Genomic DNA, 57,671 nt, shown 5'->3' on the forward strand with positions numbered 1-57,671 from the left:
AGTATTGGAAAGAGCGGTATGGATACCACAAGCGTTCACTCTCAGAAACAGCGATGTATCGAGTTAAACAGTTGCTAGGAGGGAAACTGAGCTTAAGAAATTACAATGCCCAGGTGGGTGAAACTTACGCGATGATAAAAGCGTTGAACAAGCTTACTAGGTTAGGTATGCCTAAAACCTGTCGTATTGACTAAGAAATACGCGAAACGGGTTGGCTCTATATCTAAATTTAATTACGCAACAAAGCCTTAAGTATATCCAATAACATTGAATACTTACCCACATAATATAATGGGTAAGTTATTAAATTTAGTTCGTGTTTGTTAGCTTGTTCACACTAAAATACCCTCAACCGATGAGTTTTAGAAGTTAACGCCTTATTTCCATGCATAAATTTTTAGGCTATCTAACTAATTATTTTAAATAGCTTGTTTTATATAGTTACGTTAATAATATGTTTAATAAAAAACATCACCTGTTTCAGAACATAGATTGCAAGGAAGAAAGACTACACCGCTCTTGGAGTAGTATTGAAATGACGCTTAAATTCTCGGCTGAATTGAGATGGACTAGAATAGCCAACTCGGCGTGCGGCATCACAGATACGTAGGCCTTCTAACTGGATTAGCTCCTTGGCTTTGTTAAGCCGAACCTTCTTCAAGTATTGGAGCGGTGATTCGAAAGTGACGTTGCGGAAAGCATTATGGAAAGCAGACACACTCATATTCGCTTCGTCAGCTAGCGACTGAACAGTAATGGTTTGGTCATACTCTTCATGCACTTTAGACAATGCTTTGGCGACGCGTGCGTAATGGCCATCATGATGTGCTAAATCAAACAGTACGCGGCCCTCAGAGCCTGTCAAAGCGCGATAAACAATCTCCGTCACCATTGCGTCACCCAAGATGTTGGCTTCGATATCGCAATGCAGTGTCTTCGCCAACCGAGTGAAACTCTCTAGCATCGCCGTTTCCATTCGAGTGGACTCTAAGCCACTCGAATTCTGTTTGTGCTTGTTACAGTAACTCTCCAGAAAACCTTGCTCTTCGAGCTTTTTCACTAAGCTGTGCAAACGCTGAGAATCAATGTTGATCGACAAACCCAGTAACGGCTCACCATCAACCGGTAAAGCTTCACACTCCAATGGCATTGGCACACCCACCACTAGGTAGTCACCTGCCGCGTAAGTTACCGGCCTGTCGCCTATGTAGATATTCTTTTTACCCTGTCCAAGCATGATGATACCTGACTGGTAAGTGAATGGTTGGCGCTGATTCCCACCACTACTGCGATACAACCATACGCCCTCTATCTCTGTTTCTCTGATCCCTTCAAGATCATCCCAACCTTTGAGTTCAACGTAAGATTGCAGTAACTGAGCGAGTGTATTCATAACAGGTGGTGTTCCATTCAAAGGGTGATGTTAGTTTGCACAAAAGCCCAAAGAGAATATCAATTATGTAGAAATAGGCAATTAGTTTGGAGAAATTGACCTTCACCACCCTAATTCCGTGTACTAATATGCAAATATAGAAATTAAGCACTACAACAAAATAAAAATTTTAGCTTTACACAAGGAACTGACGATGCAATTTACCTATGTTAACCCTACTGTTATCCACTTCGGCCAAGGCCAAATCAACGCTATCAGCCAAGCCATTGATACTTCAAAGAAAGTACTTGTCATCTACGGTGGCGGTTCAATCAAAAGCAACGGTGTTTACGACCAAGTAGTCGCATCTCTTAAAGATCACGCTTGGATTGAGTTTTCTGGTGTTGAGGCAAACCCAACTAAAGAAACATTAGACAAAGCAGTCGCTATCGTTAAAGAAGAAAACGTAGAATTCATTATCGCTGTTGGCGGTGGTTCGGTAATCGATGGTTCGAAATATGTTGCAGCAGCAGCGAAATACGACGGTGACGGTTGGGACATCCTAACAGGTAAGCACCAAGTAACCGAAGCGACGCCAATCGGTGCTGTACTGACGCTTCCTGCTACAGGCTCTGAATCAAACATGGGCGCAGTAATCACTCGTAAAGCGACTCAAGAGAAGCTGGCTTTCCTAAACCCTGCGGTACAGCCTAAGTTTGCAGTTATGGACCCAGATGTAATGAAGTCTCTACCAGAGCGCCAATTGGTGAATGGTCTGGTTGATGCTTGGGTTCACGTCTGTGAGCAATACATCACTATGCCTGCTAACGCGATGGTTCAAGACGGCTACGCAGAAACATTGCTGAAAAACCTTCTTGTACTGGGTAAACAATACGACGAGCGTGACAACGACGCATGGCGTGCAAACCTAATGTGGACAGCTAACCAAGCGCTAAACGGCCTTATTGGTACTGGTGTTCCTCAAGATTGGGCAACGCACATGATTGGTCATGAATTCACTGCATTATGGCATGTCGACCACGCACGTTCTCTAGCTATCGTTCAACCTTCACTACTTCGTAACCAGATTGAAGCGAAGCGCAATAAGCTAGAACAGATGGGTCGTAACGTATTTGGCCTAGAAACTGGCGCAGATTTAGCAGAGCGCGCTATCGATGCTATCGAAGCCTTCTACCACAGCCTAGATGTAGCGACTATGTTTGATGGCTACGAGGCGGATAAAGCAACAGCTATCGACAACGTGGTTGCACAACTAGAATCACATGGTTACCTACAACTTGGCGAGAACCAAGCGATTACGCTAGAGAAAACTCGCGAGATTCTAGAGTCTGCGATCCATTAACGGTGAAAATTAAAGCAAAGAAATCAGGTTTTTAAATAAAATCGCGATAATTTAAAAATTTATGTAGCGAAACTGAACCAAATTCTTTGACCTTGCGTATACCCTCAAGCAGCGTCCTAACCCGGCGCTGCTTTTTATTTGCCCTACAAGATGCTATTAAATTCTCATAAGTTCCTAATTTTATGTGCAATCATATTTCTATATTGTTAAGGTAAACCTGTCTCTTTACTAGGTATGAACAACGATTTGAACAATCTTAAGGAAATGGTTAAGTTTAAGTCACTTAACAAGTGGTATGGTGATTTTCATGCCCTGAAGTATATCGATCTTAATATTGAACAGGGAGAGATTGTGGTGATTTGCGGACCATCTGGTTCTGGTAAATCCACTCTGATCCGCTGTATCAATCAGCTAGAACCGTTCGAAAGTGGCGAACTTTCCGTGTTAGAACAGTCGCTTCCCTGCAAGTTCAACACACCAGGCCAAGTTGGAATGGTGTTTCAGCACTTCCATTTATTCCCCCATCTTACTGTGCTCGAAAACTTGACTCTGTCTCCTATTCGTACGCTCAAAAAAAGCAAAGAAGAAGCAGAGAAAACCGCCATGCATTATCTCGAGTGTGTACACATCGCAGAGCAAGCGAATAAGTACCCGGCTCAACTTTCAGGCGGCCAACAACAACGTGTGGCAATTGCGCGCTCTCTTTGTATGAAGCCCGAACTACTGCTATTCGATGAACCGACATCAGCACTTGATCCTGAAATGATCAATGAAGTACTTGATGTAATGGTCGAACTGGCAAGTGAAGGCATTACCATGGTGTGCGTGACACACGAAATGGGCTTTGCAAAACGCGTTGCCGACCGAGTCATCTTTATGGACGAAGGACAGATCGTAGAATCTAATACACCACAGAGCCTATTCGAAAACCCTCAACACGAACGTACTCAAGCGTTCCTAAATCAGATTCTGACTTACTGATGCTGCTGAAAATAGTGAAACCTGCCCTCTCTGCCTTGGTACAAATTGTAGTACTTGCAGCAGCCGTTGTTTGGATCCTCGATTCTGGTGCACAGGCGATGGGATACAGCTGGCAATGGGATCGAGTACCTGACTACATCGCTTTCTATGAAGATGGCGAATGGTGGCCTGCAGAATTGATGGAAGGATTACTCGTTACCATCAATATCTCTCTGATTTCTTTAGTTGCAACACTGGTGATTGGCTTAACCACAGCCCTGTTACGTAACTCAAATTCAGTTGTCGGTCGCACCCTCGCCACCAGCTATGTGGAATTGATTCGTAATACACCACTGTTGGTACAAATTTACCTGCTCTATTTTGTATTCGGCCCTGTAATCGGTCTGGATCGCTTTAGCACGGCTGTTTTAGCTTTGGCACTTTTCCAAGGGGCATACACCGCTGAGATATTTCGTGCTGGGTTAAATAGTATTTCTAAAGGACAGTTTGAAGCCGCTCAATCTTTGGGCTTATCAAAGACCTATACTTATTGGGATGTGATTCTTCCTCAAGTGGTACAACGCACGTTGCCACCTCTGACCAACGAAGTGATCTCCCTTATCAAAAACTCTTCGATTGTGAGTGTCATGGCTATTTTCGACCTAACAACCGAGGCCAGAAACATTGTTTCTGAAACTGCGATGCCATTTGAGATCTGGTTCTCTGTGGCAATCATTTATCTTGCACTTACACTTTCACTTTCTGCCGTTGCAGCTTGGCTTGAGCATAAGCTCGGGGCTAACTGGCGAACACAATAAGGATTTATCAGCATGAAGCTATTTAAAACCGCTATCACTGCTTTACTTGCGCTTGCCGTAAGTTTGCCTGCACTTGCGTCTGAAACGCCTAACTTAGACAAAATCAACGAGCGTGGCTCTCTACGTGTTGGCATGTCGACTTTTGTTCCTTGGGCAATGCGTAACAAACAAGGCGATCTTGTCGGCTTTGAAATCGATGTGGCAAAACGTCTTGCTGAGGATTCAGGCTGGAAAGTTGAATTTGTACCAACGGCATGGGATGGCATTATCCCTTCACTGCTATCGAATAAGTTTGACGTAATCATTGGCGGTATGTCGATTACCGAAGCGCGCGCTAAGAGTGTTCTTTTTACTGAACCATATTCTCACTCTGGTGTTCAACTGGCGGCTAACAAAGAGCTAGCAGAAGGCTTCAGCAAGATTTCTGATTTCGACTCTCGTCGAGTGAAAATTGCAGCTCGTCGTGGCGCCTTCACAGTTCAAGTTGCTCGTGAAACCTTCCCGAAAGCGAAAGTACTTCAGTTCGATGACGACGCTCAAGCGTTCCAAGAAGTACTAAACGGCAATGCACACGCGGTTATCGCTTCTAGCCCTAAGCCAGAACACGAAGCAATCAAGAACGCTGACACGCTATTCATCCCATTTGATGAACGTCTATCAAAAGGTAACGAAGCATTTGCTGTTCGCCTTGGTGAGACCGACAAAGCTGAGTTCTTTAACGAGTGGATCAAAGCACGTACTGAAGATGGCTGGTTAAAAGAACGTTACGAGTACTGGTTCTCTACTCTAGATTGGCAAGATCAGATTGCTCAAGGTCAGTAATCGACGGTTAATTAGAAGCTAAAGAACTAATCAAGGCAGTACCTTGCTGGTACTGCCTTTTAAGATACACCCGAGATAGCTATAAATTCATAGCCCATTCTCACAACACATTAATAATCATTGTTTAAACAGGAATGACGTGAGTAGTACTAGCGCATTATCAACGCCCAAGCCCAACCTTCACATGAAGCCTTGGTATCAACGCCTCAATCTCTTGGATGGTGTGTTATTTGCCATCATTTGTGCGTTTGCAGGTTGGCTTTATTATCGCTCTGCTGTCGGCATTAACTATCAGTGGCGATGGGAAGACGCGTTCACGCTGATCTTCATTCCACCTTCTCAAGGTAGCATCCCTTACTTCTTCCAAGGCCTAGTCGCAACACTACGTTTAAGTTTGTGGAGTATGGTGTTGGCCTTATCTTTCGGTACCCTGCTTGGGGTCGCAAGACACTCTAAGATCGCTCTATTTAAAACACCAGCTCTGCTTTTCATCCAATTGGTTCGAAATATTCCACCACTGGTTTTTGTGTTTATCTTTTACTTTTTTGTCTCTAACCAGCTGATTCCTTTGGTTGGTTTAGAAACCCTTCTACGTGAACACAATGGCGATATTAACCAGCTGCAAGCCTTTCTATTTGGCCCAGCCAACCTTTGGGAAAACTTAGCTTCAGGTGTTATCTGTATTGGTCTACTCTCTTCGGCGTATATCGCTGAAGTGATTCGCGCTGGCTTGGAAAGCATTCCTAAAGGCCAATGGGAAGCGGCGGACTCACTTGGTTTATCCGTCTTCTCAAAATATCGATATGTGATAGGCCCACAGGTATTAACCGCGATTACACCACCTTTGGCTGGCCAAGCAATTTCGTTGGTAAAAGACACCTCGATTGTGTCTCTGATTTCGATTCAAGAAATGACCTTCGTTGGCACCGAGATGGCCAACTCATCCGGTTTGATCTTTGAAATCTGGCTGATTGTTGGCGCGGTTTACTTCGCATTATGCTTTACTCTCTCGCGTATTTTCAGAAAGATAGAACAACGCTCAAGTGCTTATCTCAACCGCTAATTTGCACCTAGTCACCCTATTGTTTCTACAGCATTTCAGTGACCTTTTCTTACCCTAGCCTATAATATTCATCAGCTTATCCTGATTGGTTTAACTCATTGACCAATCAGGATTAATCATTTCAAAACTCTCGTCTAAAACACAGCAAACCCTTCATTTAATTACTATACTTTGAATACCAAATCCCATCGGACTCTCTCAAAGGTCAAACCAACATGGACAATCATAAAGAACGAGCGTTTTATGCCGTTGTCGGTGCATTAGTCGGGGACGCTGCCTCTATGGGGCTGCATTGGTTATATGATCAAGAGAGGATCTTGCAGGTAGCGGGTTTCGAGCCTGAGTTTCGTTCGCCAAACGAGTCCGATTATCAAGATAAAGGCTATTTTGCTCACCAAGGAAAATCCGCAGGCGACCAATCACAATACGGCGCTCAACTATTAGCGATGGTCGATAGCCTAGTCGACAATCAACACTACGATGAAGCATGCTACATCAAGCATTTCCGCTTCTGGTTTGATTTCGGCGGCAGTTGGCAAGGTTACATAGATAAAGCAACGCGCATGAGCTTGCTGAACATACACCAACTGGAACTGGCCAATGCCCCCATCACAGCCTGTGGCGCTGATGACACGCAATTACCTGCTATTTCAAAAATCATCCCATTAGTGGCTTGTACTTATACTTCTCACACCTTACCAGCGATGGTCGAAAGCGCGGTTCGAGTGACTAATAACAACGACAAAGCCGTCGAGTGGGCGCAGGCTATTACCCTGCTGATTCAAGCCTCGATACAAGGTAATTCGCCATCACAATCGGTAGAGATGGTAAGACAGACCTGCAGCAAGTTTATACACGATCAAATCGATGAAGCATTGGCAGAGCCTGAACTTTCAATCACTGAGGCTGCAAAGAAATTTGGATTGCATTGTGAATTAAGCGCCGCGTTCCCACTGCTGATTCGCATCATTGCAGGCGCTCAAAGCTTTAAACAAGGTATTCGAGATAACATTTTATGTGGCGGTGATAGTTGTGGGCGTGCGATTGTGATTGGCGCGGTATTAGCAGCTTGTTTCTACGAAGAAGACGGTTCGATTCCAAAAGAGTGGCTGAAACAAGTCGAGCTCAATGGTGGTGTATTGTCTCTGCCCATTGAGTAATTTGTATTAAGCCCATGTAACCTTTCTAGTAATAAAAACTAAAGTGCCTGTCGATTCCTTGCTCGACAGGCGCTTTTCTTTCCACTATTCACTTCAACGAGTGGCTTAAACGGATAGCTTCAGTTTCGGGCAATAAACTTCGCGGATCCCTACGACCGCTAGTTTATCACTCTAACTGAACCTATTTCGTTCCTCGTGCCTAGAACTGATACGCGGCAGAAAGCTTGTAGTTACGGCCAGGTTCATAGTCATCTAGCGTAAAGCCTCTCGCCGTACCTGAACGAGATGCGTGCGAGGTGTATTGCTCGTCAAACACGTTATCGATACCAAAAGTAACAGACAGGCCATCGACCGTTGATGGCACCCATTGCGCATAAAGGTTATGAACATCGTACCCTTCTTTAATTGGCTGACCATCAAATACGTTATCTTCGTCTTTAACAAACATCGAGTTCCACCCAAAGATCGTTTCAAGCGCTTCAGACTGATAATCCAGAGTCAACGTGATGCTATCGCCCATATCAATACTGCGACCATTTCCACCCGCGACAGCGCCGCCTGTGTCTTTGTTTTTAGTATCTGAACGTGCATAAGAAAGTTTACTGTTAAACATCTCGTAGCCGTAAGACAAGCTTGCTTCAAAGCCTTTGATCTCCACGTCGCCTAAGTTGTAGATCAAGTAACTTTGGCTCGCACGCTGGTACTCTTCTGCAATGTAATCATCAATATTGGTTTGGAATACAGTTAGGTTCGCACCAACAAAGTGATCATCAATACGCTTGTCGAAACGCACGCCACCTTGTGTGTTCTGCCCTGTTTCAGCTTTGATATCATCCGCTAAGTATGCGGCATCTTGATACGCAATAAAGGTCTCCATCAACTCAGGGCCTTTAAATAACGAACGTGTGCTCGCAAACAGCGTCCAATCTTGTGTCATATCCCATTGCGTCGCTAGAGACCAAGTTACATCATCGAAATCGTCATTTCCTGTCTCTGCTTTACGCTGATAATCATCAAAGCGAATACCCGCTGTGATCGAGAAGGCTTGAGCAAAGTAGAACTGGTCTTCAACAAAAAGCGCGGTAGAGATGGCCGACTCATCCATAAACTTACTGCTGCCGTAATAACTGCTTGATGACTTGTCCATGTAATCAAAACCGTAAGTCGCAACATTATCAAACGACATCAAACGATAGTCCGACTGGAACTTAGCATTCACGCCAAAGTTCTGATTCTTTGTCGTGTTTTTAGACAAACGGTTCGAAGGCCAGCGTGGTGCCATAACAGTTTCATCACGCTTAATTTCAGTTTTAGTGTTGTAAAGCGTCACGTCACCTTGATGAGTATCGCCACGTAGCTCATAGCTTGCAGTGACGGTGTCACGGTCGTAATCGGTTGGGATCAGAATATCGTTAGACAGACCTTCATTAGCGCCACCCGACATATCCGGGCGCGGGCTGTAATCGCCGCTATCGCGGTAGAGATCATAAGCGAGTTCAAAACGGTGCAAGTCGCTCGGTTCAAAACCAATCTTACCAAGAATGTTGTATACGTCCCCTTCTGAACCAAAAGTCTCATTGCCGTCACCATCTTCAAAGTTATCACGGCTCATGTAGTGGCTATAGAGCATGGCATCAACGTTATCCGACAATAAGCCATACACAGTTAAAGAGCCTTGTTGACTGGCGTTAGTGGCATAACCGCCATAGACACGAGCTCCGAATCTTTCGTCATAACGAAGAAGGTCTTTTGCATCTTTAGTTTCAAACAACACAGAGCCACCGAGTCCATTTTGCGTGACTGAGTTGTTACCTACTTGGATATCGGCCGATTTCAAAATGTCTGGGTTAAGCGTGAGGTTTCCAATATGGTGGAACATGTTGGCGTGCTGAGATGCGCCATCAAGTCGAATATCGAGATCCGTTTCGCTCAAGCCACGAATCGTGATTCTTTGGTTCACCGAGTGTGTGCCCCCAACATCAACACCCGGAATCTCACGCAGTAGATCCGACATATGGTCAGCTTGCTTAAGTGACATATCGTCGGCAATGATCGATTCAGTATTGCTTGATACTTTCGTCCCCCACACCACCACTTCATCAAAGTGCGATGTGTTCTCTTCTGCTATCACAGGGCTACTAACCGCACTGGCTATAGCAATACAGAGGGCTGAAAGCTTGATTGTTGAGCTGACTGGGCTTTCCATAAATTCAATCCTAGATGTAAATGATAATAATTCGCAAATATGATAGAGTTGTAATTTATAAATGCACAGATGATTTGCTTATGCGAAAACGCATAGCTGTTATGAGGAAAGGTCAAATGGGTGAAGTAACGTCAGAGCAAACTAAACTTGCCGAAACGGCTGTGGCGAAAGCGAATGTAACAGCCAAAAAGTCTACATTAACCAAGAAGGTCGCTCTCACCAAAAAGCTAGAACAGACTGAAAAGCAGATCATCGTGACACAAGGTCAAACTAAGCAGACTTCACTCGCTGAGGGGAAGTTTCTTTCTTACCAATACAACGACCAAATTTTTGTGCATGGTGGCCGCTGTATCGAACTGGTCGACAGTAATATCGTATCTACGGCCCACTCCGCTATTTTGATTACTATCCTTCTCGAAGGAAAACTCACCTTTGGCTACGACGATTTTGAGTTCGATCTCGATGCCAGCAATGGACCACAAGGCGTGGTCGTGAACTTAGCCAAACCAGCCAACTTCAGACGTTCTTTAATTCAAGATAACAAAATGAACAAGATCAATATCTTGGTTAAACCACAATGGATTAAAACACGTTTGAGTGATCACTGTTCAAGTAAATCATTCTTAGACTCACACAAGGCTTGTTACGATATTCAGATCACCCCTGACATCATTCAACTCGCAAGCACACTTACAAGCCAAGCGACACCAACCAACTTTCAGGACAAGCTTATGGTCGAGACACTGACTCAACAGTTACTTGCTCAAACTTTGTCTCAAATGCCGCTCCAATGTTGCCAAGAGTGCTCCACTGAAAATATAAACGTTAGCCAAAATAGCACGAATAAAAACAGTGGTTTTGCTGAAAACGATAGCCAAGTTAAGGCCGAAAAAGGGTTCGATAATAAGATAGAAGACATCATCAGCTACATTGAAATCAACCTGGATCAGCCGCTCAGCCTTGAAAGTATCGCGCGTATGTTCTCAATGAGTGTCTCCAATTTACAGCGCCGCTTTAAGCAATCTTACAACCTAACCATCAACGGCTATATTCGCCACCGACGCCTAGATATCGCACGTTTGCATTTAGAGCGAGGCTTAGTTTCAATCACCGAAGCGGCCTATGAAGCGGGCTATCAACATCCTTCAAACTTCACCAATGCGTTTAAGAAAGCGTTCGGTGTGCCACCCCATGAGCTTGCTAAACACTCGGCATCAAGAGTCAATTAGCTTTTGCCTTTGGGAGGCGTTGGTTCAATAGCTGGAACACACTGCGACAGCTCACTCTTCAGCCAAGTCATGAACGAATGGCCTGATTCATCTTGATCGCTGTCTTGTGTGAGCAATATGTACTGATGACCGGAAGGTACAAAGCCAAATGGAGCGATCAAGTTGCCTCTTTCAATATCATCGGCGACAAGTGGATAAGATCCAAGTGCAATCCCTAACCCATCAACAGCCGCCTGAAAGCAAAAGTAGAAGTGTGCGAATGTTTGATTCATTGCTACTTGCGATAATACCTCGCTGTCTACTGCGTCTTTTGTGATGGACATCCAATGCGCCCATGCATTCAGTCGAGTACTGCTGTGCAATAACTTCATATCACCCAAGTTCTCCTTTACTTGTTGCCAGTATTCGGGAGAACAAACGGGACCAACCCACTCTTCAACTAATGGTGTCTGTTTATAGCTCTCGGTCAGCTTAAAATCATCGCGTCGAATTGCCATATCGAGCCCAGTCGCATCCAGATTCACAGCCCCACCAGCAGTCGACAAACGAACATCAATACCCGACTCAGCGTAAAAATCGCCTAAACGAGGCATCAACCAGCGCATGGTTAATGTTGGCTCACACGACACCTCGAGTGCGTGGTTTTTGAGTTGGTTGAGCTTTTGGATACCTGTGTCCAACGCCTGAAACGCTTGCTCTGTGTAGCCTTTAAGCAACTCACCCTCTTTGGTCAAACACACATTGCGACCCTTCTTATAAAACAGAGTTTGTGACAGGTGGCTTTCTAACACCTTGATCTGTTTGCTCACCGCACCATGGGTAATGTTCAGCTTGTCTGCCGCTTCGCTGTAACTCATCGAATGCGCGGCGACATGAAAAACATGAAATGCTTTAAGATGCCTCATGTGTGATTTTTTCTCACAGTTTTGTGGATTTCATTTCGATTATAGGTAGCAAATAAAAACCATACAATAACTGCTCATCAAATAAAATAGTTGGAGTTTTTATGGAGTGGTTAAGCTTAGCGGTGTTGGGACTATTGATTGTTATATGCCCGGGCGCTGATTTCGTTTTAGTTCTGAAGAATAGCGTCAATCAAGGTAGGCAAGCTGGTATTTGGACAGCGCTAGGGGTAAGCCTAGCAATTTGTGTTCATATTAGTTATTCAATGCTAGGTATCAGTTACTTAATTTCACAGAATGAGCAACTTTTTGACATCATTCGTTACGCAGGTGCCGCTTACCTTATTTACCTTGGAATAAAGGGAGTTCTAAGCGCAGACAGCAAACTTGCCCCTATGGAAGCAACGACGCAACACATCAGTACTTGGCGCTATTTGGCCCAAGGCTTTTTGTGCAACGTGCTTAACCCCAAAACCATGCTGTTCTTCTTAAGCATCTTCAGCCAAGTCATCTCACCTGACGCTGCGAACCAACATGTCGCACTCGGCTACGGGCTCTACATGATTGCCCTTCACGGCTTGTGGTTTGGGATAGTCGCAATGTTATTTACTTCGAATACTTTGCAAAAACACTTGTTGAAAGCCAAGAAGCGACTCAACCAAGCGTGTGGATTTGGTCTTTTAACATTCGGAGCATTGTTAGCAATAAAGTCATAAGCTCAAATTTCACGATTTTTTCACTAACCCCTACTTATCATTTTATGGAGCATCGTTTTTTATTTTCAACGATACTTTTTTTGTTTTCTAAGTTGAGGTAAACGTGCAAAATTTTCGTCAAATCGTTGAGCTTTCCAATGCTGTACACCCAAACACCAAAGGTTTAACCCGAATTAAGAAAAATCTGCGCTTTACACTATGGGGCGTTATGAACCCTAAGATTATTCGCAAAGTGCATCAGCTTAAAGAGAAAAATAATCTCTCAAACCTTCTTGAACAGAATCCTAAAATCTTTGAAAAGCCACTCAAACCATTCATCTGTATTGGCATCAAACCTAAAACACGTGCTTCGTTACTGCATTCTCACTTCGAACTTTTAGAACAAACATTTGGTCCAAACACAGTGCATCTGCACCTTTCTAACTTTGAGCTTCTGACCTTTGCAGATCGAAATGGAGATGAGTTCAGGATTGAGACTTTCTCAGGGGAGTCGCGTGAAGGCTCCTTGGGGATCAGACTCGTCGAAGCCAATACTGGCCTGACTATTTACTCGGTCACCTTCAATATCTCTGATAACAATGGGCAGCGCACCATGCACATCGGCTGCCTACAAGGCACGAACAAGCGCATCACTAGCAGCCAGGATAAGATCAAAGAACTAACGCGTTCCCTACACGGGTTAAGACCAAAGTCACTGATGGTTGAGCTCGCAATTATGTTTGCGAATTACATGAAAGTTGATGAGATTATAGCTGTTTCGAATAAAGGTCATATCTACCAAGCGATGCGCTATATCGGCTCAAAACGAGGGGCAATAACGTTTGATTACAACACACTATGGACTGAAAATGGCGCCACTTTGGTCGATAAACACTGGTTTTCTGTGCCCACTAAGCCTCTTCGTAAAGACACTGACACATTGAAAAAGACAAAACGCCGCTTGTACACAAAACGTTATGACTGGCTTAAGGAAACCGAAGAGCAGATCATTTCACGGTTAAACGAAATTAAGTCTGCTCCTACCTTACATTAGTTATTAATAGAAGCGCCCTACTAGATGATACCCAGTGGCTTGACCATTTCACTATCAGGGAAGATGGTGTTTAGCTGCTTCGTATTTATAGATAGGTGCTCGCCAAGCACGCCTTTAATCACGCCTCGCATGTCAGTGGTTGGTTTGAGGTCTCTCCCTTGATACAGATCCTTTGGGCTTAATCCCGGCCAGCTTGCGATGACTTGCCCTCCAGAAGCATCTGAACTCGATAAGCCTGAAGCCTTGTTAACCATCGCCCCACCAGCAACCAACATAACATTACCAGTGCCGTGGTCGGTGCCTTTTGTGCCGTTTTCCTTCGCTGTTCGACCAAATTCACTGGCAGCCATGATCACCGTATTGTTCCAACGTGAGCCCAATGACTCCTTAAGCGCTGCTAGGCCTACGTCCAGTGTTTTAAGTTGATTACTCAACCTACCATTTACGCTGCCCTGATTCGCATGGGTATCCCAACCGCCGAGCTCTAACGCAGCAATGTTTGGTCCGTTGTCGGCAGATAAGATATCCCCTGTTTTACTCATCAATGACTTAAATTGTTTGCCAACGCCTTGGTCACCTACCAGCTCATCTATCTTCATGACGCTCTCAAAGTTGGCAGACAGCATTTGATCACTCTGGAAAAGCTCTTCAAGCAGCTCGGTTTGTTTATCACGAGTTTTTAAGCGGTTTGGATACCAGCTTGCCACGCTAGATTCACCCTGCATGATAAGCGGCAAGCCAGAATCAATCGCAATACCATCGTATTTTTCTGAGCTAAGACTTAGTAAGCGGTTAAGCCAGCCCTCCTTGTTGTAAGGATCAGAGGTACCATTCTCTAGTATCTTCTGACCATCAAAATGTGAGCGCTCACGATAAGCTGTTGAGCACGCATGTACAAAACTAAGCTCTTTATTTTCATACCATTGATGACAGTTTTTAAGCGAAGGGTGTAACCCAAAAAAGCTGTCTAGTCTTAGTAGCTGGCTCTGCTTCAATCCAATACTTGGCCTTAAACTCAAATAATCCGGGTCAGCGTATGGCACCACAACGTTTAACCCATCCATAGCGCCACGCAATGAGACCCAAATAAAAATATTCTCTGAGCGTGTTTTGGCAAAACTTGGAAATGGCAACATCGCACTCATACCAACTGCAGCAGCCATTCCCATAAACTGGCGACGATTGATACTTTGCAAACCGTTTGTCTTTTTCATACCCACTCCTAGCGATATTGAAACTGTGGGCTTAACCACAACAGAGAAAGTTGCATGGCTGCACTGTCAGCTTTGCTTAATACAATTTGGGTGTGTTCATCAATCGCATCGCCGTATAAAGTCGCAATCACTTTATCCACCACGACCTTAGGTTTTTCACCTGAAGTTCTCGCTGACTTGATAACAGATGAAGCGAGTCGATTAGCCACTTGCATACGTTGTGTTAACGCCGACGGGCTGTTGTAGTCTCTGTCTTGATCTGACCATCCTGCAGGTGAACCGGGCTTAAAAGGTGGTTGACCTAGTGTGTTAAGAGTATTCAATACCTGTTTTTCGTTAAGTGAAATGTCAGCGCTACGAAGCACGGCAAACAACCACTCTTTAGGTGGTCTAAACCGATTAGGCTTAGGCGTGCCCGCCTCCTTGCTGTTCAACAACAAACGGTAAATCGGTAACAAGTCACCATCGCTTTTTAGATACTCTGCAACCATCTGTTCCGAGAGTTCTTTATGAGTATCACCAATAAAATGCTGACAAAGCTTATCAACCAAATGTATCGCTGTGTCTTTATGGGTAGCTAGCATTTGCAAACACAATTCGCCCTGCAAGACTCCTGGCTGTGAATAGGCTTTTCCAAGTAAAGTTATCGCACCCGGTTCGTGTAAATCAGAAGCAAAGCGAAAACCAGCGTTGGGGGATTTGAACTTTATTCCCCAACCTGAAATCGCCTTGGCCAAGGCAATCACATCCTGTTGGTTATAGGAGCTATCAACGCCGAGGGTGTGGAGCTCTAAAATTTCACGAGCGAGATTTTCATTGAGCCCCTTATCACGACGCTTACCAACTTTTGAGTTTGGTCCAACAGAGAGTTGATTATCCAGATAAAGAAGCATGGCCGGATGCTTGGAAGAAGCCATCAGCATATCGCCAAAGTTTCCATTCCAATGCTGGCGAATCACGTCGTTTTCAATGCTTGCGGCAAAGGGCATCAATTTTCGATTATCGACCGAAATGGCAAAGTGATTGCTCCAAAACTGAATAATGCGTTCTTGGAAACCATAGGGTGTTTCAACGCTTTGCAGGTGGCGAGCTTGAGATTGTTGTCGATAATGAGTTCGAAGAAACGACTGTGCCTCTTTCTTCATTGCTTGCATCTTTTGCTCATCACCCTTGGCTTTTTTTCGCTGTTCACGATTTTCACCAATAGTTATGAGAATAGATTCGGTTGTGAGTAAAGCTTGAATGGACTGATGAACAAATGGCTTTTTATCCAACTGCTCTAAAGGGGGATAATAGGTTTCCTGCCCCAATTTAGGCCCAAAACCAAACCTTTGTTCACCCAAGATTTTTGAAGTTGGGTAATAATTCATTGCACACTCCCTCACGCTCAATCTGTTCTAAGTGTAATCGCTTAGTCATCAAGCATAGGGAGCTTTACAAGATTTTACGTTAGATGGGTGTCAGGTGCCTATCAAGTTACAGACACGCTGTGTTCATTTTGAATGGGTGTCTATTTACGCCACATATACACAAACTGATCGTTTTGCGAGGTAATTTCAAAACCAAATCGGAGATACAACTCCCCAACACGGTTACCTTGCAGATAACACAGCTCTACTGGCTTATTAAGCTTTGAAGCGTGGGCTAAACAATCAGTCAAAACTTGGCTTCCAATCCCCTTGCCATGATATTCAGGCAGCAAGAAAAATCGACAAAAGTAGAAGTGGTCACCTTTATCTTGCAGCAACACACTGCCAATGGCTTTGCCTTGAAATTCAATCATCTCAGGTCTTTCTTCTTCCCACTCTTCGGCGTGTATATCTCGCTGGACTTGTTCATCCCAACCAAATACGGCTTTGATCGGTTCGAACTCCGCGGCCTTTTTAAGCTCGAACAGAAATTCATAATCTGATGACTGAGCAGGCCTTGTTGAATACTTCAAAATATCTCCAAAAGTAACTAGGGCGTCTTGCTTAAATAAGGTTTATTTAGGGTCTAGTTGATATCGCAATACTTCGTGTCTGTCTTGCTCTGAATAATACGTACTCAAGAACTGACCACCACACTTCTCAATCACTTTTTTCGAAGCAATATTGCCACTTTCACAAGTAATGATAGCGCTTTCTGTTAGCGCATGATGTTGTATCCAAGACAACATATAGCTAGCAACACCTCGCCCTCTAGCTTGGGGCAAAGTTTCATAACCTATGTGTCCGATGACGTCATAGATGTAATCAGTCGTTCCATGACGAACTCGAATCACACCAAGGATCTCGGCACAGTCGATACAAAAATAGGTAGAGGCTGGAGTCCAACCTTCTGGCAAACCTTCACCTTTAGAATAAGCAATACGCCTTTTTAAATAAGCGTCACTGCTATCAGAAATACCAGTGTAGATATCAAGCCCATCTTCAGCACAAGCATTCACATAATGATGAAAGGCTGTTGAATGCGATAAATCGGCTTTGACTATATCCATGTCGTTTTGAGATCCCAATTACTGTTTTTTTACGTACTTCGCAGTTACTAACATTTCACCGCCACCATCCAGTTTGCAATCTAACTGATGGTCTTTACCTTCGTTGATGCGGCGAATCACAGCTTTGGTACCAATTTTTAGTACGCTAGAGCTGCCTTTGACTTTTAAATCTTTGATGAAGGTGACTTTGTCGCCAGTCTCTAGCATAACGCCATTAACGTCTTTCACTCGTGCAGCTTCTCTTTCCAAACGTTCTTCTTCTGGATTCCACTCATAAGCGCACTCAGGGCAGATTAAGTTATTTTGGTCTGGGTAAACATATTCAGACTGACATTGCGGACAAGGAGGTAAAGACATACGTTACTACTTCATTTAAATGGAATTTATGTTCATCTTAATGGCTCTTGCCAAGGTTAGCGAGCATAAATGGGATCAATTACATCAAGATAAGTGGCGATAAGAAAGAGTGTCCCCAAAACGAACAAACACAGCAGTGAGCTGTGCTTGTTTAGAGGGTTACGATAAGCAGAGCGGCTTAACGTTCAACTTTAGGTGAATAAATGGAATACGCTGTGATTTGACCAGCGACGATCGCAGAGAACATAAATAGCGCCGATAGACCGATGCTCGGAATCGGCAAAATAGACTGCTCAAATACCGATTGGCTGGCACTCACTAGAACACGACTACCCGGAACCAAGATAATGATCCCTTGTACAATATAGATAGAACCCGTTAGATCCATCTTCTTCGCAATCCAAGTTCCATAGAGCGTAATCAATACTGTCGTTACCCAAGTACCCACTACCCAGCCACTATCAAAACCTAGATAGAATGGTCCCCACATACCGAGAACCGCAACTGGCAAGCCTAACAGGATATCGGTTGGGCGCGCATTAAACATCACACCGATAGAAACAGAAATCAGCACCAAGCCGGAAATATGCATCCAAGTCGGCACAGCATTAGTGTAATCAATGGATACCGCTTGCCCCCATACTGCTTCACCAATATTCAGGCCCATGATGATGCCAACAAACAGCTTTATCAGTGTTAAGGCACTCTGCCCCAGCAAACTGGTACCAGAGACTAAATCGTTAAAGGCCAAACACTCTAATGCATTGGCTATGGATAAACCGGGGACAAACAAAACGATCGAGGCTATACACAGTGCCCATACCGGAATCGGTAGCCCTGTGCTTGCCAAAAATGCCACGGCAATGCCGGTTAATAGTGCAGAGATAAATTCAACCGCAATCGCGCGGCGTGAATGGAGAACTTGCTGACATACCCAAACCATCAACCCAAGTAACGCAGAAAAGCCTACCGCTTCTAAAGTACTGCCGACCAACATCAGATAAGCAGGTGGAATCCCCATATTCGCCAGTGCGGTGATCCATTTAGAGTATCCAACTGGCTCTGGGACAGGTTCACTGCTTGGTTGATTGATACGAATAATGGTATTTGCCAACAAACTCAGGTTGATTGAAGCTGGCTTTAGACGTTTGAGGATAACGGCATTGTTATCGTCAGGAAATTGATAATTAATCGCGGTCGGTGTTGCTTGAATCATTACGTCTACACCATGCTTTTTAGCATAATGCTGTGTATATTTTTCAAGCTTATAAGGAGCACAACCACTGCGGTGAAGTGTATCGCCAATTTCAACAATTTTGTTAATTCGGTACTGAGAAGGCATGGGTATTTTAGGGGAAACAAAATGTGCGGCAAATGTACCAGACGATAGACGGAATGACGAGGTTTTTGCGTAATTTATCAACTAGATTCGTCACTTTTTTCTTCGAACACTCAAAAGTACGAATGACTCTACTCATTTAGGATTAAGCCTATGAATAATAAGAATTGTTCACAAGTTAAACATATGCATCCATATTGTTATAAACAGACCGTTAAGTCTGCTCAAAAACCCCGCGTGTGTTAACGAGATTATTCATAAATTTCAGGTTAAATACAGAGCAAAGAGCAAACAATGCAGCAGTTTATAAACCAAGATTAAACTTCACCCAAAGCTAGCGGTAGTCATAGCATTTAAGTACAGAGTGCTTAACGAGAGTTTAGTCACACTTTATGCAACCACGAAACAGCAGACATGATTGAAAAACTAGCGGAGTGGTGGTTATGCGAGCACTTAGAATAAAAATGGAAGAAAAAGGTTTCGTTTTCAGTTAGATGTGGCATTATCAAACTCGTTAAGACGATGTGCGTGCATCGTATAATGGCTATTACCTCAGCCTTCCAAGCTGATGATGCGGGTTCGATTCCCGCTGCACGCTCCAAGTCTTCTTAATGCCTCAGTCTTACTCTTAAGACAGTGTGCGTGCATCGTATAATGGCTATTACCTCAGCCTTCCAAGCTGATGATGCGGGTTCGATTCCCGCTGCACGCTCCAACTCAAGTTCATCATTTATCCCCTCAGATCTAACCTAATTTTCAAAGATAATTTTAATACTTAGGCTTAATCCGCTAACTACTTAAACTACCTTTAGTTTCCCCCTTTACTACTCTTACTGTCTCTCAGAATTCTTCTAGTTTTATAATCTCGGTCAATGTTCGAATCCATCGTTGTGTTAATGTGCGCTCAACTGGAAACAACCATAAAATAATAAAAATGTTTAAAAGCAATGAGTTAACTATCAATATTGAGACAATCAATATCGCCCTGTCCAAAGTTGAAAACGCGAACAAAATTCAACTTAATACATTGAAAGGTTATGTGAGCAGTGAGCCTGAGCAAGCTATTCTTGCGTTTCGCTCTTTGAGTGAAGCGGAGTCTATCGACGATAAGCTTAAGAGAATCATGTCAGAGCTACCTCATCTGAGTAGCGAGGCTCAGCACTTACTGGAAACATCGATTCTTTTACAGTGATGAGAAAGGAAGATAAGTCTCAACTGACGCATTGGTATGAGTTAAGACTTATCTTTAATTTCCTAGCCCGATTGAATTTCTAATCAAACCAAGACCTAGTGATTAACGTCTAAAGCGTTACACTTTTCACCATACCCGCTTCTGCATGCCCTGGAATATTACAGGCAAATTCTACGTGATTGTCTCCATGGAAATGCCAAAGCAGCTGCTTCGCTTTGCCCGGTTTTACTGTCACTATACTGCCAGAATCATGAGCATGATTCCCCATATTTTTCATCATTTCACGATGCTCTAACTGCTCCGCGGCAGAACCAATCGAAAATTCGTGATCGATCTTGCCGGTGTTCATCACAACGAACTGCACCACATCGTTCGGCTCAATTTCAACCTTGTTCTTAAAGGTGATTGTCATATCGTCACTGAGTAAAACATGAACCACTTTATCCGGTTTTGCCCCCGTCGCAGGCATGCCTACTTCAGACATACCGTCCATGTTCATCATCATTGAATGATCCATCTTTCCACCTTTCATCATGCTGTGATTCATCTTCGAGTGGTCCATTTCTCCGCTCTTCATCATCGAGTGATCCATACCTGAGTGGTCCATCATCGAATGATCCATTGCAGCAAATGCTGTTGAAGCGGTGATTGTTAGGGCAATAGTAATGAGTGTCTTTTTCATGGTCTTTCCTTAAATTGATTCTGTTTATTTTGCTGGTTTTATATGTTTATGTGGTGTGCCCTTACCTACTCCTACCTCGCAAGTAAGGGCTTTTATAATCAGTACGTTATTTACTTGTCTCGCTTTGGATCTGAGTGACCTCACGCTGCTTCCATAGCTTGAATATCGCAGGAAGCACCAATAGAGTGAGCAGTAGTGCAGACGCCATTCCACCAATCATCGGCGCAGCGATTCGTTGCATCACTTCTGAGCCTGTACCTTCTCCGTACATGATTGGGATTAATCCAATGATTACGGTAAGCACTGTCATCATGACTGGACGCACACGAAGCCCTGCCCCTTCACGAATGGCATCAGTGAGATCAGTTTGTTGGAGGGTTTGCTGGTTCTGTTCAGCATCGAGCTTTTTGAAATGCCACGCTTGGTTGAGGTACACCAACATGATTACCCCAATCTCTACCGCAACGCCCGCTAGCGCGATGAAGCCAACACCAACCGCTATGGAGAAGTTGTAATTGAGGTAATGCATCAACCACAAACCACCAACCATGGCTAACGGCAATGTCAGCATGATCACCATCACTTCACCGACACGGCGGAAGCTCAGATATAGCAGCAACATAATGATGGCGATGGTGATAGGCACGACCACACTTAGGCGGTCTTTTGCCCGTTCCATGTATTCGTATTGACCAGACCACGCAAGCGAGTAACCCGCAGGCAATACAATTTGCTCGGCAACCACTTGCTGCGCTTCTGCCACGTAAGAACCAAGGTCACGACCGTCAATATCCACGAATACCCAACCATTAGGGCGTGCATTCTCGGTTTTGATCATTGGTGGGCCATCTTCGTAGCGGATATCCGCGACATCAGAAAGCGCAATACGGGCACCGTTAGGCGTAACGAGTGGCAAGTTCTGCAGCTTAACGACAGAATCACGGTAATCTTGCGGGTAGCGGACGTTGATAGGGTAACGTTCAAGCCCTTCAACGGTTTCACCGACATTCATTCCGCCCACGGCCGTGGAGATCACCTGCTGCACTTCTTTAATACTTAATCCGTAACGAGCGGCAGAGCGGCGCTTGATGTCTATCGTGACGTAACGACCACCAGCCACACGTTCGGCATACACAGAAGCGGTACCACTCACACCATTTAAGATAGGTTCCAGTTGAGATCCGATATCCTCAATAACGCTCAAGTCAGGTCCTGCTATCTTGATTCCGATTGGCGTTTTAATACCGGTCGCTAACATGTCGATACGTGTCTTGATTGGCATTACCCACGCGTTGGTTAAACCCGGGAACTGAATCAGATCATCGAACTCTTTACGCAGCAACTCTGTGGTGACACCGTCACGCCACTCATCTCGAGGTTTCAACTGAATAACCGTTTCAATCATGGTCAGTGGCGCGGGATCGGTTGCTGTCTCAGCTCTACCGATTTTGCCCCATGTAGTTTCAACTTCTGGGATGGTTTTGATTAACTTGTTGGTTTGCTGAAGCAGTTCACGCGCCTTACCTATCGAAATGCCCGGATAAGTCGTCGGCATGTACATCAAGTCACCTTCATCCAAGGGAGGGATGAACTCACTACCAAGTTTGCTGGTTGGGTAATACGCTGAAGCCATCAAACCCAGTGCAATCACAATCATCACTTTTGGATACTTGAGGCTTAAGTTGAGCAATGGTTTATACATTGCAACTAAGCTGCGGTTCACTGGGTTCTTGTGTTCAGGTAACACCTTTCCACGAATGAAGTAACCCATTAGCACTGGCACAAGCGTGATAGCCAGACCGGCGGCAGCCGCCATTGCATAGGTTTTAGTGAACGCAAGTGGCGAGAACATCTTGCCTTCTTGGCCCTCTAGCGCGAACACTGGAACAAAGCTCAAAGTAATAATGATCAGTGAGAAGAACAGTGGCGCACCCACCTCTTCTGCCGATTTACCAATGACTTGCCAACGGTTTTTATCGGTCAGAGGCGTTCGCTCGATGTGCTTGTGGACATTCTCTATCATTACGATCGCACCATCGACCATCGCACCTATCGCAATAGCGATACCGCCAAGGGACATGATGTTGGCGTTAATGCCCTGCCAATGCATAACAATGAACGCACCTAAGATACCGACAGGCAAGCTAAGCGCGATCACCAATGATGAGCGGATGTGGAACAAGAACAGCGCACATACAATCGCGACCACTATGAACTCTTCTGCCAGCTTCTTCCATAAGTTCTCAACCGCAGAATCGATCAAGGTTGAACGGTCATAGGTCGCTACAATTTCGACCCCATCAGGTAAACCAGCTTGTAGCTCTGCAAGTTTACTCTTAACAGAATCAATCACTTCACTGGCATTTTCACCAAAGCGCATCACGATAACGCCACCAACCGCTTCACCTTCACCATTCAGCTCTGATATACCACGACGCATCTGTGGTCCAAGGTTGATGTCAGCAATATCACCCAATAACAGTGGTGTGCCTTTGTCGGTTACTTTTAATGGCAGTGATTGAATATCCTCAATGCTCGTCAGGTAACCCGTAGTGCGAACCATGTGCTCCGCTTCAGCAATCTCGACCACTGAGGCACCTGTTTCTTGGTTACCATCTTGGATTGCCTTGTTAACTTGTTGAAGCGTCAGGTCATAAGCACGTAATTTGGCAGGATCAATCTGTACTTGATACTGCTTCACCATACCGCCTACCGTCGCGACTTCAGATACGCCCTCAACGGTTTGCAGTTCATACTTCAAAAACCAGTCTTGCAGGCTACGAAGTTCGGCTAAGTCGTGCTTACCGGTTTTGTCTTGTAGAACATAGCTATAAACCCAGCCCACACCGGTTGCATCTGGCCCGAGCGTTGGTTTCGCGTTTGGTGGTAAATTGGGTGCCACTTGGCTGAGGTACTCCAACACACGAGACCGCGCCCAATACATATCGGTATCGTCATTGAAGATGATATAGACGTAGGAATCGCCAAAGAACGAGTAACCACGAACCGTTTCGGCTCCAGGCACAGCCAACATTGCCGTAGTGAGTGGATACGTTACTTGGTCCTCAACGACCTGTGGCGCTTGACCCGGATAACTAGTTTTAATGATCACCTGAACATCAGAGAGATCAGGAATAGCATCAACAGGCGTGTTTTTAACGCTGTATAACCCACCGAACACGATGGCAACAGTGGCGACCAAAACCAAGAATCGGTTACTGATGGACCAACGAATGATTGCATTGATCATAGTTTGCCCTCACTCGCTTCTATAGATTTAAGTACATACTCTGAACCTTGCTTTGCCACTAGAAACCGGATGGTTTGCCCCTCAGAAAACTCGGATAAATCAAGGTCATCACTGGCTTGGAAATTCATCTCACCGGCTTTCCAATCCCATTCTAGCACTGGCTTATGATTCACTGTGATCATTCCGAAATCAGGCATTAACATGGTGATGTTGCCCTTCACCCACACTTCACCTGGCATTTGATGTTCATTAACCTTGTAATCAACCACTTCGTATTGGCCTGACTCCGTCTTCATCATCTCAAAATCAACCACTTGTCCGCGTTTAAGTTGACTAATGTCCAAGCCTTCTGCAAAGGTGAAGTTCATGACCATGCCCGGCCAATCCCACTCAGGAACGGGTTGGTGATTGATGGTTGCCATACGGCTGCCTTGCATAACATCTGCAATTTCACCTTTTGCCCAAGCTGTGTCTGCTTGTTCTTCTACACCATTGATTCGTGACAAATCCGCTGATTGGCTAGACTCAGAATCCAGCATGAAATGCGCTGACGTGACAATCCGTTCGTCTTGTGTGAGCCCTTGCAACACCTCGATCTTGTCACCCGCTTCACGCCCTACTTCAATGCGTGCCGAACGGTATTTACCTTCCCCTTCAGACAACACAACACGAGTCATACCGCCGGAATGAATAACCGAAGATCTTGGGATGGTAAGAACTTGGTCGTCACTGATGGGTTTCAGTGCAATATTGGCGAACATGTTAGGTTTGAGCTCGCCATTTGGGTTCGAGAACTTTAAACGAACACGCAAGGTTCGTGTTTTAGGGTCAAGGATCGGGTACACATAGTCGACAGTTCCCTGCCATTCTTTACCGGGGATCGCATCGAGTGTCATCTCGGCATTACTACCTGTCGATATCCAATGCGCTTGACGTTCAAACAATTCGGCATCGACCCACACTTCGCCTAGTGGCCCCGCACTGATTACCGCTTGTGCAGGAGAAAGATAACCACCTTCACGAATGTTGAGACTAGCAATAACACCATCAGCAGGCGCTTTGATTTCAATGGTTTGTGAAGCCTTGCCTTGGCGAGTGATAGATCGAATCTGGGCTTTATCAACGCCTAAGGTAATCAAGCGTTCAGTCGATCCTTTAATCAGTCCTTTGCGACCGGTTTTGTAGGCACTCAGCAACTCTTCTTGCGCCTTAACAAGTTCAGGGGAATAAAGCGTGAACAGTACATCGCCTTTGTTTACCTTCTCACCAACCGCATTGATATACAGCTTTTCAACCCAACCTGCAGCGCGAACGTTGGTTTGCCACAATGCACTCTCGTCGAATGCCACATAACCAACGGTTTCAATGCGTGGCGACAAAGCTTCCAACCCTACCTTTGCTGTTTTGACACCGAGGTTGTTTTCCACAGAGGCGTCGATAAACACAGTTCCGGCTTTGTCTGAACCACCACTTAAGTCATCGGCATAAACCGGGACCAAATCCATACCCATTGGCGATTTGCCCGGCTTGTCACGCTGATAATTTGGGTCCATCGGCGCAACCCAATAAAGAGGGTCATCACTTGAACTAGCTGCTGAACTTGTCCCGCTAGAAGCAGCCATAGCCGACATATCGTGAGTTGAATTAAAGAGAAAGTGATTGGCACCAAAACCTAATGCACCACCGACCAATAAAGCGATTGTTGCTACTTTTACTGATTTCATTGTCTGTTCCTTATTGATGGTTTGTCGCGGTAAGTTGTGGTTGTGCCACTTGATAATCAAAGCCACTGACGAGTGACGCGAGTTTGCTATTCACGATGTTGAGATCAGTAATCAAACGCTGTTGTTCTAGCTTTAGAGCAAGCTCGTCTGCCGTTGCAGAGATCACATCGTTAAATTGTGCGGTGTTGTTTTGATAGCCTCGCTCCACAGCGCTGATCCGTGCCGTCGTCTGAGGTAATAAGGAATTTTGGTAACGTTCTAGACGTTGGGTGAGGTTCGCCTTATCCACCAATAATGCATTCACTTGCGCGTTCATTTGGGAAAGTAAGGTGTCTTTCTGTGATTTAGCTGCGCCAACTTGGTACTGAGCCGCAGACAAGTTCTTGTCTTGTCGGTTGCCCGTAAACAGAGGGATGTCGACCGTTAGATAAGCACTCACAAGATCAGAAGCAGGTTCGCCCGCCATATTGTTCGCTTGTCGATAGGCGTACATCACTTCCACACCAAACTGCGGCGTATAAGCTTGCTCAGCCAGTTCTACTTGAGTTTGGTTAGATGAGATAGTCGCGTCCGTGATCTTAACGAGCGGATGCACCATCAACAGTTGATAGTGCTTGGTTGCATCGTTGTTGGTCGCTAACTTACTTTCCAATAACGACCAATCAATTTGATTAGTCGCATGAAGCATGCCTTCAGGATCAAGAGCGTGAGGCTCAAGAGTCTGAGAACTATTCGCTTGAGCCCCTAACCAGTCTGATCCTAACCACTCAGACAGTTGAGAGATGAGACGGCGTTGAACTTGTTGGTTGGCCTGCAGCTTTTCATCAAGCTTACTGACTTGAAGCTGAGCATTAAGCAGATCTTGCGCTTCGCTCTTACCTATCGAGTAATTGGTTTGCACATAGTTCTCTAGCTCAATCAAAAGGCGTCGGTTTTCACGCATCACACCTTCAGCGACTTGTTGATAACCCAATTCAAGCCATAACTGCGTCATGCTATTGGCAACGGTAAGTTCACGAGCCTGAACTTGAAGCGCTAATCCGTCCGCTTGCTGACCTGCTTTCTTCTGCTGGAGGTCTAGCGTATCGCCACGCTCGAATTGCTGCATCAGACCGACCGAGATATTGGTCATCGGGTCTTCGTCGAATTGAAAGCTATCGACGGGTAATCCACCGAACCCGACTTTGAGTTTTGGATCCATCAGGGTAGCGCTCGCAATACCGGTTTCACGCATCGCTTGAGACTGAGCAAAGTACTGTTTGCGATTGCTGTCTTGGTTCAATGCTATCTCAATCAATGTATTGAGTTGCTGTGTTGAGCTCTGTTGATCAGCGTGTGTTGAAGCAGGCGCAGCAGCGAAAGCACTGGCTGAAATAAAAGCAGCACTCGAAACAAAGGCAGCAGCGACCACAGCACTCGCGTTTATTCCAAACACGGAGGTTGTTGGTTTTATATTCACAATGAATATCCATATCTAGCGTTAAATAACGCATATAAAAGATTGGCGTATCAGATTTATGACTCTGATATCGCTATGTTTTTAGATATAGATTTATGCGGTGGGCGGGCGTAACAGAGATTGAGCGCGTGCGACTTTCTGCCCGATAATGACAGATTGAAAACGAGCTAAAGAAGAGACATATGGATTAGCGGCTTGAACAGCCTGAATTGGATAAGAAGTTGCAGAACACACTGAGGCACAGCAATCGGCACTCGAACAATGATTACCCATCATCTGACTACCGTCTTCGCTCATTGAAGACATATCGCATTGAGCCATCAAATCATGGGCGCTCATATTAGAGTGTTCAGCGTGTACTTCTTCACTCATCACATGGCATCCCGCCATTGAGTCGTTAGTCGACGCATCGTTGTGGTAACAAGCCGATTTTCCCGAACTCATATCCATCATCATGATGTCAGTCATCATGGCTGATGAGCTTGAGGCATAGCTAGACATCAACATCGCAATGATGCTGCAAACAGTAATCCAAGTTGTTCGGAGTGTGTTTGTCATAGCTAACCTTTAAATTTATAAGACGACTATAAAGGTTACCCTTAGGGTAAGGTCAAGCTTGTTAAGCGTTATCTTTAACTAATTGATGAAATTTTTAACTAATTGACTAAGGATTATTCAACACGTCTTACACTAAAGTGAGAGAGTCGTTTGATTTAAGGAAATTTTCTTTAAAAATTATCCGATTACCTCGCGAAACCTCTATCTGTGTATTTTACTTAAGAAAGTGCAACCAAGATTCACGGATGAGAAAATGGCTAAAAACAACAACGTCGAAACACACAAGAAAAATACAAAAATAGAGAATGAAAAAAGCAGCGAGCTAAAGCCAAAAGAAACAACAAAGAAGAAAAAGCTCAGACTACATTCACACCTGAGGGTTAACATTCCACTCTTCCAGTCTCTCATGATGATCTTACCATCGTTGACTAAGCACGCTGAAGCTACCGAGGGGTCAGGTGATTCTATCCATGACATGGATTTAGCGGCGACAACTCCTGTTGCAGATGAAACCATCGTCGATAAACACGCAGGTGCGGCTCCCTCAGAAGCGACTCAAACAAATAAGAGCCAACAAAGCTCTAATACCACTGAAAACCAGGATCCTCATGGGACAAACACGCATTTAGTTCCTTCTCATCACCTATCGACGCTTTCACACCCGCAGGTTCATTACATCCCTTCAGTCTCCATGCCAACCATTTCAGCAGGAGGTAACGGTCAGCCAACTCATTCAAACACACCTCCTACACCAACTACACCCGTCACTTTTATTCCAGAAGTCATCAAGGGAACGTACGGAGAGCTTCATGTCGATGTAAACGGTCAATACACGTTCATTCTAAACCCCAACTCACCTCAATACATCTTGCTGAACCAACACCAGCAAGGCACAGATCACTTTGCGTTACACCTATCTAATGGCGCGAGCATCGTTGTTCAGATACCGGTAACGGGTAACCAAGACTTGCCAAGTATTTCTGGTGATTTAACAGGGGTCGTTACCGAAGACCACAATGTCGATTCACAAGGTTTACTCCATGCAAACGGTAAGATTGACGTCATTGACCCTGACCAAAATGAAAGTTCGGTAACCCCAGAAGTTATCTCAGGGAAATATGGCTCATTAACCATAGACGCGAATGGACACTGGCAGTATCAAGTAGACAACTCGCTTTCTAACGTTCAAGCGTTGACCGGGGCGACCTCATTGCATGAAAGTTTCACAATCCACACAAAAGATGGCACGCCACAAACCATCGACATGACGATTGGTGGTAACGATGACAATGCGGTTATCACCGGTGTGGATGCAGGCTCGGTTATAGAAGACCTAACAACTCAGGTACAGGGCCAGTTTTCGGTAACTGACCCAGACCTTGGAGAGGATCATTTTCAAGCCTCTCAAGTTAATGGCCATCTAGGTACATTAACCATCGACAAAGATGGTGCGTGGACTTACGACCTCGATAATACCAATCCAACCGTGCAAGCCTTGGGTAAAGGCGCGACTGCCACCGATACGGTTACCGTGCATTCGGCAGACGGCACGCCACATCAAATCACAGTTACTGTTAACGGAACTAACGATAAAGCTGTAATTGGTGGTACTAGCTCCGGTGCTGTAACGGAAGAATCTCAACTACAAACATCCGGAACGTTAACGATTACTGACGTTGATACTGGTGAAGCGCACTTCTCCAATACTGATGTTGCCGGTGCTTTAGGTACGCTCCACCTCAAAGATAATGGGGCTTGGACTTACGATCTCGATAACACCAATCCACAAGTGCAAGCCTTGGGCAAAGGCGCGACGGCCACTGATACGATTACCGTGCATTCGGCAGACGGCACGCCACATCAAATCACGGTCACAATTAACGGAACCAATGACAAAGCCGTCATTAGTGGTACTAGCTCCGGCTCAGTAAAGGAAGAAACTCAGCTACAAACATCCGGTACATTGATGATTACTGACGTCGATACCGGTGAAGAGCACTTCTCCAATACAGATGTTGCTGGTGCTTTAGGCACGCTCCACCTCAAAGATAATGGTGCGTGGACTTACGATCTCGATAACACCAATCCTAAAGTGCAAGCCTTGGGCAAAGGCGCGACGGCCACCGATACGGTTACCGTTCATTCGGCAGACGGTACGCCACATCAAATCACGATCACAGTTAACGGTACCAATGACCGCCCTGCTATCTCCGGTACTTCGAGTGGCTCAGTGATCGAACAGGGGTTGAGCACGGCAGGAACCCCCGATGCGACAGGGAGTTTAATCGCAACTGATATAGATAAATCAGACACCATTACGTGGGCAGTCAATCAACCTCAAGGCCAATGGGGAACACTATCGATTGATCAGAATGGTCATTGGCACTATCAGCTAGACAATTCGACCGGCGGTACCGCGGATAAACTCGCGGCTGGTGATCATAAGTCTGAATCATTCTGGATCACCGCTACCGATTCAGCTGGAGCAACAGTTCCTCATAAAATCGTTATCGATGTGCAAGGTAGTAACGACAAACCAATTGTCAGTGCGTGGACTCAGCTTCCTGCGGGCAAAGAAGATCAACCTGTAACCATAAAAGCTTCTGATTTGCTAACGCATGCAAGCGATGTTGATAGTAGCGATGTTTTGCATGTGACGAATCTACAAGCCACACACGGTAGCCTGACTGATAACAAAGACGGCACTTATACCTTCACGCCAGACAAAGATTTTAACGGTGAAATTCGACTCACTTATGACGTCGTTGACGGCCATGGTGGTAGCGTCAGCACTCAGGCTAAGTTCGATCTCACCGCAACTCCAGATAATGCGATTATTACCGACGCACAAACCAATGCAAACTTACGGGGAGTGACAGAGGATCGCGGTTATATAGATACTCACTACCAATTACATTACGACGGCAAGTTAAACATCCAAGACCCTGATGCGGGAGAGGCTCAATTTGATCCAAATATTGGCCCACAAACCTATCAAGGTTATGGCTACGACACCAAACTGGGTGGGCACATACTGCTAATGCGCGACGGTCACTACACCTATACCCTCGACAACCGCAATATACAGAACTTAGCGCAAGGTGAAGTGAAACACGATTCAGCCGTTATACGCTCAGCAGATGGTACAACGCATACGATAGAGCTAACGGTTCATGGTACCAACGACGCTCCTACCATCAATGCACAGTCACACTCAGTGACTGAAGGCAGAAGCGTGCTAAATGGACAAATGGTTGGTCACGATATTGATACAGGCGCAACACTGACTTACAGCGCACCTCAAATTGATGGTTTGGTGGTTAACCCGGACGGCAGTTATAGCTTCAACCCAGCTCACTCTAGTTATCAATCGTTAGCATCAGGTGTCACGAAAACGCTGACTGTTCCCGTAACAGTCACAGACGAACATAATGCGAGCAGCACACAAAACCTCTCAATAACGATTACAGGGGTTAATAACTCTGCCGTTATTGGCGGTGTCGACACGGGTGACGTAACCGAAGGTAATGCTGGACAGAACATGTCCCCAGATTATGCTCAACCGGGCATGGCTCACTTAGTTCGAAGTACAATTGACGCCAGTGGTAAGCTCACTATTGCCGACACAGACACAGGTGAGGCGGAGTTTGATACACACGGACTTGGTTTTAACTACTCTGGTCAATATGGTGATCTACTTCTTCGAAAAGACGGAACTTGGTTTTATCACGCTGATACGGGGCAAATTCGTAGCACTGGTGGTCTCGCAAGCACCCGAGGAACAACCATCGACCAACTTGGTGAAAATCAAACTCTGACTGATACGATTACCGTATATTCTAAAGATGGCACGTCGCACGATATTGTCATTACGATTCACGGTAGCAACGACCGCCCTTACTGCGCTTCTGAAGTACAGCTCAATTCAGGTAAGGAAGACCTAGCTCAAACCATTACAGCAACCGAGTTATTGGCAAATACCGTTGACGTAGACGCCAACGATGCAGGCAAGCTCACTATCGCTAATTTGCATGCTGATCATGGTTCGATTCAAGACAACCATGATGGTACCTATACTTTCACGCCAACCAAAGACTATAGCGGTCAAGTTCATTTCACTTATGATGTGCAAGACGCTCATGGAGGTACCACCCACACTGGTGCGAATACCACTCTCGCAGCGACCCCAGACAAAGCCATTATCTCTGAAGTGACCACCGGAAGTGTTATTGAGGATGGGCCACATGCAACGCACAACAACGGCACCACGACTGAATTAGCTAACGGTCAACTTCAAGTCATCGACCCAGACAGCGGCGAAGATAAGTTCCAATACAGTCAATTTGGTGAGACTCGTATTCACGATCCATTTGGTGGCATGCTTCGAATTGATAGCGCGGGTAATTGGGGATATAGCGTCGACAACGCGGCTCTTCAACACCTAGCGCAAGGGCAAGTTGAAACGGTTACCTATCGAGTACACAGCTTTGATGGTACCGCTTACGACTTAAATATTGATGTCGTCGGAACCAATGACGCACCGACAGTCACAAAGGTCGTTCTTAGCAACGGTACGGAAGACACAAATTATCAAATGCAGGCGAGTCAGTTCGGATTCACTGATATTGACACTGGCGATACGCTTCACTCTATCGCGATCACCCACCTGCCACCAGCGGCTCAAGGTAAGTTTGTTCTCGATGGACACGATATCACCGCAGGTCAGAGCATCACAGCCTCCGCTATCGCTAAGCTTCAGTTTGTCCCTACGCCAAACTTTAACGGTGATGTTCAATTTAAGTTCACGGTTAATGACGGACATGTCGATTCACAAGAAGCAACGAATACATTGCATATAGATGCGGTTAGCGATGCTGCACAGTTCACAGGCCGCGACACTGGAAATGTTCATGAAGGACATACCTATACAGCGCCGGACGGTTCTATGTCTGGCGGATACGTCGATGATCGTTCACCAGATCATATGCATGGAAACATCGGTAAAATATGGAACGATGAAATACACACTGATGGCCACTTGAACATTGTTGATCCAGACTCCGGTGAGAGCCATGCTAAAACAGGCACTTACCAAGGTACACACGGACATGTGATACTCCAGAGTAACGGAGATTGGAGCTACTACGCTTCCATAGGACAAGACGCGACGGGTAGAAAAATTGACCATCTCGGTCAAGGGGAATCGATAACCGATACTGTTACCGTCAAATCGGCTGATGGTACCACTCACGACATTCATATCACCATTCATGGTGACAATGACCGCCCGTACTGCTCTTCAGAAGTTCAGCTCAACAGCGGAAAAGAAGATCTCGCACAAACCATCACAACAACTGAGTTGCTTGCAAATACTGTCGATGTGGATACTAACGATGCGGGGCAACTCTCTATCGCCAATCTGCGTGCGGATCACGGCACTCTAGTCGACAACAAAGATGGTACATTTACCTTCACTCCAGACCATAATTTCAACGGTAAAGTGCATTTCACTTATGACGTCAAAGATACTCATGGTGGGGTTACTCATACGGGCGCGTCTACCACGTTGTTACCGAGCAATGATGCTGCCACACTGCAACCGACACTCGCCTCCAACTTTGTGACTGAAGATCATCTAAAATCGGGGACAAGCACCAATGAATTATGGTCAGGTTGGAAAAACCTCGATATTCACGATATTGACTCGCCATCGGAAGCGAAAGTTACTCAAATAGAGGTCAACGGCGTTAAACATACGGTACCAGCAAACTTCGCGATGAACCTTGCAGGCGCCCACGGTACCTTCAACTTCACTCATTCAACCGATGGCCACGATAAATGGAGCTACAGTGCGGATAATAGTCATACTGAAGTTCAATCACTGAGTCATGGCGATTCACTGACTGATACGATTACTCTGATCACCGCAGATGGAACACGAATCCCGCTGACAGCCAAAATCTTAGGCACTGATGATCATGTGATTATTGATACGCCTGACGCATTAACGGCCGCATTGGGAACGGCTATTGAAGACAAGGTTACCTCTATTTCAGGCACCCTACTCGCGCACGATTCCGACAGTAAAGATTCCGTAACATTCAGCGCTGGCGATTCTACTGTCGCCTACGGTACGCTTCATATTGATAGCAATGGACAATGGCATTATGACCTAGACCATTCAAAGGCCAATGCACTGCAACAAGGTGAGACTAAGGCAGAAGGTTTTGATATCACTGCAATATCTACTGATGGCTCAACCGCAACCAAACATATTGAAGTGCTAGTTCAAGGGAGTAATGACAAGGCAACGATATCTGTCATCTCAAATCCCGATGTGTATGAAGATCGTTCTTCAACGCCTGTCGAGATCATATCAGGGAAACTGAGTGCCCTCGATCCTGACCACGACCAATCTGCATTCTCAACGGATGTGGGCAAACGCCATGATCCATTTAACAGTGGCGTTCACGGTGGTCTTAATATTTCCAAAGATGGCTCCTGGACCTATACCGTTAACAACAGCCAAATTCAGCAATTAGCTGCTGGGCAAGAGGAGCATGTCCAATACAACGTGCATACTGTTGGCGGTGATTATCATGTTATTGATATTAAGATTGTAGGAACCAACGATATACCAACCGTATCGGCAACCACTCTTGCCCATGGCACGGAAGATACACACTATCAAATGCAGGCAAGTCAATTCGGGTTCACCGACATCGATACAGGCGATACGTTACACTCTATCGCAATCACTGACCTGCCACCCGCGGCTCAAGGTAAGTTTGTACTCAATGGGCACGATATCACTGCTGGTCAAAGTATCGCGACTGCCGATATCGCCAAACTCCAGTTTGTCCCAGCCACTGACTTTAACGGTGATGTTCAGTTTAAATTTACCGTCAATGATGGACATGCTAGCTCTGCAGAAGCAACCAACACATTACATATCGACGCGGTTAACGATGCTGCACAAATTACGGGGAAAGACTTTGGCTCTGTCACCGAAGACCAAAATGTTCACTCTTCTGTACAAGGCAATTATTCATATAAATTAGAAGCTAAAGGCCACCTTACAGCCGTTGACCCAGATGCTGGAGAATCAGGCTTTGATTACCACACGCTGATCAGCGCTCCCTCACATCCTAACTGGGCACCCTACCGATCCGCACTTGGTGGTGAGTTAGAAATAGATCAACAAGGAAGATGGCACTATTACATCGATAACCGTAAGCCAGAAGTTCAAAGTCTAGGTGCAGGTGAAACGCTCACGGATACCGTCACTATCCAATCTAAAGATGGGACGCCACATGTGATTACTCTCACTATTAATGGCACCAATGATGCTCCCGTTTTATCAGTAACCCAAACAACTCCAACAACAGGTACACTGACCGAAACTGATGTTGACGTGAAAGACACTCACACCTTCTCTGCCGTCAATTCAACAGGTCAATTCGGTTCGCTATCGGTTGACCCGGATTCAGGCGCGTATGTGTATACAGCCAACGGTTCGGTTGCTGGGATGAGTTACAACGCAACTACGCACACATATCACGGCGCCGATGTGTTCGAAGTAAAAGTGTCTGACAATCACGGCGGGGAGTCATCGAAGTTCATCACTTTTGATGCCAACGGTCATGTTTCAGTTGTGCCAGGACAATCACCGACGATTTCAACCTCTGTGCCTTCCAATCCACTGGTAACGACAACGCAACCAAGTTTACCAGCAGGAACAAACACTCCGCCAAATAATGCAGTCACCGTCGACTTAGCGAAATCTAGCGATACTGGTACTTCCGATACCGATAACCTCACTAAAGACAGCACACCGACAGTCACCGGGCACACGGATATTCCTTACTCACAAGTCATTATTTATGATGGCTCAACACCTATTGGACATGCGGTATCTGATGGCTCGGGGCAGTATAGCGTGGCGGTAAGCAGCTTATCGAATGGCGATCATACTCTTTCTGCCAAAGCGTTAGCTCCCTCTTCAGTTTTACCAGCAACATCATCCATTCTTCCATTGCATGTTGATACTGTAGTGGCACCGCTTCAAGTCTCATTAACCCATGACACAGGAAGCAATTCGTCTGATTTGATTACTAGCGATGGTTCATTGACTATCACTGGACAAGAGACAGGCGCAACCGTTGAATACTCGACCGACAACGGAAACACATGGACATCAAGTTTCACCCCTCAACAAGGCTCAAATACGGTTAGCGTGAGACAAACTGATATTGCTGGAAATGTATCCACTCCAACATCTCTAACGTTTACTTATGATGATCAAATCGCTGCGCCTTCCATTGATTTGAAAGCGTCAACTGACTCGGGAGTTTCTACAACCGACGATCTTACGAACATTCATACCCCGATAATCACCGGTACGGCTGAGGCAAACTCAGCAATTTCCATTACCGACGAAACAGGGAAAGTGATTGCTACTGGAACAGCTAATAGCAGTGGTGTTTATCAGCTGACCACATCGGATATTGCTGAGGGTAAACATACTTTAACAGTGTCTTCTACCGATGTAGCAGGTAATCAAAGTAGTGCGTCCCTACCCGTTGAAGTTGACTACACAGCGCCAACCATTTCAAACGTCAACTTAAAAACAGAAACTACCCATCAGCCGACATTTAGCGGTACTGTTTCTCCAGATACCACCAGCGTTGATATCGTCATCAAAAGCGGAAGCACCATTATTGAAACCTTACACGCGACGCTAGATGGAAAAGGTGGTTACTCGGTTGACGCTACTAATTTGCCAGACCACAGTTACACGGCATATATTCAAGCAACTGACAAAGCTGGCAATAGCACCGCATCTGGTTACGCAGGCACTTTTGATCGGTTCAGCGTTGATACTCATGCATCCGCGCCTACTATCAGCTTTGAAAGTACTGGCGCTGATAACCTTTATAACGCAGCCGAAGTTGCATCAGGTGCTGCGAGTACCATTACCAGTACTATTCACTTACCTTCTGACGCACATCCAAAAGATACGCTGACGATTAACGGACAATCTCACCAAATCACCGACGCTGAATTTTTGGCTAAATCCGTCAACATAGAAGTCGCTCCCGGGGCATCAATTACAGCCAATATTACCGATAAGAATGGCAATACATCAACTGTCACGAATGCTACCGCTCCGAGTGCAGATGTTACTGTCGCACCGCTACAAGTCTCGTTAACCCATGACACAGGAAGTAATTCGTCTGATTTGATTACTAGCGATGGTTCATTAACTATCACTGGGCAAGAGGCAAGCGCAACCGTTGAGTACTCGACCGACAACGGAAACACATGGACATCAAGTTTCACTCCTCAACAAGGCTCAAATACGGTCAGCGTGAGACAGACTGACGCCGCAGGAAATATATCCGCTGATACTTCGGTTACTTTCACACTCGATAATACGATTGCTGCGCCAGCGGTCTCTTTGCGCAACGACACTGGGCGACACTCGGTTAACACCCCAGACTTAATCACTAAAGACTCTCAACTTACAATTCAAACGGAAGCAGGAGCAAAAGTAGAATACTCGAATGACGGCGGACACACTTGGACAGCTGTGTTCAATCCAGTTGAGGGGGTTAATGACCTACAGGTAAGACAGACTGATATCGCAGGCAACGTATCGCCAGTGACGCACTTTAGCTTCACCTTGGACACCACACCCGGCACAATCACAGTAAACCCGATATCGCAGGACAACGCATTAAATGCCGCAGAGAACAACCAACCATTAGTGATCACCGGCACGACATCCAACATAGCACCAGGGGATGTCGTCTATGTCGTCATCGGCAATAAACACTTTTATGATGCAACGGTAAAACCAGATGGTACGTGGTCATTAACTCTAGGTACTTCTATACATCAAAACATAATGACGACCGATCGCGATTACTCAATACAAGTTGGTACCGTTGATACGGCAGGTAATTCGACGCCTCGCATTTCGACCCACCTGCTAGTTGATACGCAGAGTCCGATTCCACATATTGCAGTTGACTCAGTGACACAAGATAACGTGCTCAATGCTGTTGAATCTGGTCAAACTATCGCGATAACCGGAACAGTAACTGGCGATTACCAAGCAGGTGATATCGTCAGCTTGAAGATAAACGGTGCAACCATTTCATCACTCACAGGCTCAGTTGATTCGAGTGGACATTTTTCTATTCCAGTGGCTGGTAATGTATTGGAACATGCTAATATTCATACTAGCTATGCTAATGGTCAGTCTGGCTCGATACACTCAATAGAAGCCACCATTATAACCACCGATGCCGTAGGGAATGTGGGCAGTGCGACGACAGGTTCCCAGGTATTCAGCGTTGATACTCATGTTAGCCTGCCGACAATTACCTTTGAAAACCCTGGACCCGATGGGCTTTACAGCAAAGCAGAAATAGCCCACGGGCACCCCAATACAGTCACTGCGACAATTACCCCACCGGGTGATGCTAAGGTTGGCGAACATCTCGTTGTTAATGGACAAGATCACGTGCTGGATGCTCATACACTCCAGCATGGGTTACAAATTGAAGTAAACCCAGGCTCTCAAGTGCAAGTCACCATGACAGACGAACACGGAAATACAGCGGGTAGCCAAGGTGTTGCCGCCAGTGCAATCCCAGAGCCGATTGTTGTTAAACCACCATCAGGAAGTCATCAAGTGTCCGGTACACTTGGTGTTCCACCTCTTGTCCCATCTCAAACGCCTGTCCCATCGGCGCAAAACGGTTGGCGTATCCATCTACCTAATGGTCAGTATGTAACAAGCCATCATGGGCAATATGGAACGTTAACCATTGACCCTCAAACCGGTCATTTACATTACCAAGAGCAAGCACAAGTCCACACGGGACCACATGGCAGTGCTTCAGGGATTGGCCAGCATGAAGATAAGTTCGAAATCGCGCTACAAGGGACAAGTCAGGATGAGGTAGTTGCCCACGTGAACGTTCAAATTCTCAGCCATGGACCAGGGCATAGTGGTAAACTTACGATTGGAACTGAGGTTGTTGATATGACGATCACACCTATTGTCCACGCATCTCACCCGGCTCCACCTCCACCACCGCCAGTTCAGCATGACGAGCCAGAGATCGCCTCTCACGAGGACTTCACGTTTACTGTAAGTGAAGACACCTCTCTAGATTTATCTCAGCATGCTCATCAGGAGCCAGACCAGAAAACTGACCACCATGGTGCTGCGGATTATTTGGATGCTCTAGGTATTCAGCCGAATGCATCGCCTACCACGGGGCACGATCAGCCTGCTGACATGGACATAGTGCTTGCACAAGTCGACCAACAACATGCTGCAGATTACGATCAAACGCATTTGGATATGTCGGATGCACTTGAACACCATGATGCAGCCAATAACCACAACCAAGATGATGAACACCATCATCACAACGACTTAGATGGACTACCAGACATAGACCCAAACAACTAATGATTGGTAGTTAGTCATTAGTGAAATAAAACAAAAGGGAGCACGCTATGTGCTCCCTTTTTAATGATTGTTTCTTGTATCGTTCTAGACAAGGAATGATTGTAATTCTTCGAGTTACCTTTCACCAAATGCAACGCTGATGTTGGTGTAGATCGGCTTCCAAAGGTATTGAAACACCGACTTCTCGCCCGTCGTGATATCTACCTCACCCGTCATGCCGGGGAGAATAGAGAAGCTTTCAGGGTTATCACGGAAGTATGGCGTTTCCACAGACACCACCACTTCATAATAGATTTCACCTCGTTCACTTTGGCTGGTGGTCGGTGAAATACTCTCAACCTCTCCTTTTAAAGCACCAAAACGGCTGTAATCAAACGCATCAATCTTGATTCGAGTTGGCTGGCCTACGTTCACGAAACCAATATCTCTCGGAGATAAACGAGCTTTAAAATCCGCTTTACCGCCTACAGGAACAATCTCCACCACAGTCCCGCCCGGTTGAATAACGCCGCCGTTCTGCGTACTTGGCAGGCTTTGTACTAAGCCTTGTAGCGGTGACACTAACATGGTGTTCGTCAATTTCGCTTGGCTTGAACGCACTCGTGCATTAAGTGCCGACAAATCTGATACCGCTTTAGATCGATCGTCACTTACTTTTGCTTTAGCCTCCGCAAGAAGTTGTTCGATTTTTTGCTCATTGCTGTCTGCTTGCTTAATAAGAACCGACTTCTTACCGCGAGCTTCTTCAATTTTCTGCTCTATGCTGGCCAACTTTTGACGCATTTCAAGCACGCGTAAACGCGAGATGTTCCCGGCCTTATAGCCTTTTTCTAGGATATTCAGTTCTTGCTTGGTGGCACTTAGCTCTTTGTCATAGCTAGGTAGAGACTTTTCTACGACACGAAGCTGTTCTGCTATCTGCTCACTGTCCTTTTCCAGTACAATGCGCTTTTGATAGTAGAGCCCTTTTTGAGCATTTAACTGCGCCTTTTGTTGGCTAACGATCTCCGGAAAATCAATTTCAAACTCACCAAAATTCGGTTCACGATTGTCTAGCAAAGCGTTCATACGCTCGATACTCGCAAGCAAAGTTACTTGCTGAGATTTCAACTCTTCGAGAGCTGTACGCTGGAAAGTCGCATCAAACTCAACAAGCGGCTGTCCTTTCTCTACCAGTTGACCCTCTTTAACGAGAATTTGCTTTAACTTACCGCCAATGGCACTTTGTAATACTTGCTTTTCCCCTTCAGGAATCACCGCACCTTTTGCTTTAGCGATTTCATCCACTTGGGTGACCACAGACCAAGTGACAAAAGCAATAACACACAAGGCAACGGACCATGTCGCCAGCGCCAATGTTCGAGCTGTATTTTGTGATTCAACAAGCTCACCGTAACGCTTGCCAGTCTCGATAGGTTTTTTAGCCATTAGCGACTCCTTGCTTTGACTCTACTTTTTGCTTTGGTAACTCTTGTGTGTCAGATAACTGCTGTTCTTGAGACTCTGATGGCTGCTCCAGAGGACCAGCATAAACCACTGCCCCCTCATCTAACACCACGACTTTACCAGCGAGCTTAATCAAATCAGGATCGTGCGATGTATAGATCACCGTTGCTTTTCCTTTCTTCGTCGCTAAGAACTCACCGAATACACGTTTAGCATTGGGATGGCCATCAGGCACCGGGTTATCCATTAGGAACATCGGGTAGTCATACACCAAAGCTTTGGCGTCAATGAGGATCTGAGCGACGGTACCTGACAACATGTCAAACAGGCTATCCGGCTGGATGCTACTGATAGAGGTATCCAACCCATCTGGTAAGGTGGAGTACCAGCGCTTGCCGCCAACCATTTCAATGGCTGATATCATTTTCTGCTCTTCAACTTTATGCCCATCACTCAGCCACTCTCGAATACTCAATGTAAGTAAGTCGGGGTAAGCGGCACGAATGAAACACCAGTGTCGATAGAGCTGCGGATCGTACTGAGCAAGGTTTACCCCTTTCAACTCAACCATGCCGTTTTGAATAGGCTGTAATCCGGACAACACTTCAATTAATGTCGACTTACCACTGCCTGAAGGGCCTGTAATCGCGACAATATCCCCCGCTTCAACATCAAAACTTACCCCATTCAATGCAGGGCGACTCTGTTTAGGATATCGGAGAGTCACTTGATCTAACTTCAAGCTCGGAGCAACCATTGGCAATGGATGATGCTGGTAACTGAATTCACGTTCAGACGGCTGAGACAGAATACGATTTACCTGCAGCTTAGATTGATTAAAGCTATTAAAACGCATCGCACTGTTTGCCAGCACCTGCGCAGGCCCAGTCACTTTGGAAATCAACATCATTGATGCAATCAAACCACCAGGCGTCATCACTTGCTCGAAAATAAGCCCAATACCTAAGCCCATAACAGCCAGTGTTGAACCCACTCCAATAAAGTAATAAATCGAGGTGTATCGACTTTGCAGCACCGATTGATTAAATGTCACCGTAGAGGCAAGCAGATTGGCCTTTTGGAAACGTTGAATCCAGTGCTCTGAAAATCCAGCACTACGAATAAAGGCAAGCTTAGACGTCAACTCATTAGTCATGTTTTGACGATTAGTGCCTGCAACCGTCGATTGCATTGACCGCTTACTACTCGAACGTATCGAACGCTTAGCTAACAGGTAATACAAAACTAAAGAGACGATTGGAACCAGTACTAGCCATCCACCTAGCACTCCTATCGCAAGGACAAAAATGGCAATGAAAGGCAAATCAAACAACGCATTACCAAGTGGTCCTGATAACACACCTGAAATACGCTCAGATAACATCACTTGGTTTTGCTGACTAGACGAGGCCGTTTGCTGGTTTTGAGCATAGCTATTTCTTAATAATCGCTGCACAAGGGATTGAGATATCTCGCGGCTAACTCGGTTAGACACAGTAGCAAACACTCGACTGCGCAATGTTCTTAACCAACCCATCATCACAAACAACAAGGCGGCACCAATGGCAATTCCTTGCAGTTCGTGCCCAGCATCGCCACCAATTACATGGTCATAGATCGACATCGTGATAAATGGCACTGCGAGAGCAAATAGATTGGTGATAAAGCTGACCAAGAGCAATTTAGGAATGATAGGACGAAAAGCATGTAACCGTTCACCAACCCAATCCGGAGAAGCCTTCTCCAATGGCGCCCCTTCGATCACAATGCAAAATTGAGGAACCTCTGAAACGTCTTCATTGCCATCAACAGCCACAAACTGTTTTGACTCCAAGTGACCAGAAACCAATTCACTTTCACTAAGAACTAGGAGAACTAATTTGTGATCGCCCACCTCATCTAGGTTAGCAACCAAGCGATATGGCAATGCAAGCCTATCAAACAGGGCAAACATATCATCTATTGATTCAATGCCGTTCTCATCAACCCATTGACGAGCGAACAGTTGGATATTCGCATTTACTTCCAACGCCTTGAGTACAGAAAGGCTTTCAGTTTCCAGTCGGTTCATCGGCTCATGTTGACCGTCTGTTTCGCCATGGCGATTAGCATCTAAACGATTCATGCAATGACCTCCTGCTTATTAGAACTGTCTTCGGCAATCGAACCGTTTTCTACTGTAATTGTTCGACTCGCTATTTCGCGAAGTTTTGCATGATAGCTCACCATCAATATGGTGCGCCCTGCCAATACTTCTTCGTCCAGCACCTTAACCAGGTTCCCGAGAGCATTGAGATCGAGCGATGAATCCGGTCTTTCTAGCATGATAACGGGCTTGCCACTCGCTAATTGAGCCGCGATATTGAGCATTTTAATGTTGCCCATACTCAACAAAGAGGCACTTGTATGGCCGATTTGTGTTTCTAACCCATCAGGTAAACGGGTAATTTCTTTGGTTAATCCTAAGCGCTCAGCGTAATCATTGGCGCTTTGTGTTCTCTCAGGATCAAATCCACACAAATTGTCCAGAATCGTACCTGAGACTAACTGCCCTTTAACCCCGCAGTAAGCTGTAACTTGAGCGACAGATGCAATAGAAACGGCTTCGCCATTAATGAAGCACTCACCCGCGGCTAAATCATCAATCCCAGCAATCGAAGACAGTAAGTGACTATTGATGTGGCGATCTTCACTTTCTAACAACACCAGCTCGCCTTTATTCAGCGTCACATCCGCACTGGCGAGTTCACCATACCTTTCAACGGTGGCTTGCTTGATTTCTAAAGTCTCAAAGTCAGAGAAGTTAAGCTCAGAACCAGCGGACTCAGCCAGTGATAAGTCCCCTAACTTTTCTATTGCCTGATTGGCACTATGGATTGAATTAAGCTTGATTCGAACCCCAACCAGAGCACTCAGAGGCGCAACCGCTCTACCCGATAAGATGGAGCATGCTGCTAACCCACCCGTTGTTAATTGGCCATCCAATACCCACAAGCTCCCGATAATCACCAACAACACAGAAGTCGCGAGTACGGCAAGCTGAATACATTCTTGAGCGAAAGCGTTCTGTTCTTCTTTGGCTTTGGATTGAGAGCGGATATTATTGAGCGATTTAAACTGATTAAAAATTCGAGATTCAACAGCCTGACGTTTAATACCCTGAATAGTTTGACTAAGAAGAATTAAGAAGGCTTTTCTCTCCTGCTCATCTTTAGACGCTTCTTCACTTAAACTTTTCACTCGGATAGAAGACAGCCAGACAATACCAAGCGTAATAAGCCAAACTGCCAAAGGTATCACCACTAGCTCACCGCCGATATAAGCCACTAACCCAAGAAAGATCAATGCAAAAGGCAAGTCGATAAAGCCGGAGATTATTCCACCAGAATACCAATCCTTAACTTTGGATACCGATCCTAGTCCCTCTTCGACACCGCCCACACCGAGCTTACGAAGGTGGCCTGATGAAGCAGTCGTCACCCTTTCAACCAAAGTTTGGTAAGTGGCTTTTTCTGTATTGCTGGCCGCGGCAGACAAAAGCCAAGTGCGAACAAAACGTATGAGAGCTTCCATGGCTACGGCTAGCGTTGCCCCAGCTAAAAGCAGTGTGGCCGTACCATAGCTTTGATTAGGAAGAATGCGATCGTAGATCTGGAGAACCGTTAATGGAACGGCTAATGACAAGAGGTTAATAAGTAAAGAAGGCAGTAAGACTTTCCTTACTACCCCTTTGTTTTTTACTGACGTTACGGGCATACACAATCCTTATCCATGCTTATGAAATAAGATTGGTACACCATGTTGGGTATTGCAAGGTAACAAACTGATTTAACGTATTTTTCAAGATAAATATGACAAAGATCTTTATACGTAAACCCGTGTTTTTAGTTATCCCTTACAAACCCTTGTCATAATCAGTGATTGCCTGCTTTAACTTAGATAAATCTGAATCACACAAATACTGTCTCAATGACTCAAATTTCTCTGGTGGCCAGTCGTATATCTTCATTGAGAATAGCTCTTCGATAATAGACTTATCAAAGCGGTGTTTAACTAACTTCGCGGGAGAACCACCAACAATACTGTACGGTTCCACATCTTTGGTTACTACGCTGTTCGCAGCGACAACCGCCCCTTCTCCGATGGTCACACCCGGCATGATCATGGCACGCATACCTAACCAAACTCCGTCTTTGATATGAGTATCGCCCTTCCCGATGTAGGCTTCGTCGATCGCGTCCATAAATGGATACAAAGAGAACCAATCAATTCTGTGGGTGTGATTGCCGCCCAAAAGGATCACAACCTCGGCTCCTATGCAGACATAATCCCCGATGTAGAGCTCATCGATTTCCCAGCGAGGCTCCCACTGACGGCTGACCTCATCACCATGCAGATAACGAACGACTGAACGCTCAAACCCGTTATCCCAACAATCGCTGTAATAGCTATGTTGACCCTTGATGTGAATATTAGGATTGATGACGACCTCATGCAGCAGTTCGAATTTAGACCAATGCTTATTTTGCATTTCTACCTCTGATTAACTTCTTTAGTTTTATTCGTTTAAATATCAAAAGATTCGACGTTGAAGATCTAAACATGCACAAACAAGCGCCCCATAGGCACAAGAAAGGCTGGGGGGAACAGTGAGTGCCATACTTAAATCATAGCAATGCCGCTAAAACTAAGAGGCGTCAGTGGATTCGAGGTTGCTTTAAAAGAGGAAGTAATTTCACAGTATGCTCAAGCTAGGAGGAAAGTTCTGTTGATAATTTTATCGAGCTATTCTACCCATTAACTCCAACTCATTTGACAGAGAAATGTGATTAATAAGGTTTCAAATATCAGTTCATGTAGAGTCAGAAAAACAAGAGCCTGCGGTATTACACAGGCTCATGTTTAGCGTTATGTTCACGCTTAGCTATGGGTTAAGTAACTACATTTTAGCTAGCTGCACTTTTCTATCTTTGTTTACCACACAGAAGTTGCCGCGCTTAGTACGACACTTGGAACATCTCTCACACTCAACTGGGCTTCGGTCGCCCTCTTTCCAGCATTTGATTAGATGAGGTTCAGATAATAGAGGTCGAGAAAGTGCAAAGTACTCGATACCTGTATTATTTGCGATCTCTTCAATGGCATCAAAATCCGTTAAGCCGCCCACCGTGATAACAGGAATGTCGACGTCTTGGCTGATTGCGTGGCCATATTCATGGAAGTAACCCTCAGCTTGGATAGTAAACCCGTCGTGTGACTCGCCAATCATGGTGTCGGCTTTGCCATGAATGTTGCCAGAAACGACAATGCCATCAACACCTACTTCTTCAAGCTTTTTACACACCAAACGCGTTTCATCGAAGGTCACTCCCCCTCGAAAAACTCAGAAGCCGTCAGCTTAACCAAGATAGGGAAGTCATCACCAACCAACTTACGTGTTGACGCGTAGATCTCTAGCAAGAATCGCATGCGATTTTCCAAGCTACCGCCGTATGCATCTTCGCGTTGGTTATAATAAGGACTCAAGAACTGGTTGATCAGGTACGTGTGAGCAGCATGAATTTCTACACCATCAAAGCCCGACTGTTTCGCTCTTAATGACGCTTTGGCAAACGCATCAACGATGTAGTCAATTTCCTCTTTGGTCATTGCTTTACCCAGTGTTTGAGTCCCTTTTTCAGGAACCTCACTCGGTGCGAAGATCACTCGCTCTCCAAGGTCATACGTGGTTTTCGTACCGCCATAAGCCAATTGCATTACGATTTTAGAATCTTTGTCATGTACCAACTGAGTTAGCTTTTTATACTCCTCGATAAACGAGTCGTTATACATACCCATCATGCCAGCATTCGGCTTTTCTTCTTCAACAATGTTCGCGTAACCCGTCACGATCAAGCCAACCTCACCTTGAGCTAGCTCTTCATAGATAGCGTAAAGTTTATCTGTCATATGACCATCTTCAGTCGCCATATTTTCCCACGTTGCACTTCTCATAAAACGGTTCTTCAGTGTCATGGTGCCAATGCGGGTTTCTGCAAACAAAGTACTCAAATCTAATCCTCATTCAATCGTGTTACGCCATTGCCCCATCTAGTGTGAGGCTGATTGCGCGGATACTACAGAGAATAAGACAGGCAAAACTTAATCTAGATTAAGAGAGAGGCACTCTCATACAAGAAACAGGCAACATTTGCTTAAAATGGAAATCGTTGAGGAGAGAAAACAAAAAAAGCCGCTCAGTGAGACTAAACGGCCTCAAAACTTTTCACTAGATGGGAATACCTTCAGAAAGCAATACCGGGCTTTATCCATACTTAACGGTAGGATCAATACACGATACACTTGTCCGATACTCGCGTCGTTTGCCAGTAAGGTTTCGATAAGACGAGCTACTTCTTGTCGGTAAATCACGCCATGAACTTCCACTTGTTGAGAAAGTTCACCGTTACCCGTCACTTCACCATCTAACAAGCCACCGGGACGTAAAATCGTGTACTCCAACGAGCTCGACATTAACCACGCTTCCGCCAACGATTTTTCACGAACGGCAGCGCCAAATCCTTTCTTAGAGCGCTCTGACAAGTATTGCCATGAATCACCGCAACCTAAAGACGTCACCAATACAAAGCGCTTAATGTCATTCGTTTCCAGAGCATCAATCACATACCGGTGACCAATATAGTCCACTGGCACATCCGCTCTAAAACTGCCCATACTTGAAATCACCAACGCCGATTTCTACAACTCAGCCACCGTATTCTCAACTTGTTGCTTGTCGGTCGCATCGCAGCTCAGTGTTGTTACTCCAAGGATAGCCAAGCGTGGGTTCTTTTCTGGGTTTCTAGCAATCGCGATCACTTCAAAACCTTGTTGATGAAAGTGCTCGACCATTGCTGCGCCTAAGCCACTACCCGCTCCCCATACAACGACTGTACTCATAGATACCTCAAAAGAATCATGTTGTTCCTAATATTAACGACACAATCTAATCGGTTCTTTCGCTTAGATCAATAAATGCGAATAATTCTCAATATTAAATGTATAGTTCGTAGTCAGCGTATGGCTGCGTCAAAAGCACGCACACTTATCACTATTGAACATTGGTTCATTGAATTGCCCATACTTGTCTACTAAAGTAATTTTAATACAAAGACTTAGTATCGGTACTTATGAAAAAAGAGCGCATCCAATATTCTTTCGACGTGTGGCTGTTTATCCCAGATGAAGACAAGCTCATCATGGATAATGAAGACGTGATTATCGATAATCGTTTGTCTAAATTATTAGACTTCTTCTGTAAGAACCCTAACATTGTGTTCTCACGCGATGAGCTCATTAATGAGGTTTGGAATGGCTCAATCTTGACGGATCAAGTGATTACTCAAGCGATTTTTGAGCTGCGAAAAACCTTGAAATCGGCTGAACGACATTCGATGGGCTACATCATCACAGTCCCTAAACGAGGGTACAAACTTGATGTCGAGGTGCAAAAAAATGTCCTAATTACCCCATCATTGCAGGTCAATACGGTTTCAATCGATGAAGCTAGCACCATTGATACAGAAAATCACCCACCACAAACTAGCTCTTCTCAAAGTGAACCTTCTGCTGAACAAGGTAATGATGGCACCCTGAATGGCAGTGGAACAATCAGCGCTAATGTCACGCACCGAGACACTAGTATTCAAGATAATCAAACCAATACGACACCAAACTTGGCAGAATCAAAAAGCAATAATTCAGGTACTTCAACTGGTTCATCAACACACTTCGAACAGCCAAACTCAAGCCATCAAACACAAACCTCATCAACAGCTCAACCTAAAGAAAAACCGGCAAAAACCTCCCCTTTAGTGGTTGCTGTCGGTGCTTTGGCTGCAAGCGCTATCGTTATTGCCATTGGCGTGTTTTGGTGGTGGGTCCAATCACCGAACGAGTCATATAACAGTATTGATAGCTCGACCCTTGTTACCACAGAGCGAGCGTATTCAAGAAATCACGCTTCGGATTCTGACACTAAGTCGAGTGCCGTAACTAATCACCAAGTCATTGAAGAGCATAAAGCACACGCTACGGTTCATTACTTATCACTCGAACCCCGTTACATCTACGTTAGAGTGGATGAGAATTTAAAGAACAATGCCTTTATGCGCGGTATTGTTCATAAGTTGATGAGCTATGTTACGACCTACCGAAATTTTCGTATCATAGTGGACGAAACCTTAGTGCCTAACTCGGCAAACGTGGTCAGTTTTAAAATCAAAACAGAGGGCGACAGAGAGTATCTCGATATCACTTATTTCAATCGCATCTCTAACTTCAAACATTTAGGGCGAGACTACCTGATTGATGCCTCTTCTCTGCACAGCACGATGCGAACTATGCTCGATGACTTATTAGACTCATTTAATATCGACATTCAGAAAACCATCTTAAAGCAGCAAATCTCTGAGCTTCCAAAACAAGAAGTACCGTTGAGGCTGGCACTTGAGTCTCTGGGCCTCACCTTTATGACTCTGGATAGAACAGACACCTTAAAGAAGATCATCGAAGCCAACGAGCTTGAGCCTGATAACCACTTTCTAATGTCGAGTCGTTATTTGTATGAACTTGCCGATATCTTTTTATTGAAGTCCTCTCAAAAAGAGCAGCTTGTCAAAAAGTTGAATAATCGGTTTGGCGAAAAACTACTTTCAGCGGGAATTAATCCAACGTCTTATCGAGTCTACGATGCACTGGCCGCCTATTCCCTCACACAAGATAATCCGAATGAAGCTGAGCGTTATATGACGTTAATACCGAGAAACGATTACAACGTCATGTCCACCATCATATTGGCCAAGCTAGAGGAATCAAAAGGCAACCCGGCAGCTGCAGAAGAGTATTACTACGAAACCATTTTGGAGTCTGGCTACCCGGTGGTTTTGAAGGTTGCACAAACCCTATTCTTCAATAGCAATATCTCTGAGATTGAATCTAAGCTGGAAGTCGCCAAGTAATGTAGACACCGCCTTTATTGGCGGTGTTTCTCTTTGCAATACAGCTCAAAATGTCGCTCTATAAAGCATTAGTCAGAAGAACACCGACACCGATCCGCTCGCTGTTGTAGTCATAATCAATTAAGCTCTCACCATACCCCTTATAATACTGTACGTAGCCTTTTAGTCGCCCAAACAGAGGAAAACTCAGCGAGGTTTGAACGCCGCCATAACCGGTTTGAAAGTTGTAGCGGCCTAGTGCTGATAGCTCAAAGTCCTCCCATTTATAAGCCCCCGACAGCTCATAGTGTCCTAAGTAATCTTCAATGTCTGGATTGTCGTCACTGCTGCTAGATTCCGGAATACGATACCAAGGCTGTAGATAAACTAAGAAGTCATCTTCTATGTATCCTATCCCTGTATAGACTCGGTTCCAGCTGCGACTCAACTCCTCAGTTCTGCCATTCGATTCATGTTCTAGACCAAATCGAGAGAACCAGACACCATCACTCGATTCAATATTCAAAGGCGTTTCATAAAACAGTTCCGGACGATAGTTTGTCTCTCTAAACGGTGCTGATATATCAGACGAATACGCCTGCCAAAATGATTTCATCGTAAAACCAAAATAGATTTTGTCCTCTTGATTAAACACACCACTGTCCATGACAGGAATTTTAAAGCTTATCTGTAGCTTTATCTCTTCATCGCTCAGATCGTCGGCTTTACCGCCAAATCGCTCATCTCCGTACGGCTCAGTATTGACGCTTGTCATGTGGGTGATGGGCAAAATATAATTCAAACGATATGGCGTAATCACAAATGGGTTATCTTCTGTTGTGTACTCCAATTTCAATCGCGAGATCTTTTGCTCTGGTGACCTTTCGGATGAACCTGCATTTGCTTCTTTCTCTTTAGTCTTATCCTCAGCATCAGCCTTCAAGGCTACGCACTGTTCTTTTAGCCATTCGATATTTTGTTGGCTTTCCGCTTCAGATAAAGCGCTCAGAATACACTGCTCATAATTATCGTTGGTCGCGAGTACCGAACAACTCACACCGATAGCCAGCATCATTAACGTCATTTGGCTACAGAGTTTGTTTTTGCGCTTCATAGCCTTAACCTTGCTTTGTGTTTAGGTAAGTCACCTCAAAAGCAAAGTCGACCGCCTGCTTAGTGATTTGATCGACATTCTTATCAAGCATCTCGATCGTTATCGCTGATTTATCATTCTCTAGAACACCATTATCATTAACCACGAAGATACGGCGCCCCACCAACTCAGCAGAGTCATGGTCCTTTAGGTCTACGCTTGCGAGCACTCGAATTGAACGATCACGAGTACCAACCGCGTATTTGATAGCACCAATGATAGAGCCAACCGGAATAAACTCTGTGACGCGAATATCCTCAGGAATATCGTCAATGCCATACAAAGTGACACTGATATCCAGCATTTTGTTCTCTAAGAACTTGTTCTCGTATCCCTGTAATTTGTGCTCAAGTTTCTCGTTCACACTAGTCAGGATCTGCGCCTTGAACTCCTTCTGTACCGTCTTCGAGACACGCTTATCGATGCCAGAACTTTTAATCTCAACACTATTGAATTTGAACTGATTAAAGTGGTGTGAAGCACTGTCCTTTGCTACCCAAGACATTCCTGCCATGTCGTCATCAAACTGACTATCCACAAAATAATGCTGGGAATCGACGCTTTTAACTTCTTCCCGATTTGGTATTGAACTTGCGCAGCCAACGGTGAACAACGCTAACAGTGGATATAGGTAATGTAATCTCATGTGAACCTCTAATTTCCTGAATTTTGAGTGCACGAATCCCTAAGCGGCTAAGCTCATCAATGGGATTCGTGGTGATTAAATTTTCTTGTTTATGGCTGGTTTATTTGAACAGGCTCTTCACGCGAATCATCATCCTGTTCCTTTACGGTGTGGTCCGCCGCCAAATAGGTGTAGATCGTAGGGACAACAAACAAGGTAAACAGCGTGCCTACCGACATACCAACGGTGATCACCAAGCCAATAGAGAAGCGACTTTGTGCTCCAGCACCACTTGCAATCAGTAACGGCACAACACCTACGACCATCGCTGCGGTTGTCATCAATACTGGGCGCATCCGCACCGTTGCTGAACGGATAGCGGCTTCGCGGCGGCTGCATTTCAATTGCTCTTGCATCTGGTTGGCGAACTCAACAATCAAGATACCGTGTTTACTGATAAGTCCGATTAGGGTGACCAATCCAACCTCGGTGTAGATATTGAGCGTATCAATCCCCAAATACAGCGGCATTAAGGCACCAAAAATCGACAGCGGAACACTGGTTAATACCACCAGCGGATCGCGTAAGCTTTCGAACTGCGCAGCTAATACTAAGTAGATGATCACCAAGGCTAAGAAGAAAGTCGTGACTAATGATGATCCTTCTTGCAAGAACTGACGAAGCTGTCCGGAGGTGTCTGTGCTGTATGATTTAGGTAAGATCTGAGCAGCACCCTCTTCCATCACTTGGTAAGCCTCACCAATACTGATACCCGGCATCATTTTCGCTTCTATCATGGCACTGTTTAGTTGCTGGAATTGGTCCACTTTTGATGGTTGTACCGACTGACTAATCTCAATTAAGGATGCCAATGGCACCATTTCCCCTGTATTCGAACGTACGTAGTAGTTCTTCAAATCATTCCAAGAGTTACGATTCTCGTTCGGTACTTGAGTAATCACCTGATAACTACGTTGGTCCATTGAGAAATAGTTCACGAAGCCTTCACTGATAAAGCGTGACAGCACCGTACCAACATCTTGAGCGCTGACATTCATTTGTGCCGCTTTATCTCGGTTTATACGGATCTCAACTTGAGGCTTGTTGAAGTTCAGGTCGTTCTGTACATAGATAAACTTACCGCTCTTCTCTGCATACTCTTTTAGCTTTTCAGCATACTGGTAAAGGTCTTGATAAGAGCCCGTTGGCGTCTTCAATACCATTTGGAATGGTAGGCCTTGCGGTTGCTTCTCGTGATTCCCAATCTTTCAATACACCCAAACCAAAGAACGCATTGTTGTTCATGTAGCCGTTGTCTAGCATGGTCATTTCAACTTCGTCATTTTTGCCGATGGCGTCGATAAGAGCTGGCGTGAAGTGACGAATGTAATCAGTATTGGCTTGGGCAGGCCCTTGTCCCATCACGATCATTACGCCTTGATCTTCTTCCGGCGCTAATTCAGAAGCGGTATTCATGAACATGAACACCAAGCTGATCATCAGTGCCCCTACTACTGGCCAGATATAAACACGGTTATTCAGCACATGTTCTAACACTTTGCGGTAGCGCTCAGTCAAACCACCAATAACCGCATCGATCTTCTTAACGAGTTTTCCATCCAAAATCGACTTATTAAGTAGTTTTGAACACATCATTGGCGTGAGCGTGAGTGCGATAAAACCAGAGATCAAAACAGAGCCCGCTAAGGTGAAAGCAAACTCGGTAAACAACTTACCGGTTAAGCCCCCCATGAAGCCAATCGGCGCATACACCGCAGCCAAAGTAATGGTCATAGCAATCACAGAGCCTGCAATTTCGCGTGCACTGTTGATAGCCGCTTTAATTGGATTAGTACCATCCTCAAGGTGACGGAATGTATTCTCTACGACCACAATCGCATCATCCACCACCAAAGAGATCGCGAGCACCATTGCCAGTAACGTCAACAAGTTAATACTGAAGCCCATACTCAACATGAAGAACATCGAGCCAATCAAGGATAATGGAATGGTCACCAACGGGATTAACATCGCACGCATCGAACCGAGGAACGCAAAGATGACAATCACAACGATCAGCGCTGCTTCCATCAAAGTCTTGGCTACTTCTTCAATTGATGTCTCAATGAACTTGGTTGAGTCGTACACCACGTCGGCTTTTATACCATCAGGTAGACCCGCTTTAATCTGAGGTAATAAGTCATAGATACCTTCAACCACGGTTAATGGGTTAGATGTCGCGGTATTGCTGATCGCTGTTGCTACCGTAGTCACGCCATTAAACTCAACGTCCGAGTCATAAGTGGCTGCGCCCAACTCAATGGTGGCAACATCTTTCAAGTGCACCAGTTGCCCATCGTGGGCTTTGAGTGACATGTTTTTAAAATCAGCCACCGAGCTCGAGTCAGTATGAGCATTAATATCGACTTCGATATATGGGTTTTGTAACTTGCCTGCCGCGCTCACAATGTTGTTTGCTCGCAGTGCATTTTGTACATCGGTTGCCGTTAAGCCATAAGACGCCAATTTTTGAGGTTTCAGCCAAATACGCATCGCGAAATCTTGCTGACCCAACATATCGACTTTAGACACCCCTTCTACAGTTGAGAACGTCGGTTTGACCACTCGGCTCACATAGTCAGATACTTGCTCTGTTTTCAGTGTGTCGCTTGAAAAAGAGACATACAGAATTGGGGATTGAGAAGTCGATTTAAGAATACTTGGATCCAAGACTCCAGAGGGCAGCTTGTATTTCACTTGCTGCACCAGAGACAAAATCTCCGTCAATGCACCATCGGATGGATAACCTAACTTCAAGTAAACCGTAATCACCAATTTACCCAAGGCACTGTCTGATGTCATGTAGTCAATACCCGCTGTTTGAGCAATTTCAGCCTGTAGTGGCTGGGTCACATAACCTTGCACACTTGACGCACTGGCACCGGGATAGCTGGTGGTAATAGTGATCACACCCGTTTCAATTTCCGGGTACTGACGAACCTGCAGTGAAGTAAAAGCTTTAAGCCCCAGTACCACCAACACAAGGCTTAATACCGTCGCCAACACCGGACGTTTGATGAATACATCAGTAAATGTCATGGGATTTTCCTATTTACTTGGCTGCGCATGAGTAACAAGCGGTCGTTGATTGTTTACCAAAACCAAACCGCCGTTTTTAAGCTGATGCTGATTTGAAGTCACCACAACATCCCCTTCTTTCAAGCCAGAAAGAACACCAACATAACCACCCTGTTTTGGACCAATCTCCACTGTGCGCTGGACCACTTTGTATTCGTAAAATGGTGTTTCTGCCTTTTCTGAATCTTGCTTGCTTGAACTTGTGCTGGCTGAACTTGAAGCTCCAGAATTCGTGCTCACTTGTTTCGTTGAAGTATCTAGAACAAACACAGTATCGCCAGATAAGGTGTAGCTGATTGCCACGGATGGCACACTGATCACCGTGTTTGAATCGGAAGTGGTTAGTGTTGCATCCACATACATACCCGACTCCAACGGCACAGATTCAGTCGTCACAGCTCGTAATTCGATATTGTGTGTGTTCGCATCTGAACTAGGCTCAATAGCAGTTATGGTCGCGTGATAAGTGGCATCATTCGCTGCATCAGATTTAAACTGCAGATCTTGTCCTACTTGCACACTGTGTAGATAAAGCTCCGAAATAGAAAAGTCGACATACTGTTTTGAGTTATCTTCAAGATCCACAATCGCTGTGCTCGAATTGATAAAGTCCCCCACGTCTATTTTTCTGATTCCAACATGCCCAGAGAAAGGCGCTTTAACTTTCATATATTCAACCTGTGTAGAAATATATTCTAACTTCGCTGATTCGGCATTAAATTGAGCGGCTAGCTTATCCACCGAATTCTGAGAGACACTATTATTTTTCAATAGCCTTCTGTTTCTTTTTAACTCTGTTCTCGCCAACTCTACCTTTGCCAACTGGCTTTTGTAGTTTGCCTTCAATAATGCATCGTCCAACTTAACTAGAACGTCACCTTTATTAACAAATTGACCTGATTTAAAAAGCACCTCTTTTACTTGCCCAGATATTTGACTCGTTACGTCTACTGATTGGTTAGCATGGATATTACCAATTACATTTAAATGCTCATTCCAAACATCCTTATTGACAACTTCAGTTGTTACCGATACAGCTGGAAATTTAAAATTCGCTACTTTCTCTTTTATTATCTCGCTTTTTACATAATGAAAGCCAAATACAAAAGACAATAATATAAATAAAGCTGACCCAACAATTACGCCTTTATACTTACTCATGTGTTCACCTTGGTTTTGAAGTGCGACTATTTTAACTATCGGCAAACCCAATAAATCAAACTGACATAACATTGAAATCAACATATATAAAATAAAAATAAAACCAATAAATACAACAGTTTGATAAAAATTTATCAAGCAAAAATCATTTCCCGGCTTTATGGCGATTTTATTTGGAAATGATTTATATCCGACATCGATAGATATAATTCTCATCGTTCCTTAAACAACTAACTGAGAATAATATGTCTAATCAATCACACCACACCAAAGTCGCTATTAAAGAAAAAATGAAACGAGTATACGGAGAGGAAGTCAAACATAAACACAGCAAAGACCATTTGGAATATAGAGAACATCAGCCCTCTCATTCTGGTCAACCACATGGTGGTAATCGAGAAGGTCATAAACATTTAGTAAATCACCACCCTGATGGTCACCATGATAAGCATCACAAAGATAAAACCCATGCTCATAAAAAGTCATCTCGATTACACCATAAGACAAGCAACTCTTAGGTGCGAACAATCGATAGAAATCAATAAGTATTTATCATTTACAAGTTAACGTATTAATTAAAGTGAAATGTCGAAGGTGTTTCATTTAAAGGTTTATCATGTCATTTATTATTGAACAATTAAGAGACTATCCATTTATAGCTCTATTCCTATCTCTAGGACTTGGTTACTTAATCGGTAAAATTAAAATCGGTAAGTTTGAATTAGGTGGGATTGCAGGCTCGCTTTTGGTCGCCGTTGGGCTTGGCCAAATCGGCGGAATTACAATTTCCAATGAAGTAAAAAGTATCTTCTTTGCTTTGTTTATTTTCATGGTGGGTTACAACGGAGGACCGCAGTTCTTCTCATCATTTCACCTTTCATCACTAACGCGCTTATTCGCCTCATTCGTAATGACGTTTGTTGGGCTCGTAACCGTTGTTGTATTAGCTAAATGGGCAGGCCTAGATAAAGGTTTAGCGGCGGGTCTTGCTGCGGGCGGTCTTACACAATCGGCGATCATAGGTACTGCAGGTAACGCCATTGATCAGCTAAACCTTGCACCCGATGTCACCTCAACACTCAAAACCAATGTGGCGGTAGGCTACTCGATTACCTACATCTTTGGATCTCTTGGCCCTATCTTGATGATGTCTCTAATCCCAATGGTAATGGGTTGGAACATCACTAAAGAAGCCAAGAAACTGGCTGAACAAATGGGCTCAGGCAGCAAACAACTTAATGAAGGTGAATTCTCGGCACTCAACCGTGTCTCTTCTCGCGCTTATCAAGTCACAGCAAACTCAGTATTTGTAGGCAAGAGCGTTGTTGAGTTGGAAGAAGCGTTCGATTCTGATCTAACGATTGAAGCGATTTACCGCCAACATGGAGATTCAGACTCGATGTTAGATATAGCAAAGAACCCGATTCTGGCTGCCGATGACAAAGTCTACCTGACAGGTCTTACGCAAGCCTTTCCGAAAGTGACCTCTCTTGGTATCGAGCTTGGCGAATTCAGCGAAGAAACCAATGTGGTTCACACGCAGAAAAAAGTCGTCCTCACCAACAAAAAGTTAGCGGGTATTACGCTACGTAAGCTTCACGATGAAACCAACGCACGTATTCGTCGTGGTGTTTACATTACTCAACTGTCACGTATGGGTCATGACATTTCGACATTGCCAGATACCGAGCTGCACCTAGGCGACGAAGTAACGTTAGTCGGTCAGAAAGACGACCTTGCCAAAGTAGAGAAGAAAATTGGCTATAACAGCCCGCTTCCAA

Annotated in this window: 35 protein-coding genes, 2 tRNA genes and 4 pseudogenes (1 of these 41 running past the window's edge); 17 read left to right on the forward strand and 24 right to left on the reverse strand. The window is 45.0% G+C overall.

Annotated elements, in window-relative coordinates; translation table 11 throughout:
• Positions 1–194, forward strand: a pseudogene (locus L1D55_RS13630) (IS5/IS1182 family transposase); the annotation flags it as partial.
• A gap of 314 nt (positions 195–508) precedes the next feature.
• On the opposite strand, the gene L1D55_RS13635 reads toward L1D55_RS13630, so the two are convergent.
• Complete coding sequence (locus L1D55_RS13635; RefSeq protein WP_239917784.1) at positions 509–1,393, reverse strand: AraC family transcriptional regulator; 885 nt, start codon at positions 1,391–1,393, stop codon at positions 509–511.
• 193 nt (positions 1,394–1,586) lie between these two features.
• Between L1D55_RS13635 and L1D55_RS13640 the strand changes: the two genes are divergently transcribed.
• The 6 genes from L1D55_RS13640 to L1D55_RS13665 all read left to right on the forward strand — a co-directional run bounded on the left by L1D55_RS13640 (position 1,587) and on the right by L1D55_RS13665 (position 7,558).
• Positions 1,587–2,735 carry an iron-containing alcohol dehydrogenase gene (locus L1D55_RS13640; RefSeq protein WP_239917785.1) on the forward strand — a complete coding sequence of 383 codons (1,149 nt, stop codon included), beginning with the start codon at positions 1,587–1,589 and terminating at the stop codon, positions 2,733–2,735.
• 234 nt (positions 2,736–2,969) lie between these two features.
• Positions 2,970–3,716, forward strand: a complete 747-nt coding sequence (locus L1D55_RS13645; RefSeq protein ID WP_275665308.1) for an amino acid ABC transporter ATP-binding protein — start codon at positions 2,970–2,972, stop codon at positions 3,714–3,716.
• Complete coding sequence (locus L1D55_RS13650) at positions 3,716–4,513, forward strand: amino acid ABC transporter permease (protein ID WP_032553985.1); 798 nt, start codon at positions 3,716–3,718, stop codon at positions 4,511–4,513. The genes L1D55_RS13645 and L1D55_RS13650 overlap by 1 nt, the downstream gene beginning before the upstream one ends.
• Before the next feature lie 12 nt (positions 4,514–4,525).
• Positions 4,526–5,335 carry a transporter substrate-binding domain-containing protein gene (locus tag L1D55_RS13655; RefSeq protein ID WP_102424765.1) on the forward strand — a complete coding sequence of 270 codons (810 nt, stop codon included), beginning with the start codon at positions 4,526–4,528 and terminating at the stop codon, positions 5,333–5,335.
• 139 nt (positions 5,336–5,474) lie between these two features.
• Entirely contained in the window at positions 5,475–6,398 is a 924-nt protein-coding gene (locus L1D55_RS13660) for an amino acid ABC transporter permease (protein ID WP_239917786.1), read from the forward strand.
• Positions 6,399–6,613: 215 nt separating this feature from the next.
• Complete coding sequence (locus tag L1D55_RS13665; RefSeq protein ID WP_239917787.1) at positions 6,614–7,558, forward strand: ADP-ribosylglycohydrolase family protein; 945 nt, start codon at positions 6,614–6,616, stop codon at positions 7,556–7,558.
• 199 nt (positions 7,559–7,757) lie between these two features.
• Here the strand turns inward: L1D55_RS13665 and L1D55_RS13670 are convergent, their stop codons facing one another.
• A complete protein-coding gene (locus L1D55_RS13670; RefSeq protein ID WP_239917788.1) occupies positions 7,758–9,764 on the reverse strand; it encodes a TonB-dependent siderophore receptor in 2,007 nt (668 codons plus the stop codon).
• 20 nt (positions 9,765–9,784) lie between these two features.
• On the opposite strand from L1D55_RS13670, the gene L1D55_RS13675 reads away from it, so the two are divergent.
• Positions 9,785–10,993, forward strand: coding sequence for an AraC family transcriptional regulator (locus L1D55_RS13675; RefSeq protein ID WP_239917789.1), 1,209 nt, complete (start codon positions 9,785–9,787; stop codon positions 10,991–10,993).
• On the opposite strand, the gene L1D55_RS13680 is transcribed toward L1D55_RS13675, so the two are convergent.
• Entirely contained in the window at positions 10,990–11,898 is a 909-nt protein-coding gene (locus tag L1D55_RS13680) for a LysR substrate-binding domain-containing protein (protein ID WP_239917790.1), read from the reverse strand. The two genes, L1D55_RS13675 and L1D55_RS13680, sit on opposite strands and share 4 nt — an antisense overlap.
• Positions 11,899–11,999: 101 nt before the next feature.
• Here L1D55_RS13680 and L1D55_RS13685 point away from each other — a divergent pair, with 101 nt between their 5' ends.
• Entirely contained in the window at positions 12,000–12,611 is a 612-nt protein-coding gene (locus L1D55_RS13685; RefSeq protein WP_239917791.1) for a LysE family translocator, read from the forward strand.
• Positions 12,612–12,714: 103 nt separating this feature from the next.
• The gene (locus L1D55_RS13690) at positions 12,715–13,644 is read left to right on the forward strand and encodes a VirK/YbjX family protein (protein ID WP_239917792.1); all 930 of its coding nucleotides are present in this window, start codon (positions 12,715–12,717) and stop codon (positions 13,642–13,644) included.
• Between the two features lie 20 nt (positions 13,645–13,664).
• Here L1D55_RS13690 and L1D55_RS13695 read toward each other — a convergent pair whose 3' ends face one another.
• The 6 genes from L1D55_RS13695 to L1D55_RS13720 all read right to left on the reverse strand — a co-directional run bounded on the left by L1D55_RS13695 (position 13,665) and on the right by L1D55_RS13720 (position 19,036).
• Entirely contained in the window at positions 13,665–14,858 is a 1,194-nt protein-coding gene (locus L1D55_RS13695) for a DUF1501 domain-containing protein (RefSeq protein WP_239917793.1), read from the reverse strand.
• Positions 14,859–14,866: 8 nt separating this feature from the next.
• Positions 14,867–16,228: a DUF1800 domain-containing protein gene (locus L1D55_RS13700; protein WP_239917794.1), complete on the reverse strand. Its 1,362-nt coding sequence runs from the start codon at positions 16,226–16,228 to the stop codon at positions 14,867–14,869.
• 140 nt (positions 16,229–16,368) lie between these two features.
• The gene (locus L1D55_RS13705; protein ID WP_239917795.1) at positions 16,369–16,800 is read right to left on the reverse strand and encodes a GNAT family N-acetyltransferase; all 432 of its coding nucleotides are present in this window, start codon (positions 16,798–16,800) and stop codon (positions 16,369–16,371) included.
• A 42-nt stretch (positions 16,801–16,842) separates the two neighbouring features.
• Complete coding sequence (locus L1D55_RS13710) at positions 16,843–17,337, reverse strand: GNAT family N-acetyltransferase (RefSeq protein WP_239917796.1); 495 nt, start codon at positions 17,335–17,337, stop codon at positions 16,843–16,845.
• 18 nt (positions 17,338–17,355) lie between these two features.
• Complete coding sequence (locus L1D55_RS13715) at positions 17,356–17,694, reverse strand: zinc ribbon domain-containing protein YjdM (RefSeq protein WP_239917797.1); 339 nt, start codon at positions 17,692–17,694, stop codon at positions 17,356–17,358.
• 178 nt (positions 17,695–17,872) lie between these two features.
• Positions 17,873–19,036, reverse strand: coding sequence for a threonine/serine exporter family protein (locus tag L1D55_RS13720; protein ID WP_128165257.1), 1,164 nt, complete (start codon positions 19,034–19,036; stop codon positions 17,873–17,875).
• A 523-nt stretch (positions 19,037–19,559) separates the two neighbouring features.
• On the opposite strand from L1D55_RS13720, the gene L1D55_RS13725 reads away from it, so the two are divergent.
• The 3 genes from L1D55_RS13725 (at position 19,560) to L1D55_RS13735 (ending at position 20,225) form a co-directional block, all read left to right on the forward strand.
• Positions 19,560–19,634, forward strand: a tRNA-Gly gene (locus L1D55_RS13725).
• A 39-nt stretch (positions 19,635–19,673) separates the two neighbouring features.
• A tRNA-Gly gene (locus L1D55_RS13730) sits at positions 19,674–19,748 on the forward strand.
• 219 nt (positions 19,749–19,967) lie between these two features.
• Positions 19,968–20,225: a hypothetical protein gene (locus L1D55_RS13735; protein WP_239917798.1), complete on the forward strand. Its 258-nt coding sequence runs from the start codon at positions 19,968–19,970 to the stop codon at positions 20,223–20,225.
• A gap of 109 nt (positions 20,226–20,334) precedes the next feature.
• Here L1D55_RS13735 and L1D55_RS13740 read toward each other — a convergent pair whose 3' ends face one another.
• From L1D55_RS13740 to L1D55_RS13760, 5 genes are all read right to left on the reverse strand, one after another.
• Positions 20,335–20,907, reverse strand: coding sequence for a cupredoxin family protein (locus L1D55_RS13740; protein ID WP_239917799.1), 573 nt, complete (start codon positions 20,905–20,907; stop codon positions 20,335–20,337).
• 106 nt (positions 20,908–21,013) lie between these two features.
• Positions 21,014–24,157 carry an efflux RND transporter permease subunit gene (locus tag L1D55_RS13745; protein ID WP_239917800.1) on the reverse strand — a complete coding sequence of 1,048 codons (3,144 nt, stop codon included), beginning with the start codon at positions 24,155–24,157 and terminating at the stop codon, positions 21,014–21,016.
• Positions 24,154–25,881: an efflux RND transporter periplasmic adaptor subunit gene (locus L1D55_RS13750; RefSeq protein WP_239917801.1), complete on the reverse strand. Its 1,728-nt coding sequence runs from the start codon at positions 25,879–25,881 to the stop codon at positions 24,154–24,156. Before L1D55_RS13750 ends, L1D55_RS13745 begins: the two co-directional genes overlap by 4 nt.
• 10 nt (positions 25,882–25,891) lie before the next feature.
• Complete coding sequence (locus tag L1D55_RS13755) at positions 25,892–27,334, reverse strand: TolC family protein (RefSeq protein WP_239917832.1); 1,443 nt, start codon at positions 27,332–27,334, stop codon at positions 25,892–25,894.
• Between the two features lie 99 nt (positions 27,335–27,433).
• Positions 27,434–27,898: a hypothetical protein gene (locus tag L1D55_RS13760; RefSeq protein WP_239917802.1), complete on the reverse strand. Its 465-nt coding sequence runs from the start codon at positions 27,896–27,898 to the stop codon at positions 27,434–27,436.
• 253 nt (positions 27,899–28,151) lie between these two features.
• Between L1D55_RS13760 and L1D55_RS13765 the strand changes: the two genes are divergently transcribed.
• A complete protein-coding gene (locus L1D55_RS13765) occupies positions 28,152–39,389 on the forward strand; it encodes a VCBS domain-containing protein (protein WP_239917803.1) in 11,238 nt (3,745 codons plus the stop codon).
• Positions 39,390–39,503: 114 nt separating this feature from the next.
• Here L1D55_RS13765 and L1D55_RS13770 read toward each other — a convergent pair whose 3' ends face one another.
• The 6 genes and pseudogenes from L1D55_RS13770 to L1D55_RS13795 form a co-directional block, all read right to left on the reverse strand.
• The gene (locus L1D55_RS13770; protein ID WP_239917804.1) at positions 39,504–40,817 is read right to left on the reverse strand and encodes an HlyD family type I secretion periplasmic adaptor subunit; all 1,314 of its coding nucleotides are present in this window, start codon (positions 40,815–40,817) and stop codon (positions 39,504–39,506) included.
• On the reverse strand, positions 40,810–42,960 hold the full coding sequence (locus tag L1D55_RS13775; protein ID WP_239917805.1) for an ABC transporter transmembrane domain-containing protein: 2,151 nt from the start codon (positions 42,958–42,960) through the stop codon (positions 40,810–40,812). The genes L1D55_RS13770 and L1D55_RS13775 overlap by 8 nt, the downstream gene beginning before the upstream one ends.
• Positions 42,957–44,591, reverse strand: coding sequence for an ABC transporter transmembrane domain-containing protein (locus tag L1D55_RS13780; protein WP_239917806.1), 1,635 nt, complete (start codon positions 44,589–44,591; stop codon positions 42,957–42,959). Before L1D55_RS13780 ends, L1D55_RS13775 begins: the two co-directional genes overlap by 4 nt.
• A 139-nt stretch (positions 44,592–44,730) precedes the next feature.
• The gene (locus tag L1D55_RS13785) at positions 44,731–45,366 is read right to left on the reverse strand and encodes a CatB-related O-acetyltransferase (RefSeq protein WP_239917807.1); all 636 of its coding nucleotides are present in this window, start codon (positions 45,364–45,366) and stop codon (positions 44,731–44,733) included.
• 408 nt (positions 45,367–45,774) lie between these two features.
• A pseudogene (locus L1D55_RS13790) lies at positions 45,775–46,829 on the reverse strand (NADH:flavin oxidoreductase).
• Between the two features lie 310 nt (positions 46,830–47,139).
• A pseudogene (locus L1D55_RS13795) lies at positions 47,140–47,774 on the reverse strand (SDR family NAD(P)-dependent oxidoreductase).
• A 230-nt stretch (positions 47,775–48,004) separates the two neighbouring features.
• On the opposite strand from L1D55_RS13795, the gene L1D55_RS13800 reads away from it, so the two are divergent.
• A complete protein-coding gene (locus tag L1D55_RS13800) occupies positions 48,005–49,834 on the forward strand; it encodes a winged helix-turn-helix domain-containing protein (protein ID WP_239917808.1) in 1,830 nt (609 codons plus the stop codon).
• A gap of 58 nt (positions 49,835–49,892) precedes the next feature.
• Here L1D55_RS13800 and L1D55_RS13805 read toward each other — a convergent pair whose 3' ends face one another.
• From L1D55_RS13805 to L1D55_RS13820, 4 genes and pseudogenes are all read right to left on the reverse strand, one after another.
• Positions 49,893–50,927 (reverse strand): phospholipase A, encoded by a 1,035-nt coding sequence (locus tag L1D55_RS13805; RefSeq protein ID WP_239917809.1) that lies wholly within the window; start codon positions 50,925–50,927, stop codon positions 49,893–49,895.
• A 4-nt stretch (positions 50,928–50,931) separates the two neighbouring features.
• The gene (locus L1D55_RS13810) at positions 50,932–51,612 is read right to left on the reverse strand and encodes a hypothetical protein (protein WP_239917810.1); all 681 of its coding nucleotides are present in this window, start codon (positions 51,610–51,612) and stop codon (positions 50,932–50,934) included.
• Positions 51,613–51,701: 89 nt separating this feature from the next.
• A pseudogene (locus tag L1D55_RS13815) lies at positions 51,702–54,690 on the reverse strand (efflux RND transporter permease subunit).
• 9 nt (positions 54,691–54,699) lie between these two features.
• Complete coding sequence (locus tag L1D55_RS13820; RefSeq protein WP_345772783.1) at positions 54,700–55,962, reverse strand: efflux RND transporter periplasmic adaptor subunit; 1,263 nt, start codon at positions 55,960–55,962, stop codon at positions 54,700–54,702.
• Positions 55,963–56,135: 173 nt separating this feature from the next.
• Here L1D55_RS13820 and L1D55_RS13825 point away from each other — a divergent pair, with 173 nt between their 5' ends.
• Positions 56,136–56,408 (forward strand): hypothetical protein, encoded by a 273-nt coding sequence (locus L1D55_RS13825; protein ID WP_239917812.1) that lies wholly within the window; start codon positions 56,136–56,138, stop codon positions 56,406–56,408.
• Positions 56,409–56,506: 98 nt separating this feature from the next.
• Positions 56,507–57,671: the 5' portion of an aspartate-alanine antiporter gene (gene aspT, locus L1D55_RS13830; RefSeq protein ID WP_239917813.1), read on the forward strand. Its footprint extends 554 nt past the window's final position; only the first 1,165 of its 1,719 coding nucleotides appear in the window; its start codon is at positions 56,507–56,509; the stop codon falls past the right edge of the window.

The organism is Vibrio sp. Isolate22 (genome assembly GCF_022398115.1).
GTDB lineage: Bacteria > Pseudomonadota > Gammaproteobacteria > Enterobacterales > Vibrionaceae > Vibrio.

Bases quoted from the DNA above. Each gene is read 5' to 3' on its own strand.
- L1D55_RS13635 (WP_239917784.1), bottom strand. From the start codon at position 1,393: ATGAATACACTCGCTCAGTTACTGCAATCTTACGTTGAACTCAAAGGT.
- L1D55_RS13640 (WP_239917785.1), top strand. From the start codon at position 1,587: ATGCAATTTACCTATGTTAACCCTACTGTTATCCACTTCGGCCAAGGC.
- L1D55_RS13645 (WP_275665308.1), top strand. From the start codon at position 2,970: ATGAACAACGATTTGAACAATCTTAAGGAAATGGTTAAGTTTAAGTCA.
- L1D55_RS13650 (WP_032553985.1), top strand. From the start codon at position 3,716: ATGCTGCTGAAAATAGTGAAACCTGCCCTCTCTGCCTTGGTACAAATT.
- L1D55_RS13655 (WP_102424765.1), top strand. From the start codon at position 4,526: ATGAAGCTATTTAAAACCGCTATCACTGCTTTACTTGCGCTTGCCGTA.
- L1D55_RS13665 (WP_239917787.1), top strand. From the start codon at position 6,614: ATGGACAATCATAAAGAACGAGCGTTTTATGCCGTTGTCGGTGCATTA.
- L1D55_RS13670 (WP_239917788.1), bottom strand. From the start codon at position 9,764: ATGGAAAGCCCAGTCAGCTCAACAATCAAGCTTTCAGCCCTCTGTATT.
- L1D55_RS13675 (WP_239917789.1), top strand. From the start codon at position 9,785: ATGATAATAATTCGCAAATATGATAGAGTTGTAATTTATAAATGCACA.
- L1D55_RS13680 (WP_239917790.1), bottom strand. From the start codon at position 11,898: ATGAGGCATCTTAAAGCATTTCATGTTTTTCATGTCGCCGCGCATTCG.
- L1D55_RS13685 (WP_239917791.1), top strand. From the start codon at position 12,000: ATGGAGTGGTTAAGCTTAGCGGTGTTGGGACTATTGATTGTTATATGC.
- L1D55_RS13695 (WP_239917793.1), bottom strand. From the start codon at position 14,858: ATGAAAAAGACAAACGGTTTGCAAAGTATCAATCGTCGCCAGTTTATG.
- L1D55_RS13700 (WP_239917794.1), bottom strand. From the start codon at position 16,228: ATGAATTATTACCCAACTTCAAAAATCTTGGGTGAACAAAGGTTTGGT.
- L1D55_RS13710 (WP_239917796.1), bottom strand. From the start codon at position 17,337: ATGGATATAGTCAAAGCCGATTTATCGCATTCAACAGCCTTTCATCAT.
- L1D55_RS13715 (WP_239917797.1), bottom strand. From the start codon at position 17,694: ATGTCTTTACCTCCTTGTCCGCAATGTCAGTCTGAATATGTTTACCCA.
- L1D55_RS13720 (WP_128165257.1), bottom strand. From the start codon at position 19,036: ATGCCTTCTCAGTACCGAATTAACAAAATTGTTGAAATTGGCGATACA.
- L1D55_RS13735 (WP_239917798.1), top strand. From the start codon at position 19,968: ATGTTTAAAAGCAATGAGTTAACTATCAATATTGAGACAATCAATATC.
- L1D55_RS13740 (WP_239917799.1), bottom strand. From the start codon at position 20,907: ATGAAAAAGACACTCATTACTATTGCCCTAACAATCACCGCTTCAACA.
- L1D55_RS13745 (WP_239917800.1), bottom strand. From the start codon at position 24,157: ATGATCAATGCAATCATTCGTTGGTCCATCAGTAACCGATTCTTGGTT.
- L1D55_RS13750 (WP_239917801.1), bottom strand. From the start codon at position 25,881: ATGAAATCAGTAAAAGTAGCAACAATCGCTTTATTGGTCGGTGGTGCA.
- L1D55_RS13760 (WP_239917802.1), bottom strand. From the start codon at position 27,898: ATGACAAACACACTCCGAACAACTTGGATTACTGTTTGCAGCATCATT.
- L1D55_RS13765 (WP_239917803.1), top strand. From the start codon at position 28,152: ATGGCTAAAAACAACAACGTCGAAACACACAAGAAAAATACAAAAATA.
- L1D55_RS13770 (WP_239917804.1), bottom strand. From the start codon at position 40,817: ATGGCTAAAAAACCTATCGAGACTGGCAAGCGTTACGGTGAGCTTGTT.
- L1D55_RS13775 (WP_239917805.1), bottom strand. From the start codon at position 42,960: ATGAATCGTTTAGATGCTAATCGCCATGGCGAAACAGACGGTCAACAT.
- L1D55_RS13780 (WP_239917806.1), bottom strand. From the start codon at position 44,591: ATGCCCGTAACGTCAGTAAAAAACAAAGGGGTAGTAAGGAAAGTCTTA.
- L1D55_RS13785 (WP_239917807.1), bottom strand. From the start codon at position 45,366: ATGCAAAATAAGCATTGGTCTAAATTCGAACTGCTGCATGAGGTCGTC.
- L1D55_RS13800 (WP_239917808.1), top strand. From the start codon at position 48,005: ATGAAAAAAGAGCGCATCCAATATTCTTTCGACGTGTGGCTGTTTATC.
- L1D55_RS13805 (WP_239917809.1), bottom strand. From the start codon at position 50,927: ATGAAGCGCAAAAACAAACTCTGTAGCCAAATGACGTTAATGATGCTG.
- L1D55_RS13810 (WP_239917810.1), bottom strand. From the start codon at position 51,612: ATGAGATTACATTACCTATATCCACTGTTAGCGTTGTTCACCGTTGGC.
- L1D55_RS13820 (WP_345772783.1), bottom strand. From the start codon at position 55,962: ATGTTATGTCAGTTTGATTTATTGGGTTTGCCGATAGTTAAAATAGTC.
- L1D55_RS13825 (WP_239917812.1), top strand. From the start codon at position 56,136: ATGTCTAATCAATCACACCACACCAAAGTCGCTATTAAAGAAAAAATG.